Origin of the sequence: Gordonia heveisoli (assembly GCF_030315745.1) — a bacterium.
In the GTDB taxonomy this organism is placed as follows: domain Bacteria; phylum Actinomycetota; class Actinomycetes; order Mycobacteriales; family Mycobacteriaceae; genus Gordonia.
In genome coordinates this window covers 57,672-113,352 of record NZ_JASXSH010000012.1, presented here as the reverse complement: position 1 = coordinate 113,352, position 55,681 = coordinate 57,672, and the positions used below count along the sequence as shown (strand labels likewise).

Annotated in this window: 53 protein-coding genes, 1 tRNA gene and 1 pseudogene (2 of these 55 only partly in view); 33 read left to right on the top strand and 22 right to left on the bottom strand. The window is 66.9% G+C overall.

Features of this window, described 5'->3' with window-relative positions:
• Positions 1–635, bottom strand: partial view of an FUSC family protein gene (locus tag QSJ18_RS12485; RefSeq protein ID WP_286326792.1) — the 5' portion only. The gene continues 394 nt to the left of window position 1, outside the view; only the first 635 of its 1,029 coding nucleotides appear in the window; its start codon is at positions 633–635; its stop codon lies off the left edge, out of view.
• A gap of 217 nt (positions 636–852) precedes the next feature.
• Here QSJ18_RS12485 and QSJ18_RS12480 point away from each other — a divergent pair, with 217 nt between their 5' ends.
• From QSJ18_RS12480 to QSJ18_RS12465, 4 genes are read left to right on the top strand one after another with little or no spacing between them, the layout of a single operon-like run.
• A complete protein-coding gene (locus tag QSJ18_RS12480; protein WP_286326791.1) occupies positions 853–2,337 on the top strand; it encodes an APC family permease in 1,485 nt (494 codons plus the stop codon).
• Positions 2,334–2,738, top strand: coding sequence for a hypothetical protein (locus QSJ18_RS12475; protein ID WP_286326790.1), 405 nt, complete (start codon positions 2,334–2,336; stop codon positions 2,736–2,738). Before QSJ18_RS12480 ends, QSJ18_RS12475 begins: the two co-directional genes overlap by 4 nt.
• 11 nt (positions 2,739–2,749) lie before the next feature.
• Complete coding sequence (locus QSJ18_RS12470; RefSeq protein ID WP_286326789.1) at positions 2,750–4,309, top strand: MFS transporter; 1,560 nt, start codon at positions 2,750–2,752, stop codon at positions 4,307–4,309.
• A 37-nt stretch (positions 4,310–4,346) separates the two neighbouring features.
• The gene (locus QSJ18_RS12465) at positions 4,347–5,705 is read left to right on the top strand and encodes a dipeptidase (protein ID WP_286326788.1); all 1,359 of its coding nucleotides are present in this window, start codon (positions 4,347–4,349) and stop codon (positions 5,703–5,705) included.
• Between the two features lie 64 nt (positions 5,706–5,769).
• On the opposite strand, the gene QSJ18_RS12460 is transcribed toward QSJ18_RS12465, so the two are convergent.
• Positions 5,770–6,192: a DUF7144 family membrane protein gene (locus QSJ18_RS12460; RefSeq protein ID WP_286326787.1), complete on the bottom strand. Its 423-nt coding sequence runs from the start codon at positions 6,190–6,192 to the stop codon at positions 5,770–5,772.
• Positions 6,193–6,411: 219 nt separating this feature from the next.
• On the opposite strand from QSJ18_RS12460, the gene QSJ18_RS12455 reads away from it, so the two are divergent.
• Positions 6,412–6,485, top strand: a tRNA-Pro gene (locus QSJ18_RS12455).
• Between the two features lie 381 nt (positions 6,486–6,866).
• Here the strand turns inward: QSJ18_RS12455 and QSJ18_RS12450 are convergent.
• Positions 6,867–7,913: a CE1 family esterase gene (locus tag QSJ18_RS12450; RefSeq protein WP_286326786.1), complete on the bottom strand. Its 1,047-nt coding sequence runs from the start codon at positions 7,911–7,913 to the stop codon at positions 6,867–6,869.
• A gap of 62 nt (positions 7,914–7,975) precedes the next feature.
• Entirely contained in the window at positions 7,976–8,551 is a 576-nt protein-coding gene (locus QSJ18_RS12445) for a TetR/AcrR family transcriptional regulator (protein ID WP_286326785.1), read from the bottom strand.
• Positions 8,552–8,748: 197 nt separating this feature from the next.
• Between QSJ18_RS12445 and QSJ18_RS12440 the strand changes: the two genes are divergently transcribed.
• The gene (locus tag QSJ18_RS12440) at positions 8,749–9,522 is read left to right on the top strand and encodes a crotonase/enoyl-CoA hydratase family protein (RefSeq protein ID WP_286326784.1); all 774 of its coding nucleotides are present in this window, start codon (positions 8,749–8,751) and stop codon (positions 9,520–9,522) included.
• On the opposite strand, the gene QSJ18_RS12435 is transcribed toward QSJ18_RS12440, so the two are convergent.
• Complete coding sequence (locus QSJ18_RS12435) at positions 9,519–10,220, bottom strand: haloacid dehalogenase type II (RefSeq protein WP_286326783.1); 702 nt, start codon at positions 10,218–10,220, stop codon at positions 9,519–9,521. The genes QSJ18_RS12440 and QSJ18_RS12435 overlap by 4 nt on opposite strands.
• Before the next feature lie 33 nt (positions 10,221–10,253).
• A complete protein-coding gene (locus tag QSJ18_RS12430; RefSeq protein ID WP_286326782.1) occupies positions 10,254–10,859 on the bottom strand; it encodes a TetR/AcrR family transcriptional regulator in 606 nt (201 codons plus the stop codon).
• Between the two features lie 127 nt (positions 10,860–10,986).
• Here QSJ18_RS12430 and QSJ18_RS12425 point away from each other — a divergent pair, with 127 nt between their 5' ends.
• Positions 10,987–12,585: an MFS transporter gene (locus QSJ18_RS12425; RefSeq protein ID WP_286326781.1), complete on the top strand. Its 1,599-nt coding sequence runs from the start codon at positions 10,987–10,989 to the stop codon at positions 12,583–12,585.
• Here the strand turns inward: QSJ18_RS12425 and QSJ18_RS12420 are convergent.
• Positions 12,553–13,560: a metallophosphoesterase gene (locus tag QSJ18_RS12420; RefSeq protein ID WP_286326780.1), complete on the bottom strand. Its 1,008-nt coding sequence runs from the start codon at positions 13,558–13,560 to the stop codon at positions 12,553–12,555. The two genes, QSJ18_RS12425 and QSJ18_RS12420, sit on opposite strands and share 33 nt — an antisense overlap.
• Positions 13,561–13,622: 62 nt before the next feature.
• A complete protein-coding gene (locus QSJ18_RS12415; RefSeq protein WP_286326845.1) occupies positions 13,623–16,070 on the bottom strand; it encodes a penicillin-binding protein in 2,448 nt (815 codons plus the stop codon).
• A 314-nt stretch (positions 16,071–16,384) separates the two neighbouring features.
• Here QSJ18_RS12415 and QSJ18_RS12410 point away from each other — a divergent pair, with 314 nt between their 5' ends.
• Positions 16,385–16,696: a WhiB family transcriptional regulator gene (locus QSJ18_RS12410; RefSeq protein ID WP_286326779.1), complete on the top strand. Its 312-nt coding sequence runs from the start codon at positions 16,385–16,387 to the stop codon at positions 16,694–16,696.
• Between the two features lie 72 nt (positions 16,697–16,768).
• On the opposite strand, the gene QSJ18_RS12405 is transcribed toward QSJ18_RS12410, so the two are convergent.
• Positions 16,769–17,863, bottom strand: coding sequence for an ArsA family ATPase (locus tag QSJ18_RS12405; protein WP_286326778.1), 1,095 nt, complete (start codon positions 17,861–17,863; stop codon positions 16,769–16,771).
• Positions 17,863–18,906 (bottom strand): ArsA family ATPase, encoded by a 1,044-nt coding sequence (locus tag QSJ18_RS12400; protein WP_286326844.1) that lies wholly within the window; start codon positions 18,904–18,906, stop codon positions 17,863–17,865. The genes QSJ18_RS12405 and QSJ18_RS12400 overlap by 1 nt, the downstream gene beginning before the upstream one ends.
• A 97-nt stretch (positions 18,907–19,003) precedes the next feature.
• Here QSJ18_RS12400 and QSJ18_RS12395 point away from each other — a divergent pair, with 97 nt between their 5' ends.
• Genes QSJ18_RS12395 through QSJ18_RS12385 form a run of 3 tightly spaced genes read left to right on the top strand, consistent with a single transcriptional unit; the run spans position 19,004 to position 20,400 of the window.
• Positions 19,004–19,168, top strand: a complete 165-nt coding sequence (locus QSJ18_RS12395) for a DUF4177 domain-containing protein (protein ID WP_004022081.1) — start codon at positions 19,004–19,006, stop codon at positions 19,166–19,168.
• Positions 19,169–19,172: 4 nt separating this feature from the next.
• Positions 19,173–19,640 (top strand): RidA family protein, encoded by a 468-nt coding sequence (locus QSJ18_RS12390; protein WP_286326777.1) that lies wholly within the window; start codon positions 19,173–19,175, stop codon positions 19,638–19,640.
• 4 nt (positions 19,641–19,644) lie between these two features.
• Complete coding sequence (locus tag QSJ18_RS12385) at positions 19,645–20,400, top strand: TSUP family transporter (protein WP_286326776.1); 756 nt, start codon at positions 19,645–19,647, stop codon at positions 20,398–20,400.
• Between the two features lie 18 nt (positions 20,401–20,418).
• On the opposite strand, the gene QSJ18_RS12380 is transcribed toward QSJ18_RS12385, so the two are convergent.
• Positions 20,419–21,435, bottom strand: coding sequence for a GlxA family transcriptional regulator (locus tag QSJ18_RS12380; protein ID WP_286326775.1), 1,017 nt, complete (start codon positions 21,433–21,435; stop codon positions 20,419–20,421).
• A 95-nt stretch (positions 21,436–21,530) separates the two neighbouring features.
• Here QSJ18_RS12380 and QSJ18_RS12375 point away from each other — a divergent pair, with 95 nt between their 5' ends.
• The 5 genes from QSJ18_RS12375 to QSJ18_RS12355 all read left to right on the top strand — a co-directional run bounded on the left by QSJ18_RS12375 (position 21,531) and on the right by QSJ18_RS12355 (position 26,956).
• A complete protein-coding gene (locus QSJ18_RS12375; protein ID WP_286326842.1) occupies positions 21,531–22,796 on the top strand; it encodes an MFS transporter in 1,266 nt (421 codons plus the stop codon).
• A 151-nt stretch (positions 22,797–22,947) separates the two neighbouring features.
• Positions 22,948–24,492 carry an MFS transporter gene (locus tag QSJ18_RS12370; RefSeq protein ID WP_286326841.1) on the top strand — a complete coding sequence of 515 codons (1,545 nt, stop codon included), beginning with the start codon at positions 22,948–22,950 and terminating at the stop codon, positions 24,490–24,492.
• Between the two features lie 76 nt (positions 24,493–24,568).
• Positions 24,569–24,772, top strand: coding sequence for a hypothetical protein (locus tag QSJ18_RS12365; protein WP_286326840.1), 204 nt, complete (start codon positions 24,569–24,571; stop codon positions 24,770–24,772).
• A 143-nt stretch (positions 24,773–24,915) separates the two neighbouring features.
• Complete coding sequence (locus tag QSJ18_RS12360; protein ID WP_286326773.1) at positions 24,916–26,037, top strand: SPFH domain-containing protein; 1,122 nt, start codon at positions 24,916–24,918, stop codon at positions 26,035–26,037.
• Between the two features lie 73 nt (positions 26,038–26,110).
• A complete protein-coding gene (locus QSJ18_RS12355) occupies positions 26,111–26,956 on the top strand; it encodes an MBL fold metallo-hydrolase (RefSeq protein ID WP_286326772.1) in 846 nt (281 codons plus the stop codon).
• Between the two features lie 56 nt (positions 26,957–27,012).
• On the opposite strand, the gene QSJ18_RS12350 is transcribed toward QSJ18_RS12355, so the two are convergent.
• Together QSJ18_RS12350 and QSJ18_RS12345 are read right to left on the bottom strand one after the other, a co-directional pair.
• Complete coding sequence (locus QSJ18_RS12350; RefSeq protein ID WP_286326771.1) at positions 27,013–27,687, bottom strand: Crp/Fnr family transcriptional regulator; 675 nt, start codon at positions 27,685–27,687, stop codon at positions 27,013–27,015.
• A 179-nt stretch (positions 27,688–27,866) separates the two neighbouring features.
• Positions 27,867–28,148, bottom strand: coding sequence for a hypothetical protein (locus tag QSJ18_RS12345; RefSeq protein WP_286326770.1), 282 nt, complete (start codon positions 28,146–28,148; stop codon positions 27,867–27,869).
• 294 nt (positions 28,149–28,442) lie between these two features.
• On the opposite strand from QSJ18_RS12345, the gene nth reads away from it, so the two are divergent.
• The 4 genes from nth to QSJ18_RS12325 are packed head-to-tail and all read left to right on the top strand — an operon-like array spanning position 28,443 to position 31,916.
• Positions 28,443–29,132 carry an endonuclease III gene (gene nth, locus QSJ18_RS12340; RefSeq protein ID WP_286326839.1) on the top strand — a complete coding sequence of 230 codons (690 nt, stop codon included), beginning with the start codon at positions 28,443–28,445 and terminating at the stop codon, positions 29,130–29,132.
• Positions 29,129–29,887, top strand: a complete 759-nt coding sequence (locus QSJ18_RS12335; RefSeq protein WP_353507213.1) for a TlpA family protein disulfide reductase — start codon at positions 29,129–29,131, stop codon at positions 29,885–29,887. The genes nth and QSJ18_RS12335 overlap by 4 nt, the downstream gene beginning before the upstream one ends.
• 11 nt (positions 29,888–29,898) lie before the next feature.
• Positions 29,899–30,726, top strand: coding sequence for an NUDIX hydrolase (locus tag QSJ18_RS12330; protein WP_286326837.1), 828 nt, complete (start codon positions 29,899–29,901; stop codon positions 30,724–30,726).
• The gene (locus QSJ18_RS12325) at positions 30,723–31,916 is read left to right on the top strand and encodes a MarP family serine protease (RefSeq protein WP_286326769.1); all 1,194 of its coding nucleotides are present in this window, start codon (positions 30,723–30,725) and stop codon (positions 31,914–31,916) included. The genes QSJ18_RS12330 and QSJ18_RS12325 overlap by 4 nt, the downstream gene beginning before the upstream one ends.
• 23 nt (positions 31,917–31,939) lie before the next feature.
• On the opposite strand, the gene QSJ18_RS12320 is transcribed toward QSJ18_RS12325, so the two are convergent.
• The 3 genes from QSJ18_RS12320 to acs all read right to left on the bottom strand — a co-directional run bounded on the left by QSJ18_RS12320 (position 31,940) and on the right by acs (position 35,514).
• A complete protein-coding gene (locus QSJ18_RS12320) occupies positions 31,940–32,881 on the bottom strand; it encodes an alpha/beta fold hydrolase (protein WP_286326767.1) in 942 nt (313 codons plus the stop codon).
• Between the two features lie 13 nt (positions 32,882–32,894).
• Positions 32,895–33,410 (bottom strand): phage holin family protein, encoded by a 516-nt coding sequence (locus QSJ18_RS12315; protein ID WP_286326765.1) that lies wholly within the window; start codon positions 33,408–33,410, stop codon positions 32,895–32,897.
• Positions 33,411–33,564: 154 nt separating this feature from the next.
• A complete protein-coding gene (acs, locus tag QSJ18_RS12310; RefSeq protein ID WP_286326764.1) occupies positions 33,565–35,514 on the bottom strand; it encodes an acetate--CoA ligase in 1,950 nt (649 codons plus the stop codon).
• A 240-nt stretch (positions 35,515–35,754) separates the two neighbouring features.
• Between acs and QSJ18_RS12305 the strand changes: the two genes are divergently transcribed.
• Positions 35,755–36,510, top strand: coding sequence for an oxidoreductase (locus QSJ18_RS12305; protein ID WP_286326763.1), 756 nt, complete (start codon positions 35,755–35,757; stop codon positions 36,508–36,510).
• A 130-nt stretch (positions 36,511–36,640) separates the two neighbouring features.
• On the opposite strand, the pseudogene QSJ18_RS20200 reads toward QSJ18_RS12305, so the two are convergent.
• Both QSJ18_RS20200 and QSJ18_RS12295 read right to left on the bottom strand, forming a co-directional pair.
• Positions 36,641–36,820: pseudogene (locus QSJ18_RS20200) on the bottom strand (hypothetical protein); the annotation flags it as partial.
• 694 nt (positions 36,821–37,514) lie between these two features.
• Complete coding sequence (locus tag QSJ18_RS12295; RefSeq protein WP_286326761.1) at positions 37,515–38,408, bottom strand: HAD family hydrolase; 894 nt, start codon at positions 38,406–38,408, stop codon at positions 37,515–37,517.
• Positions 38,409–38,836: 428 nt separating this feature from the next.
• On the opposite strand from QSJ18_RS12295, the gene ssd reads away from it, so the two are divergent.
• The 8 genes from ssd (at position 38,837) to QSJ18_RS12255 (ending at position 44,411) form a co-directional block, all read left to right on the top strand.
• On the top strand, positions 38,837–39,898 hold the full coding sequence (gene ssd, locus QSJ18_RS12290; protein WP_286326760.1) for a septum site-determining protein Ssd: 1,062 nt from the start codon (positions 38,837–38,839) through the stop codon (positions 39,896–39,898).
• The gene (locus QSJ18_RS12285) at positions 39,895–41,061 is read left to right on the top strand and encodes a TadA family conjugal transfer-associated ATPase (RefSeq protein ID WP_286326758.1); all 1,167 of its coding nucleotides are present in this window, start codon (positions 39,895–39,897) and stop codon (positions 41,059–41,061) included. Before ssd ends, QSJ18_RS12285 begins: the two co-directional genes overlap by 4 nt.
• Positions 41,058–41,873: a type II secretion system F family protein gene (locus QSJ18_RS12280; protein WP_286326757.1), complete on the top strand. Its 816-nt coding sequence runs from the start codon at positions 41,058–41,060 to the stop codon at positions 41,871–41,873. The genes QSJ18_RS12285 and QSJ18_RS12280 overlap by 4 nt, the downstream gene beginning before the upstream one ends.
• Positions 41,870–42,502 carry a type II secretion system F family protein gene (locus tag QSJ18_RS12275; RefSeq protein ID WP_286326755.1) on the top strand — a complete coding sequence of 211 codons (633 nt, stop codon included), beginning with the start codon at positions 41,870–41,872 and terminating at the stop codon, positions 42,500–42,502. The genes QSJ18_RS12280 and QSJ18_RS12275 overlap by 4 nt, the downstream gene beginning before the upstream one ends.
• A gap of 281 nt (positions 42,503–42,783) precedes the next feature.
• Positions 42,784–43,164 carry a DUF4189 domain-containing protein gene (locus QSJ18_RS12270; protein WP_286326754.1) on the top strand — a complete coding sequence of 127 codons (381 nt, stop codon included), beginning with the start codon at positions 42,784–42,786 and terminating at the stop codon, positions 43,162–43,164.
• Positions 43,165–43,471: 307 nt separating this feature from the next.
• Positions 43,472–43,633: a DUF4244 domain-containing protein gene (locus QSJ18_RS12265; RefSeq protein ID WP_286326836.1), complete on the top strand. Its 162-nt coding sequence runs from the start codon at positions 43,472–43,474 to the stop codon at positions 43,631–43,633.
• 65 nt (positions 43,634–43,698) lie between these two features.
• A complete protein-coding gene (locus QSJ18_RS12260; RefSeq protein ID WP_286326753.1) occupies positions 43,699–44,043 on the top strand; it encodes a TadE family type IV pilus minor pilin in 345 nt (114 codons plus the stop codon).
• The gene (locus QSJ18_RS12255) at positions 44,040–44,411 is read left to right on the top strand and encodes an Rv3654c family TadE-like protein (protein ID WP_286326752.1); all 372 of its coding nucleotides are present in this window, start codon (positions 44,040–44,042) and stop codon (positions 44,409–44,411) included. The genes QSJ18_RS12260 and QSJ18_RS12255 overlap by 4 nt, the downstream gene beginning before the upstream one ends.
• Positions 44,412–44,425: 14 nt before the next feature.
• Here QSJ18_RS12255 and QSJ18_RS12250 read toward each other — a convergent pair whose 3' ends face one another.
• Positions 44,426–44,962 (bottom strand): hypothetical protein, encoded by a 537-nt coding sequence (locus QSJ18_RS12250; RefSeq protein ID WP_286326751.1) that lies wholly within the window; start codon positions 44,960–44,962, stop codon positions 44,426–44,428.
• Entirely contained in the window at positions 44,955–47,282 is a 2,328-nt protein-coding gene (locus QSJ18_RS12245) for a DEAD/DEAH box helicase (RefSeq protein WP_286326750.1), read from the bottom strand. The genes QSJ18_RS12250 and QSJ18_RS12245 overlap by 8 nt, the downstream gene beginning before the upstream one ends.
• A 336-nt stretch (positions 47,283–47,618) precedes the next feature.
• Between QSJ18_RS12245 and QSJ18_RS12240 the strand changes: the two genes are divergently transcribed.
• The 3 genes from QSJ18_RS12240 to topA all read left to right on the top strand — a co-directional run bounded on the left by QSJ18_RS12240 (position 47,619) and on the right by topA (position 51,846).
• A complete protein-coding gene (locus QSJ18_RS12240; protein WP_004022110.1) occupies positions 47,619–47,822 on the top strand; it encodes a cold-shock protein in 204 nt (67 codons plus the stop codon).
• Between the two features lie 183 nt (positions 47,823–48,005).
• A complete protein-coding gene (locus tag QSJ18_RS12235) occupies positions 48,006–48,584 on the top strand; it encodes a hypothetical protein (RefSeq protein ID WP_286326835.1) in 579 nt (192 codons plus the stop codon).
• A gap of 184 nt (positions 48,585–48,768) precedes the next feature.
• Positions 48,769–51,846: a type I DNA topoisomerase gene (topA, locus tag QSJ18_RS12230; protein WP_286326749.1), complete on the top strand. Its 3,078-nt coding sequence runs from the start codon at positions 48,769–48,771 to the stop codon at positions 51,844–51,846.
• 13 nt (positions 51,847–51,859) lie between these two features.
• Here topA and QSJ18_RS12225 read toward each other — a convergent pair whose 3' ends face one another.
• Positions 51,860–53,320 (bottom strand): adenylate/guanylate cyclase domain-containing protein, encoded by a 1,461-nt coding sequence (locus QSJ18_RS12225; RefSeq protein ID WP_286326834.1) that lies wholly within the window; start codon positions 53,318–53,320, stop codon positions 51,860–51,862.
• Positions 53,321–53,492: 172 nt separating this feature from the next.
• Here QSJ18_RS12225 and QSJ18_RS12220 point away from each other — a divergent pair, with 172 nt between their 5' ends.
• Positions 53,493–54,800 (top strand): DNA polymerase III subunit delta', encoded by a 1,308-nt coding sequence (locus QSJ18_RS12220; RefSeq protein ID WP_286326748.1) that lies wholly within the window; start codon positions 53,493–53,495, stop codon positions 54,798–54,800.
• A gap of 26 nt (positions 54,801–54,826) precedes the next feature.
• On the opposite strand, the gene QSJ18_RS12215 is transcribed toward QSJ18_RS12220, so the two are convergent.
• On the bottom strand, positions 54,827–55,681 hold the 3' portion of the coding sequence (locus QSJ18_RS12215; protein ID WP_286326747.1) for an aldo/keto reductase. The gene runs 159 nt beyond the window's last position; the window shows 855 of its 1,014 coding nt (coding positions 160–1,014); its start codon lies off the right edge, out of view; the stop codon is at positions 54,827–54,829.

Sequence of the window (55,681 nt, the reverse complement as noted above, 5' to 3'; positions counted from 1 at the left end):
CTCATCACGAGCAGGGCGGCGGCGCACGCCCATCCGACATGGTCGAAGTCGAGCGCGTATCCGATGCCCGCGGTGATCGCACCGACAAGTCCCACCAGACAGGCATAGGCCATCGTGGGTGTCGGTGGGTCGGCGCGGGGAGCGGGGGCGGCGAGCCACGCGGGCGGGAGGGCGATGGCGACGGCGAAGGTGACGATGGAACCGGCGATGAACAGAGCGGTGACACGTAGCCCGGAGGTGAAACCGTCCAGGCTGAGACCGACGCCGATCAACGCCGGTGCCAGTACCACCAGGAGGGTTGAGAGTCGTTGTGCGCGTGCGCGGCCGGTGATGAACACCGCCAGCGGGGGCAGCAGAAGAAGGGTGGCGAGCGCGGTCAGCGGCCAGGGTGACACCGAGGCGCCGACCAGGATCGGAACCCCGAGCACCAGCGCGGCGACCAATATCACGATCCGCTTCCGGCGCTGTGCCGGGATACCGACGACCAGCGCCGGAATCATGCCGATACCGAGGGCTGCGCCGGCGCCGACATCGACGACGCCGGCCGCCACGATCGCCGGCAGCGCGGCAACCAGGGCCGCCCCGGCGGGTAGCCACCGCCACATGAGCAGTGGCGGTGACGAATTGGTGGACACCACCGCACGATAGACCGGTTGCCGCGCCAACGCAGGTGCATCGGGCCTGTTCTCGCCGCGATGGCTGTCCGGAGCGTCGTCGGGCAAGATCACCCCGAGCGGGTGATGTGTCCGTACCCCGACGGATGCGATGCTACCCAACGTCGACCGGAGCCGACCGTCGGACACCCGCGCCACCGAGGGTGTTGGTGGCGGCCGTGACGATGAGGAGATGCGCATGGCCGAAACACCCAGTGCCGAACCGTCACCCGGCATCAAACAACCTGGCGCGGCCGCGCAGACGCTGGCCAAACACCCGGCGGCGAGTTACATCACCTGGACCGCGCTGTCGCTGATGACGGTTTCGTCGGTCGCCAGTCTGCGCCCGGCGCCGACGATGGCCGTCTACGGCCTGGCCTGCGTATTCCTCTATGTGCTGCCCGCGATCGTCTTCCTCGTTCCCACGGCTCTGGTGTCCGCCGAACTGGCCTCGGGGTGGTCCGGTGGTGTGTATCGGTGGGTCACAGAAGGAATTTCGCCGAATATGGGATTCGCGGCCGCATGGCATCAGTTCGCGATGACCATCTTCTACTACCCGACACTACTTTCATTCGTGGCCAGCACCCTGGCCTACGTCATCAATCCGTCGTTGGCGTCCAGTGGTGTGTTCACCGCGGTCGTCATCATCGTCGTCTACTGGTCAGGTGTACTCCTGGCGCTGCGCGGCGGTATCGGGGTGATTGCGAAACTCGCGTCGAGTGGTGTGCTGATCGGGACCCTCATCCCCGGCGCACTTCTGGTCATTCTCGGTATTGTTTATCTCCTGCAGGGCAATCCGTCGGCGGCTCCGATGGACGGTGGTCATATCCTGCCGGCCTGGACGGGAATCGCCAGCATTGTCCTCATCGTCAGCAACTTCGGCGCCTACTCGGGTATGGAGATGAACGCCGTCCATGTCAACGAGTTGAAGGATCCCGCCAAGCAGTTCCCGCGCGCGATGTTCGTCGCAGTGCTGCTGGTGCTGGTGATCCTGATCCTGCCGCCGTTGGCGATCTCGTGGGTGGTGCCGTCGGACCAGATCAGCCTGACGGCGGGCGTCATGCAGGCGATCGAGGTGGTCTTCGCCCACTTCGGGATGCAGTGGCTGGTGCCCATCATCGGCCTGGCCATCGTGATTGCCTCGCTGGCAGGCTTCATGACCTGGTTGTCGGGGCCGTCACGTAGCCTGCTGCTCGTCGCGAAGGACGGCGGATACCTTCCGCCGTACTTCCAGAAGACCAACAAGGTTGGTGTACAGCAGAACATCCTGGTAGTCCAGGGCTGGGTCACCACGCTACTGGCCCTGCTCTTCGCGCTCGTGCCTGCGGTCTCCAACGCATACTGGATCTTCATGACCATCACCACATCGGTGTATCTGCTGGTCTACCTGTGGCTGTTCATCGCGGCCTACCGCCTCCGCAAGATCGCACCGGATCATCCGCGCGGCTACCGTGCACCCGCGCTGCCGCTGCTGTGTGCGGTCGGGTTCATCGCATCGCTCGCCGCCATCGCGATCAGTTTCGTACCCCCATCACAGTTCGGAGACGGTAGTCCCTGGCTGTTCGTCGGGATCGTCGGCGGCGGTATCGCGATCCTCGGCCTGATCATCCCGTGGCTGCTGATCACGTTACGAAAAGCCAGCTGGAAGATCGCTGACGACCACGTCTCGGAGGAAACAGCATGAGCCACAAGGTGATCTACTGGACAGTCGGAGGTGTGCTGCTAGTACTGCTCGTCGTCATGCTGGTGACATACGACTACCACCGCGACAACGCCGAGGCGGTCGCCAAAGCGAACCAGTTGATCGGGGCGTTCCAGGCGAATGGACTCGCGACACCGGCGTCGGCCGAAGAGGTCGCCAAAGTGCTCGGTGACGACGGTGGCAATGTCTGTGAGGCGACGTCGAGCACCGAGCAACTCGGCTACCTCAAAGCAGAGCTGGCCGTCGGCGGAGCGTTCTACACACGCGCGGTCATATTGCCGGAGAACGTCTTCGAGGGAATGCGGCTGATCGTCGACATCTACTGCCCGGAGAACCGGCAGAACATTCGCGACTTCATCGACGAACAGCGCTACGCACGGTGACGCAACCGGCCATGGACACCTCCGCGCGACGTTGGGTCTCGCTGGCCGCAACGTGTACCGCTGCCGGTCTCGTGTGGCTGGCCTTTGCCGACTTTGGTGTCGCCACCCCGACCGTCGCCGACGAGATGCACGCCGATCAGAGCAGTTTGCAGTGGGCCAATAACGCTTTCAGCCTCACCGCCGGTGCCCTGGTGGTTGCGGCGGGTCGCTTCGGGGACATCTTCGGACAGCGTCGCGTTCTCCAGATCGGGATCGTCGTCTTCGCGTTGTCCTCGATCGTCGCGGCACTGGCATCGGGAGTGCCCGCGTTGATCGGGGGCCGTGGCCTGATGGGTATCGGTGCGGCACTGATCCTGCCTGCCACTCTCGCGCTGATACCTGTCCAGTTCGGTGGTGCTGCCCAACTGACCGCATTCGGAATCTGGCAGGCCGTCGCCTGGGGAGGTCAGGCGCTGGCCCCGGCGATCGGTGGGGTCATCACCGACGGACCCGGATGGAGTTGGCTGTTCTGGATCAATCTTCCGCTGGGCGCGCTCGCAGTCGTCGGGATCAGATTCAGCACACCGGAATCCAGCGATCCGTCGGCGAGCCGTCGGATCGACTGGCTGGGACTGACGACCATCGGACTCGCGGTCTTCGCATTGCTCTACGCGTTGACCGACGGTCCGGTCGCCGGCTGGACCAGCCCGGTCGTCGTCGGGCTGCTGGTGGCGACAGTGGTGCTGGGCATCGGCTGGGTGATGATCGAGCGCAAGGTTCGTGAACCGCTCGTCGACCTGTCACTGTTCCGGCTACGCCCCTATGACGGCGCGCTGACCGCCAACCTGACCATGAACCTCGCCTACGCCGGAATGAGCTATGTGCTGGTGTTGTGGTTGCAGAATGCTCGCGGATTCAGTGCGGTCACCGCGGGGTTGCTGATGCTGCCCGCTACCGCGGGAATCTTCGCCCTCATCCCGCTGGGTGGCCGCATGGACAGCCGGGTCGGTGGCAAGAAGCCGGTACTCGTCGGTCTGGTGGTGCTCGCGATCGGGATGGCAGCGTTGTTCCCGCTGCATGCCGACAGCTCCATGTGGCTCGTCGTCGTCGCGCTGATAGTCCTTGGCTGCGGGCAGGGGTTGCTGTCGACACCGGTCTCCAACACGGCGGTCGGCGATGTACCGGAGCGGCTGTCGGGTACAGCGGCCGGAGTGTTCAAGATGTCGAGTATGGTCGGCGGTGCGCTGGGTGTGGCAGTGCTGGCCGCTCTCGCTCGTGGTCTGACCGTCGCGGATTCGCATCGGGTGGTGGAGGATTCGGGGATGTCGCAGGCCGAGATCGACCAGGCCCATGCGGCGTTGGTCAACTCGTCCTCCTTCGCCGATGCGCTGAGCAGCCTGCCTGCCGACCTACAGGCCAAGGTCACCGCTGTGGTCGTCGACGCATTCTCTCGCGGACTGGGCCAGACGATGCTCATCACCGCAGTGCTGATCATCGTCGCAGCGCTGATCGTCTGGCGGTTGTGGCCGGCACCGTCCCCGGTCGGCGAGGACCCTGACGCAGACCGCGACCACGCACGACCGCAAACGTGACAAGCTGAAAGACGTCCGCTCTAGACGAGGTGAACAGATGACTGACGAAGCCCTGGCGCAACGCGTACGCACACTTATGCCGCAGGCGAAATCGGATCTGACCGAGATGGTTTCGTTCCGCTCGGTGCATGATCCGGAGCAGTCGCCACCCGAGCAATGCCAGGGCATGGTCGATTGGCTGCTGGAGGCGTTCACCGCGGTGGGCGTCGCCGATGCCGCCGAACATGAGACATCGGACGGCAGCAAGGCGGTCACCGGTCACATCGACGGCCCCGACGACGCGCCCACCGTGCTGCTCTACTTCCATCACGATGTGCAGCCGCCGCTCGGTGATGACGAATGGGATTCGCCTGTTTGGGAACTCACCGAACGGTCCGGGCGCTGGTATGGGCGCGGTGCGGCCGACTGCAAGGGCAACATCGCCATGCATCTGACGGCGCTGCGTGCATTGGCCGGCGATATCCCGCTGAACATCAAGATCATCGGGGAGGGGTCGGAGGAGCAGGGTACCGGCGGACTGGAGGACTTCGTCCCGAAGAATGCCGACCTGCTGCGGGCCGACACCATTCTGGTCTGCGATTCCGGCAATTTCGCCGTCGGAAAGCCCAGTCTGACCACCACCCTGCGTGGCATCGCGAATGTGGTCGTCACCGTCGAAACATTGGGATCGGCGATGCATTCCGGCATGTTCGGCGGTGCCGCGCCGGACGCGTTGGCGGCGCTGATCGCCATGCTCGCCACGCTGCGGGATGCCGACGGCAACACCACCGTTGCGGGGCTGGACAACACCCAGGTGTGGAGCGGCGTCGACTATCCGGCGCAGCAGTTCCGCACCGATGCCACCGTGCTGGACGGAGTAGATCTCGTCGGTTCCGGATCGGTGTCGGAAATGGTTTGGGCACGACCGGCTTTGACGGTGCTCGGGATCGACTGCCCGCCGGTCGTCGGCTCATCCGCGTCCATCGTTCCGCGCGCCCGGGCCCGTCTCAACCTTCGGGTGCCACCGGGTATGGACTCCCAGTATGCGCAGGACGCGTTGATCACCCACCTCCAGCAGGCCGCACCGTGGAATGTGCGGGTCGGTTTCGACCGCGAGGCCGTCGGCTCACCCTTCGTCGGTTCGACCGAGGGCATCGGCTACGACACCCTCGTCGATTCGATGCAGACCGCATACGGCACCGACGTACTGCTACAAGGGCAGGGCGGGTCGATCCCGCTGTGCAACGTCTTCCAGAGCACCTTCGCCGACGCGGAGATCATGTTGATGGGCGTCGAGGAACCGCAGTGCTTGATACATGCCCCCAACGAGAGCGTCGATCCGACGGAGATCGAACATATGGCCCTCGTCGAAGCGCTCTTCCTGCGCGACTACGCCCGGCGATTCCGGCAGGGCTGAGCGTCGGCAGACATACACCCGCCCCCCGTCCGCCTTGTTGGCGGTCGGGGGGCGGACTGGTCGATCAGGAGGTGAGGTCGTTGGGCTGCCAGGTGGCCACCGCCCAGATGACGATCAGATCGATCGCGATGATCAGGATCGCCCACCACGGGTAGTAGGGCAGCCACAGGAACTGCGCGATGATCGAGATCGAGGCGATGATGATCGCCGAGACGCGTGCCCAGCCGGCTCCGAAGGCTAGGCCGCCCGCGACGAGCAGGCCGATGATGCCAAGGACCAGATGGATCCAGCCCCAGGTGGTGAGGTCGAACTGGAAGACATAGTCGGGCGTGGCGACAAACAGTTTGTCCTTGGCGATGGCCGAGATGCCCTGGAACAACGCGATGAGGCTCGCGACGAACAGTAAGGCCGCCGCGACGATCGAGATGCCGAACGCGAATCCCTGTTTGGCGGAGGACTCCGCCTGCGCACTGTATGGGTTGCTCATGGGGGGTCCTTTCGAAGGAAGCTTCCACTCCGGACGGGCGTAGCGTCCTCATCGTCGCCCATACGTCAGGGTGTGGAATCGTCCGAAAAGGATGATTTCGCTGGCCGCGGCCGCCGACACCGGTTCTGGCCGGCAGTGCAGATCCACCCGATTGCGTGCCTCTGAGCAGCCGATTTAGTAGTCGGCGGTCGTCGGGGGTAAGCTATCGCAGGCTACACACGGGGTGTGGCGCAGCTTGGTAGCGCGCTTCGTTCGGGACGAAGAGGTCGTGGGTTCGAATCCCGCCACCCCGACGCTTTGGTTGAGAAGCAGTAGAGGCCCTGGCCTGCGGAAACGCAGGCCAGGGCCTCCTCGTTTCTGCGGGCGGCCCTTCTGCGGGCCGGACCTACCGAAAGTAGGGGACGAAGATTCGTCCCCTACTTTTCCGTTCGTCCGTGGGTTGTAGCTAGGGGATGTGCGGGAAGTCGGGGAAGAGTGTTCATCGCCGACCTTCGGGGAACGTGGCTGCGTGGTGCCGGGTCGTCGTACACCCCGACCGCCCCGCCGCCATGAAGCGACGTTCGTCCCCGACTTTCGGGTTCGTCCGTGGGTTGCAACTCGGGGAGATGCAGAAAGTCGGGGACGAATCATTCGTCCCCGACTTTCGTGGGTCGCTACCGCGACGAGTGCCTACCTCAGCGAACCGGCCCGGTCAGCGGGTGCTTTCGGAAGAAGTCCCAGATGATCGCGGTGGCGCTGACCGACGAGGTGATGGGGCCGGTGATCGGCGTGACGGCCAGTGTCGGGTCGCCGCCGGGCCAGTTGTGGCCGCCCCCGAAAACGGTGTACAGCTCGACGGAACTGTCTGCGGCGCAACGGTAGACGGTCCGCGAGACGTCGCGGGTGACCTTGCGGGTGGTGGGCGTGGCGGCGCATCCGTTACGAGCGGCCCAGGCCGCGGTCTGGTTGGGGATGCTGCTGCGGCTCGGGAAGTACTTCGGGTACGTGCGGCTGTCGGCCTGTTCCTGGCCCGCTGTCCGGAGCGATCCGTCGAGGGCGGGTAGGTACTTGCCGCGCGGGCCGATTCCGCCACTGTAAGGCAGGATTTCGTCGCCGGTGCCGTGGAAGGCAATGACCGGGACATGGCGCGACGGCTTGCACCAGGTGTAGTTCTGCAGGCCGGCGACGGGGGCTACGGCGGCGAACCGGTCGGCGAGCTGGCAGGCGACCGACGAGCTGGTGAAGCCGCCCATCGACAGGCCGGTCATGTAGACCCGACGCTTGTCGACACAGAGCGTCTTCTCGACATGATCGAGCAGCGCAGCAAAGAAGCCGATGTCCCGACCGTGCTCACCGATATCCCATTTTGGCGGCAGCACATGGGTTTCCGGCGTCACGACGGCGAAACCGTGGCGAGCGCCGTAGTCGGCCATCTGGCTCCACGAACTCTGGATCACGCCCGGCTGGAGATAGCCGTGCACGTCGAACACCACCGGCACCGGCGTCCGCGGCGCGACCCGCGGGACCTCCAGAAGATAGTCGCCGCTGCGGCCCACCGCCGAGAACGGGTGGATCGAGTGACCGGGAGCCGCAGTGCTCGTCTTGCACCCCGACGACGGGACCGGCGCCAACGAGTTGTCCGGGCTGGATGGTGTCGCGGCAGCGGTGGCGCCGATGGTCATCGCGGCCATCACCGCGACGGCCACCGGGCCGAAAATGCGCAGGGCGGAACGTCGGAACAAGGGTTTCCTCCTCGATAGGGGTGGTGTGCGCCGGTCTTTCGGCGCGGATCGGACGCCGACGATCAGTCGACGCCCAGGGCACCGAACATTGCGCCCGCCATCCCGAGTAGCCGATCTGCCATCGCCTCGGGATCGAGATGGTCGTGTGTGTCGTCGTCGAGCCACTGGGTGAACAGCGCGAAGCATCCGCCGACCACGAAGGTTGCGACATCACCGGACAGGCCATCCATCAACTGACCGCCCCGGCGGGCCTGCATCTGGTCCAGTGCCGCCAGGACCGCCTGCTTGGCCGGGTATGCGCAGGCGCCGGTGCCCAGCGCGCGGTAGTACTGCCGATGCTGCGCGAGGTGTCGGGTTGCCAGCACGACCATCTCGCGCCAGGCGTGTTCGGCGCATTCGCTCAACAGTGGAAACAGGTCGCGTTCGAGCAGGTCGATACCGGCCTCGACGATCAACGCATCCCGATCGTCGAAGTGTGTGTACACCGCCTGACGGCTCACGTCGGCGGCCGCGGCGATCTCGGTCAAGGAGATCGCGGTGGTCCGGCGTTCGGACACCAGGTCGATCGCCGCGGCGAACAGCGCTGCGCGCGACCGGCGTACGCGTCGGTCGGGGCTGGTCCGCACGGCTTCTACCACGCCAGAAAGATTATGAGCTGGTTCACTTATAGCGCAACTGTCAATTAACTGACACTTGTCATCTAGTTGAGGTGATCGCCGTCTGGGGGGCGTTCCTCCTCGGGTTTCGTGTTCGTCCGTGGGTTGCAACTGGGGAACGTGCGGAACGTCGGGGAAGAACGTTTGTCCCCTAGTTTCGGCGGCGTATCGTCGCGCCCATGACAGTCACGGTGAGAGTCGACGGTCCGGTGACCATCGTCGGGATCGACCGGCCGACGGTGCGCAATGCCGTCGACCGCGACACCGCGGACGCCCTGGCCACGGCCTTCCGAGACTTCGACGCCGACCCCGCGCAGTCTGTCGCGGTGCTCTACGGCGAAGGTGGCACCTTCTGTTCGGGCGCCGATCTGACGGCGATCGCCGCGGGGCGGGGCAATCGTGTCGCGCCGGACGGGGATGCGCCGATGGGGGTGTCGCGAATGAAGCTGGGCAAGCCGGTGATCGCGGCGATCTCGGGTCACGCGGTCGCGGGCGGATTGGAACTGGCCCTGTGGGCCGACCTCCGGGTCGCCGACGCCGATGCCGTGCTCGGTGTGTTCTGCCGGCGATGGGGGGTGCCGTTGATCGACGGCGGGACGGTGCGCCTGCCCCGCCTCATCGGACGCAGCCGGGCGCTCGATCTGATCCTCACCGGCCGCGCCGTCGAGGCCACCGAGGCGCTGGCCATGGGTCTGGTCAATCGTGTTGTGCCCAAAGGTGAGTCGCTGACAGCTGCGGTTGCGCTCGCCCATGAACTGGCCGCGCTGCCGCAGACCTGTCTGCGGCATGATCGCCTGTCTGCACTCGAGCAGGACGACTTCGACGAGGCTGATGCGCTGCGCAACGAGTTCGCTCATGGGATGGAATCCCTTGCCGCCGATGCAATCTCCGGGGCTGCTCGCTTCGCGTCGGGTGCTGGGAGGCACGGCGCCGCGGAGCGCGGCGACCGTTAGGGCGCGTCGAGTCGCTCGGCGAGATCGATGAGGTCCCGGGCGTGGACGTCGTTGTGCGGCGACCCGGAATCATCCTTCGGTGCCCCGCCCCACTCGTCGGGGCGTTCGATGAAGGCGGTGCGCAACCCGAAGCCGCGGGCGGCGTCGAGGTCACTCTGGTGGGTCGCGACCATCATCACCTCCGACGGTTCGCATTCCATGAGTGTGGCCAGGCCGCAATAGGTTTCGCGAGCCGGCTTGTAGTGGTGCCACAGGTCTGAGCCGCCGATGAAATCCCAGCCGAAGTGGTTGTGCCTGGCCATCTCGGTCAGTAGGGCGACACTGCCGTTGCTCAATGCGCAGATGGTGTAACGCTCGCGAAGGCGGGCCAGTCCGGGGACGGCGTCGGGCCAGCCCGGAATGGTGCGCCACGCGCGGACGAGACGGGTGGCAGTGGCGTCGTCGATGACGATCCCGAATTCGGTGGCGACGTCGTGCAGGGTCTCGGTCTGCAGATCGTCGAGGCCCCGCCAGGGCAGCGCACCTGCTTCGACCCGTCCCATGATCGGGGCGTAGCGGGTGCGCCAGGCGCGGGTGAAGGCGGCGGCGTCGACGGTCGGCGCCGCATTGCTGACCGCGGTGGTGATTCCGGTGAACCAGTCAGTGACGGTACCGAAGGTGTCGAAGGCGAGGACTCGAACGTCGTCGAAAGCGGCCACGCGGCAAGGATAGTCGCGACCGCCGGCAGATGGTCAGCCGACGCGTTGCCGGGCGAGCATCGTGACCAGTTCGTCCACGAGCTCGTCCGTGGTCACCGACACCTCGCCGTTGAGCCAGGCGGCGATGGACTGCGCGACGCCGCCGACGACGAAATGCGCGGCCAACGGCGGTTTGCCGTCGCCGCCGACGGTCGGGCTGGTCACCGCGCTGAACAAGTTCACGAAGGTCGACGTCGACTCGAAACGTTTGGCCACCACGACGGAGTTGACCTGATGGGGACTGAACAGCAGCTGGCCGACGCGCGGGTCGGCGGCCACCCGTCCCACCAGCGCGCCGATACCGATCCGCGGGCCGTCGGATGCGCTCGCGCCGCTGAGCGCCCGCTGGATGTGGTCGATCAGGTCGGTCAGCGCCCAGTCGTAGACGGCGGCCGCGAAGACGTCCTTGTCGGCGAAACTCTCGTAGAAGTAGCGCTGGGCGAGCTGGGCGCGACCGCAGATGGTCCGCAGGGTCAGTTCGTCGTCGCCGAGCGGGTTGCCGAGGATGTCGAGGCCGGTATCCAGCAACCGTTGCCGACGCTGTGCGATACGCGCGTCGGTGTCGAGTCCGTTGTATGGGCGGTTGCTGGTCGTCGTCATGCCGTTGCCATTCTGTCAGACGACACGTTGAGGACTTGTGAGCGGGATCACCGAGATTGCGCGTGAATCGGGGCCGACACTCTTTACTATCTGAATGCATCTGTAATCAGATTGGTTAGGGGGATACATGAGCGCAGAGGTGGGACGCCGCTCGCTTCGGTGGCCGGCACTGATCGCATTGTGCTTCGCGGAGCTTCTCATCTTCGTCGACAACACGATCGTCAACGTCGCCCTACCGACGATCGCCGACGACCTCGGCGCCGACAACAGCGGGCTGCAGTGGGTCGTCGACGCGTACACGCTGGTTTTCGCGGGGCTCCTGCTCGCGGGCGGCTACCTGGGTGACCGCTTCGGCCGACGAATGATCCTGCTCGCCGGCGTCGCCGGGTTCATGGCCTTCTCCGCGCTGGCCGCCATGTCCGGCACGCTCGGCCAGCTGATCGGCGCACGTGCCGGTCTGGGGCTGTTCGCCGCCTTGGTCTTCCCGGCGACGCTGGCCATCGTGGTGGTGATCTTCGACGATGTGCGTGAACGGGCATTGGCGGTCGCACTGTGGGCAGCGGTGGCCGGCGTGGCGATCGCCATCGGTCCACTGCTCGGCGGCTGGCTCCTGGAGCATTACTCCTGGGGTGCGATCTTCTGGGTCAACGTGCCTGCCGGGGCGCTGACCATCATCCTGGTGGCCACCCTGGTCCCGGCCAACCGCAATCCCGACATCGGCCCTTTCGACTGGTGTGGCGTGCTGTTGTCCACCGCGGGGATCTCGCTCTTCGTCTACAGCGTGATCGAGGCGCCGAGCCACGGCTGGTTGTCGGCGCGCACGATCCTCGGGATCGGCGGTGGCATCCTCCTGATCGCGCTGTTCGCTCTGTGGGAGCGGCGAAATCCGCACGCTCTCTTCGAGGTTCGCCTCTTCGCAGATCGTGGCTTCGCGGCTGCCGCGCTGTTGATGGCCTTTGGCTTCTTCGCGCTGATGGGCTTCGTGTTCCTGGTGACGCAGTACTTCCAGGGCGTGCGTGGCTACAGTCCGCTGGAGACCGGCATCGCGACCCTTCCGTTCGCGGTGGTGATGGCGGTGCTGGCCGGACCCAGCATGTGGCTCGCGGCGCGTGTCGGCGCTGGGCGGAGCGCGGCCTTCGGTTCGCTGGTGATGGCGATCAGCTTCTGCTTGACGGTGCAGTACGACGCCGACTCCTCATACTGGACGGTCATCTTCATTGCGATGACCACGATGGCCGCCGGTGTTGCCCTGATATCCGGTCCGGCGACCCTGCTGGTGCTCAACGAACTGTCGACCGGTCAGGCCGGCGCGGGGGCCGCGGTGAACGACACCAGTCGCGAACTCGGCGGGACGCTAGGCGTCGCAGTCCTCGGGTCGATCCTGGCCTCGGTCTATTCTTCGCGCGTCGCCGACGACCTCGCCGGTCTGCCGCTGCCCGAGCAGGCCCGTGAGGTCGCCCAGAGTTCGGTGATGGCCGGCGTGCAGGTGGCGCAGTCGATCCCCGGCGAGGTCGGTCAGCGGCTCGAATCGATCACCACGAGTGCCTTCTTGGACGGTTTCCACACCGCGTCGTGGGTGGCTGCGGCGGTGGCTGCGGTGGCCGCCGAGATCGGGTGGCTGCTGTTCGAGCGTCGGGAGGCCGACGAGGTCTTCGAGGAGTTCGGAACGGTCCCCGATGCGGGGGCAGGCGAATCAGTTGATCTCGGTGGCCAACTGCGGCAGTGACTGATCGGCGTCGAAGTCGGCGTCGCCGTGTGACACCGGGGTGAGGGTGAGCAGGCTCGCCTCCGGGCGGCAGCAGAACCGGGCCGGCGCATACGGTGAGGTACCCAGTCCGGCGCTGACGTGCAGCTTCATCGTCGAACCCCAGTTGGACGCGCCCTTCACCCGGGAACGATCCAGGTGGCAGTTGGTGACGATGGCGCCGAAGAACGGTAGACACAGCTGGCCGCCATGGGTGTGTCCGGCCATCACCAGGTCGTAGCCGTCGGCGGCGAAGCGGTCGAGCACGCGCGGCTCGGGCGAGTGGGTCAGGCCGAGCCGCAGGTGGGCGAGCGGGTTGGGGCGGCCCTCGATGGTCTCGTACCGGTCCCGCTCGATATGCGGGTCGTCGACTCCGGCCGCGACGACGCGGACGCCGCCGACCTCCAGTTCACGCACGGTGTGGGTGGCGTCTAGCCAGCCGCGTTCGGTGAAGGCGGCACGCAAATCCTGCCACGGCAGCGGTTCACCGTGGCTGCGCTGATGGTCGGTCCGGAAGTACTTGAACGGGTTCTTCGGCTTCGGTCCGAAGTAGTCGTTGGACCCGAAGACGAACAGGCCCGGACGTGACAACAGCCCGCCGAGCGACTGGATGACCGACGGCACTGCCTGCGGATGGGCGAGATTGTCACCGGTGTTGACGACGAGGTCGGGTTCGAGCGATTCCAGCTCCGATACCCACGCCTGCTTGAGGTGCTGACCGGGCAGCATGTGCAGGTCGCTGAGGTGCAGCACGCGCAGCGGTGCGGCGCCGGGCTCGAGGACCGGCAGCGTCGTATGCCGCAGCGTGAAGGCGTTGCGCTCGATCAGCGTCGAGTACGCCACTCCGGCGGCCGCCAGCCCCGCGGCACCGACCAGCGCGCGTTTACCCGCACCCCATGATGCGGGGCGGGCAGAGATCGATCGGGCGGTCGTGGGGCGGATGTCGAGACTGGCCATCACATCAGGATACGCACCGCTGTGGGGGGCGCCGTGGCAATCGTCGCTCGGCGCCCGCGCGGTCAGCCCGGCAGCTGGATGACGACCGGACCGACTCCGGGCACGATGACCGTGGTCTCGGTGGGGCCACCTCGTTCGGTGGTCGAACGACGGCCGTTGCTCACATAAATGGTGATCATGCTGCCCGGCATCGCCGAATCCGAGGGTGCGGTGAACACCACCGTGCCCTGCGGCCGACTGCTGTCGACCTCCAGCTCGCTCACCTTGAACCCGGCGGCCTGCAACCGCGCTGTCGCCTGGCTGGCCGGTAGACCCGACACCTGCGGGATGCGACCACGGCTGCTGCCGTTCTGATATTCGGGATCGATCGGGGGCAGCCGCACATCGCCGTACTTGGTGGCCACCGGCTTCATCGCCTGGTACCACGTCCGGGCCGGTTCCATGCCGCCGTACAGGTCGCCGTCGTAGCAGGATCGCAGCGGGCTGCTGCAGATGCCCTGCGGGTTCGGTCCGTCGCTGTAGACGTAGGCCGCTCCGGCGATCTGGTTGGTGAAACCGATGAAGGCCGACGAGCGGTGCGCCTCGGTGGTGCCCGTCTTACCGGCACTCGGCAGGGTCCATCCGGTCGACCCGGCCGCACCCGCCGAGGTGCCGCCGCCCTTGTCGTCCTGGCTCATCGCGTTCGCCAGGGTGTCGGCCAGTCCCTGTTCGACGACCTGCTCGCAGGCGGGCGCGTTGAACGACACCGCGGACAAGGCGGGCTTTCCGTCCTGGCCGATGATCGGGTTGCCGTAGGCGTCGCGCTTGATCCGGCTGATCGAGGCGATCGGGTTCGGTGGGCACCAGACGCCGCCGGAGGCCAGCGTCGCGGCCACATTCGACAGTTCCAGGGCGTTCAACGGCAGCGGCCCGAGGGTGAACGAGCCGAGATTGCCGTCCTTGACGTACTGGGCCATGCTCTTCTCGCCGAAGCCCGACGACCCGGGGCGGGTGTAGGAGCGCAGACCCAGCCGAACGGCCATATCCACCGCGGGTTTCACACCGACCTGCTGCAGCAGCTTCACGAAGGCGGTGTTCGGCGACTGCGCCAGCGCCTGGGTGACCGACATGGTGGCCGGATACTTGCCGTCGTTCTTGACGCAGTACGACGCGGCCGGACAACCGTTGGCGCCGTTGCTGTTACCCATGCCCTCGACGGCGAGGAAGCCGGGAACCGGGATGCTGGATCCGGCGCCGAGGCCCTTCTCCATAGCGGCCGCCACGGTGAAGATCTTGAACACCGAGCCCGCGCCGTCGCCGACCATCGAGAACGGCTGCGGTTGCACGGTCTGCCCGGCACGCAGGTTGAGTCCGTAGTTGCGGCTCGAGGCCATCGACAGCACGTCGTGGCTGCGTTTTCCTGGGCGGATCGAGCTCATCACGTCGGCGACGCCGTCGGCCGACGGACTCGACTGCGTCTGCACGGCCCGCACGGTGGAGGACTGGATATCGGGGTCGAGGGTGGTGCGGATGATGTAGCCGCCGCGCAGCACCGAGTCCCGGGACATTCCGTTTTCGGCGAGGAACTGCATGGCGTAGTCGCAGAAGAATCCGTTGTTCCCGGCGGCGATGCAGCCCTGTTGCGGCAGTCGCGGCTTGCGCAACACTCCGAGCGGCTTCTCCTTGGCGTCGCGGATCTCCTGGGCGCGGCCGGGGAAGTTCTGAATCATGGTGTCGAGCACCGTGTTGCGCCGTGCGAGGGCACCTTCGGGATTCACGTAGGGGTCGAGTGCGGAGGTCGACTGCACCAGGCCGGCGAGCAGTGCGGCCTGCTCGAGTTGGAGATCCTTCGCGCGTACGCCGAAGTAGGTCTGCGCGGCGGCCTCGATGCCGTACGCGTTGTTGCCGAACGGCACCACGTTCAGATAGCGGGTGACGATCTGCTTCTTCGCCTCCTGCTTCGCCTCGGCGTCGTTGAGGCCCTTGTCGCGTTTGGCCTGATCGATGAGCGACTGCTCCATGGTCAGCGCCATGCGCACCTCGCGCAGTTTGCGTGCCGGGGTCGTCTCGATGGCCGCCTGCCGCTCGGCTTCGGTGCGGGCTAGGACGAGGAACTGGAAGTTCTTGATGTACTGCTGATCGAGGGTCGACGCACCCTGCTGGACCTCACCCGACGACGAGTTCTTCAGCGCCGCGCGGATGGTTCCCTTCCAGTCGACACCGTCGTGTTCGAGGAAACGTCGGTCTTCGATGGAGATGATGGCGCCGACCATATTCGGCGAGATGTCGTTGTAGCCGACTTGATAGCGGTACTGGTCGAAGAGCACCGCAATGGGCTTGCCGCGGACGTCGGTCATCGTGGTGACCTCGGGCAGCGTTCCGTTAAGGAGTTCCGAGGAGACGTTCTCGACGGCGGCGGCCGCACGGTTGGAGAGGACCCCGATACTGCTCGCCAGCGGGTACAGGAGGCCGGCGACGAGTACGCCGGACAACAGGCACGCCCATGCGAGCGACCACAGCTTCTTCGAGATCACACCCGACAGGATACGTGTGATCGTCGCAACTGGACGTCAGCCCGCACCGTGGTTGTGGGGGAATCCCCGGGCAGATGATTTTTTGGCCGATGACCTGCGGAAACGGTAACGGTTAGGACGAATGTGCCATTTTCTTCGGTTCAGGACTTGCGCGCCCATGCACAGATCCTTAGATTGAGTGCAGAATGTGACTCACGTAACAAGTACCGGGAAATGTGGTCTGAGCAGCCCTCGCGGGATATCGGACAACTGACCAGGTTTCGGCAGCGGGCACATCGGCGTTTCGGATACCGACAGACAGGGGTCGACGGATGGCGACAGCGGCAGTTTCGACCGGAGAAGAACGTTTGGCGTGGGTTTCACGAGCACGTTGTCGTGGTGGAGATCCGGACGAGCTCTTCGTTCGCGGCGCCGCGCAGCGCAAGGCGGCGACCGTCTGCCGACACTGCCCGGTCCAGTTGGAATGCGGCGCTGACGCCCTGGACAATCGCGTCGAATTCGGCGTCTGGGGCGGCATGACCGAACGCCAGCGTCGGGCGCTGCTCCGCCAGCATCCCGAGGTCACTTCGTGGTCGTCCTTCTTCGAGGCGCAGCGTCGCAGGCATACCGCCGACGCAGTCTGACCAGAACAATGGGGTGCGGTCGACGACCGCACCCCATTGCTTTACCGGTTCGACTTCTTTGCCGGTTCGATTTCAGCCGCGGCTGGTGATCTGCTCGGCGACGGCCCGCAGGGCGACTGCGTCGGCCACCTCGAAGGGCAGCGACGGCACCCCGACCATCGGCACGTGCGGATGCGATGCGGTGAACCGCTGCAACAGATGCAGTTCCCGTTTTCCGGTGGCGGCGCGATCGGCGTGAATCTGCAGCACCCCGCGCGTCAGTGAATCGGTGGCCGAGTCCAGCGCGACCCGTGCCGATTCCTCGGAGACCGACGTCAGGTTCGGATGGGTGCGGTTGAGGATCAGACCGGCCAGTGGCATGTTCTCCTCGGAGAGCCGATCGACGAAGAACGCGGCCTCGCGCAGCGCGTCGGCCTCGGCGGCCGCGACCACCGCGAACTGGGTGCCCGGCTGCTTGAGCAACTCATAGGTGCGGCCGGCGCGTTCCTGGAATCCGCCGAACATCGAATCCAGCGACTGCACGAACGTCGCAACGTCCCGCAGCATGTCGCCGCCGATGATGGTCGAGACCCCGCGCATGGCCAGGCTCATCGCACCGGTCACGACGCGTCCGACACCGCGGCCGCCGCCGACCAGCACCTTCATCAGCCTGCCGGACAGGAAAGACGTCATCCGCTGCGGGGCATCGAGGAAGTCGAGTGCGTTTCGCGACGGCGGGGTGTCCACGACGATGAGATCCCAGTGGTCCTGCTCGATCAGCTTGCCGAGCTTCTCCATCGCCATGTACTCCTGCGTGCCGGAGAAGGACGACGCCATCGTCTGATAGAAGGAGTTCTCCATGATCGCCGCGGCGCGGTCGGGGGTCGAATACTCCACGACCATGTCGTCGAAGGTGCGTCGCATGTCGAGCATCATCGCGTCCAGCGAGCCGGTGCCGTCGATCTCGACCGGCTGCGGTTCGTTGGTCAGCTCGGACATCCCCAGCGACTGGGCCAGACGCCGGGCCGGGTCGATCGTCAGTACCGCAACCGTGCGGCCCTGTTCGGCGGCGTACATCGCCATCGCGGCGGCGGTGGTGGTCTTGCCGACGCCGCCTGCGCCGCAGCAGATCACCACGCGGGTGGCCGGATCGGTGAGCACCGACCCCATCTTGAGGTCGAGCGTCATCACGCCCCCGCTTTCTGCAGAAGATTGGCCAGCTCGTAGACGGAACCGAGGTCGATTCCGCCGTCGCCGAGTTCGGGCAGTTCGATGGGCGGCAGGTCGACCTCGTCGAGCTGGGCCTTGGCGACCTGCTGCGCCTGCAGGCGGGTGGCATGCTCGATGGTCTCGGTCAACAGGCCGGCGAAGTCGTCGTCGCCGAGTTTGAGTCCGGCCGCGGCCAGTCCGTCCCGGATACGGCCCGCGTCGATCTGGCCTTCGGCGATGTCGTCGATCTCGGATTCGGGCAGGTGTGACGGACGTACCCGATTGATGATCAGACTGCCGATGTTGAGGTCCTTGCCGCGGAGTTCGGCGACCGCCTCGATGGTCTCCTGGATCGGCATGGCCTCCAGCAGGGTGACCAGGTGGACGACGGTGTCCGGCGAGTGCAGCAGGGCGACCACACCTTCGCTCTGTTTCCGGATGGGGCCGGTCTTGGCCAGATCCGACATCGCCTTGGTGACGTCGAGGAAGTTGCCGATCCGGCCGGTCGGCGGGGCGTCGACGACGACGGCGTCGTAGACCCGCTTACCGGACTTGTCGGTGTGGATGATGCGTTCCTTGATCTTTCCGGTCAGTAGGACATCGCGTAGTCCGGGTGCGACCGTGGTGACGAAGTCGATGGCACCGATCCGCTTCATCGCACGGCCGGCGAAGCCGAGGTTGTAGAACATGTCCAGGTATTCCAGCAGTGCGTGCTCGATGTCGATGGCGAGCGCGGAGACCTCACCGCCACCTTCGGCGGTCGCGATACGGGTGTCGGTCGGGGGCAGCGGAGGCATGTCGAAGAGCTGCGCGATGCCCTGTCGGCCCTCGCATTCGATGAGCAGGACGCGTTTGCCGCCGGCCGCCAGCGCCAGTGCCAGTGCGGCCGCCATGGTCGTCTTGCCGGTGCCGCCCTTCCCGGAGACGAAATGCAGTCGGGCCTGCGATGCCGCGTCCGGCCAGGTGTTCGCCGCGACGATGGTCTCGACCGCGTCGGCCGACGGTGCGGGGATAGCTGTCACGGCGGGATCGGCGACATCGGCGGATGCGGAGCGCGCGCCTGGTTCTTTGGCCACTGCAACACCATAGCCACAACGTCTCACCCGATAGGCTGGGTCCATGAGTGAAGTGACCGCGTGGGAGTACGTGACCGTTCCGCTGCTGACGCACGCGACCAAGCAGATTCTCGACCAGTGGGGTGCCGACGGCTGGGAACTGGTGTCGGTACTGCCCGGCCCGACCGGCGAGCAGCATGTCGCATATCTGAAGCGTCCGAAGGGCTGAGGCGATGACGTGGACCGAGAAGCTCGCCGAACTCGGCATCGCTCTTCCACCGGTCGTGCCGCCGGTGGCCAGCTACACCCCGGCCGTGCGGACCGGGAATCTGGTCTACACCTCCGGCCAGCTGCCGATGGTCGACGGTGAGCTCACCGCCCGCGGCAAGGTGTCCGACGGTGCGGAGGGCATCGTCGATCCGCAGGTGGCCACCGCGGCCGCGCGCGTCTGTGCGCTGAACGCGCTGGCCGCGGTCGACGCGCTGGTCGGTATCGACTCGGTGGTGCGGGTGGTCAAAGTTGTCGGCTTCGTCGCGTCCGCGCCCGGTTTCACCGGTCAGCCGGGTGTCATCAACGGGGCGTCGTTCGTGCTCGGTGAGATCTTCGGAGACGCCGGTGTGCACGCGCGGTCGGCGGTCGGTGTGTCCGAGCTGCCGTTGGGTGCGCCGGTCGAGGTCGAGCTGATCGTCGAGGTCGCCTGACGGCGTGGATGTCGCGCTCCTGATCGCGGCGGCGGCCGGGGCGGGCTGGGTCGACGCGGTCGTCGGCGGCGGCGGACTGGTCCTGATTCCGGCCCTCCTCATCGCCGATCCCGGACTCGCCCCGGCGACCGCGATGGGTACCAACAAGCTGGCCGCGGTCTTCGGGACGGCGTCGGCGGCCTGGCGGTTCTCCCGTCATGTGCCGATGAACTGGCGTCGGCTGCTGCCGGTCTTCGGCACCGCGATCTTCTTCGCGGGTGTGGGTGCCACCGTCGCATCGGTGTTGCCGAAGGCGATCTTCACCCCGATCGTGCTCGCTCTGCTGGTCGCGGTCGGGCTGTTCGTCGCCCTCAACCCGAGCTTCGGCGGGCATGGCACGCAGGAGAAGTCGCGGTTGTCGGTGTTGGCCGGACTGGTTGTCGCCGGTGTCGTCATCGCCTTCTACGACGGTGTCATGGGGCCGGGGACCGGCACCTTCCTGATCATCAGTCTCACCGCCCTGGTCGGTACCAGCTTCCTGGAGAGTTCGGCGATGGCGAAGGTCATCAACACCGGGACGAATCTGGGTGCACTGGTGGTCTTCGCGATCGGCGGTCATATTCTGTGGCTACTCGGACTGAGTCTGGCCGTGGCCAATATCGTTGGAGCGCAGATCGGTTCGCATATGGCGATCGGCCGGGGCAGTGCTTTCGTGCGGTGGGTGCTCCTCGGGGTCGTCGTGGTGATGGTCGGCAAACTCTCCTACGACATGCTGACCTAGACCGGCTCGGGTGGGTCACTAGGCGGAGCTGACGCGAAAGTTGTTCCGATAGGCGCTGGGGGACAATGCCATCCGATTGCGGAACTGGACGCGCAGGCTCTCGGCGCTCAGGCCGACCGCGGCCGCGACCTGATCGACGGGGAGGTCGGTCCGTTCGAGTAATTGTGCGGCACGGCGCAATCGCTGTCCGGTCAGCCACTGGCCGGGTCCGGTCCCGTGGGTTTCGTGAAATCGCCGGTTGAAGGTGCGTAACGACATGCCCGCGTGTGCCGCCAGGTCGGCGACGCCCAGCGGTCGGGTGAGGTCGGTCAGCGCCCAGCGGGTTGTCGCGCCGAGTGGGTTGTCGCCGGAAGTCATTGCCTGGTGTGAGATCTCGCCGATCTCCGCGTCATCTTCTGCTGCGGTGGGCGGCATGAACTGGGCTTGGCCACCCGGCCGGTGAAAGGCGACGACGGTGCGTCGGGCGAAGTCGCGGGCGACGTCGGCGCCCTGATCGAGCTCCACCAGATGCAGGCACAGATCGATACCCGCGGCCAGGCCCGCGCTGGTCAGGATGTCGCCGTCGTCGACGTAGAGCACCGCCGGATCGACCCGGATCGACGGATAGCGACTCGCGAGGGTGGCCGCGTCGATCCAATGGGTGGTGGCGGGCCGGCCGTCGAGGAGTCCGGCTTCGGCCAGGGTGAAGGCTCCGACGCAGATCGACGCGATGCGGGTGCCGCGCCGGTGGGCCGCGCGCAGCGCATCGGTGACCACGCGCGACGGGGTGCGTCGGGCGGCGTCGTGATAGCCGGGGACGATGATGGTGTCCGCGGACTCCAGTGCGTCGAGTCCACGGTCGGCGTGGACGGTGATACCCGCGCAGGTGCTGACCAGGCCCGGTTGTTCGGTGCAGATGACCACCTCGTAGCGTGGCCGGCCGGTGTGGCCGAAGAGCTGGACGGGCGCGGCCATATCCATCAGTACGAGCCCGTCGGTGATCAGCACGGCGACGCGGTGCGGCTGCTGGTCGGGGCCGGATGTCGGGGTTGGCATGAATCAAGGGTATATGGGCAGAGATGCCACTGGCTGTCGTTCGGCCCGACGTCGATGCTGAAGGCATGGTTGACAAGAAACTGGTGGCCGAGAAGATGATCGGCGACTCCGGCAGTATCGATCTGGCGCGCGTCCGGCTGCGGACTCTCATACTGCTGTGTGCCGCACAGATCCTCGGTGGGTTGTCCATGGGCGCATCGCTCGCTCTCGGATCCATCCTCGGGGAGGAATTGTCGGGGAGCGGATCGCTGGCCGGGGTCCCGACGACGGTGCTGACCCTGGGGGCGGCGGCGGCCGGGTTGCCGCTGGCGGCCCTCGCCCAGCGTCGTGGTCGCCGCCCGGCGTTGGCCACTGGTCTGCTCATCGCGGCCTGCGGTGCTGTGGTCGTCGCCGTGGCGGTCGATACCCGATGGTTCCTTCTGCTGCTGATCGGCATGGCCGGCGTCGGAGCGGGCACCGCGGTGGGGTTGCAGGCTCGTTTCGCCGCAACCGACCTGTCCGCGCCGACCACGCGTGGACGGGACTTGTCCCTGGTCGTCTGGATGACGATGGTGGGTGCGGTTGCCGGACCGGCACTGATCCCCGCGGGTGCGCGGGTCGCCGCCGCCCTCGGCCTCGACGACCTCGCCGGGCCGTTCCTGATCGGCGCGGCTGGATCGCTCCTCGCGGCCGGTGTGCTGATCGTGGGCCTGCGTCCGGATCCGCTACATCTGGCCGGTTCGACGAGGGAGAGTGCCGACGACACCACCTGGGCCGACGTGGTTTCCGGTATCCGTCGGACGCCGCGGGCGCGGGCCGCGGTGGCGACGGTCGTCTCGGCTCATGCGGTGATGATCGCGGTGATGGCACTGACTCCGGTGCACCTGCACCACGGTGGTGCGAGCCTGACGATCGTCGGGTTGTCGATCAGCGCCCACCTGGCAGGCATGTACTTCCTGGCCCCGGTGATGGGCGTGAGCGCCGACCGATTCGGGCGGGTGCAGACCATTCTCGCCGGACAGGCGATCCTCGTCATCGCCTGCCTCGTCGGCTTCTTGGGCGCCGATTCGCGGCCCGGCCTGGTGGCGGCGCTCATCCTGCTCGGCGTCGGATGGTCGGCGTCCACGGTGGCCGCCGCCGCGTTGCTGACCGAGTCGGTCGACGTCGCGATACGGACACGCGCACAGGGCTTCTCCGACACTGTGATGAGCCTGGCGGGCGCGGTCGCCGGAGCTGTTGCCGGGGTGGTCGTCGGCGCTTTCGGTTACCCGGTGTTGGTGCTGGGGTCGGCTGCGGTGGCCGTCGTCACGGCGGTGCAGGTGGGCATCGACGGTCGCCCCGCGAGGTGGAATCCGTTGTCGAGTAAGGACATGTGCGCTTAAGCTTGCGCTGGGAACTGTCGTCGACACCAACAGATCGGCGTGGCCCGTTCGCCGAGAGGCGGTGGCGATGACCGAATTGTCTGGTGCCGGAGATGGCGCGCGGGGGGACGATGGCGACGGCGGCGCGGCCGACGAATTGGTAGGCAAGCGAATGATTCTCGCGGTCCTGCTCTCCATGGCGATGTTCGTCCTCGTGGTCGACACCTCGCTGATGAATGTCTCGATCTCGGCGGTGGTTCGCGATCTGGACACCACAGTCAGCGGGGTTCAGTCGGCGATCGCCCTGGAAGCACTCGTCTCAGCGGCCTTCATCCTCATCGGCTCCAAGGTCGGGGACCTCATCGGCCGCAAACGCGCCTACGTTATCGGCCTCCTCGGCTACGCCGTCGGTGCGTCCGCGATGGCCGTCGCGCAGAGCTTGCTCGTGGTGGTGATCTTCTGGGCGGTGATCGGTGGCATCGGTGCGTCGCTGCTACTCCCGGCCATGCAGTCACTGATCCACGGCAACTTCGCGGGACCCGCCCAGAAGCGGGTCTACGCCCTGGTCGGGGCGGCCGCGGCCATCGCCGCGGCAGTCGGCCCGCTCCTCGGCGGATTCATCACGACCTACCTGTCGTGGCGCATCGCATTCGTCCTCGAGGTCGTCATCATCGTGATCGTGCTCGTCGGCATCAAACTGGTGCACGACTCCCCCTACGAGGGTCCCCGCGGCGTGGATGTCGTCGGTGCGCTGCTGTCGGTCGTCGGTATGGGCGGCATCGTGCTCGGTGTCCTGGTGTGGCAGGAGGGCGGCGAGTCGGTCGGCGCATTCCTGGCCGTCGGTGCCGTCGCGATGGGATCGTTGGTGTACTGGCTGATTCGCCGCCATCGCGCGGGCAAACCGTCGCTGATGAACCCGGAGATGTTCCGGTCCAAGCCGTTCCGCATCGGGGTGACCCAGCAGATGCTGCAGCAGATCGCGCTCGGTGGCATCATGATCGCGCTGCCGATCTACCTGCAGATGGTGCTGGAGTACAACGCGATGCAAGCCGGTCTCTCGCTGGCGCCCCTGTCGCTGAGTATGTTCGTCGTGGCGCTACTCGCCGGTCAGCGTGCCGGCCACATCCGCGCAGGCATCCTGGTCGCCGGCGGCTTCGGTTTGTTGACTCTCGGTGTGGCGGTGTTGATTCCGCTGGTACCGCGAGCCGACTTCGGCTGGAGTCTGATCCTCCCGCTGGTCGTCGCCGGAAGCGGCCTGGGGCTGCTCGTCTCCCAGCTCAACGACTACACACTCGGGCCGATGAGTGAGGAACAGGTCAGCGAGGCAGCCGGGACCAATTCGGCGGCAGGTTCTTTCGGGCTATCCTTCGGTCTCGCGATGGCCGGTGCGGTCCTGCTCGCCACACTCGCGATCGGCTTCACCGATCAGGCCCAGGACAGCGACGTCCTACCCCCGGCGGACAAGGATCACGTCGCCCAGGTCCTGGAGGACGACGCCGAGGTGATGAGCAATACCGCCCTGCGCGAGACCCTGGTCGGCCAGCCGCCGGCCGTCGCCGACGAGATCATTCGCATCAACACCGACGTCCGGCCGGTCGCGCTGCAGTTCGCACTGCTGGTGCCGTTGGTGGCCGGTGCTCTGGGCCTGCTCAACTCCATCAGGATGATTCGCACCGACTCGGCGCCCGCTGCCACCGGATCCAGTCCGCCCGTGTGACGTTTTGTTCGGCGGTGTCTACGGTTGAGTCGTGCCCCGGCGGTGGGCCGACGATCGGCGGTGAGAGACGGTGGACGTGATCGGATCGACGGGTGTGGTGGTCTTGGCGATCGGCGGCGGTGAATCGCTGGGGGAGGTCGAACTGTCCGTCGGCGGCGGCACCGAGCGCTACCTGGCCCGATCCGCCGAACCGGTCGCTCTCGACGCGACGGTGCTGGTCGTCGGGGTCCTGCCCGGCCGGATCGTCGACGTCGAGCGCTGGGTACCGCTGGCGTTCTGATCGGCGGACGGAGGGGATCGTCCCACGTCGCCCGACCGACCGACACCTCCGGTTCGTCACCGTAGGATGACCTCGCGAAGGAAGTTCCGTCGCCGCGGACCAGTGGGGCTCGATCTTCCGCGGCCGAAATGCAGGAGGGGCATATGCTCGGCTACTACGTTCCCGAACCCGATGAGGCAATGCTGATCTCGGGCAAGAAGTCGGCGCAGGGCAATGCCCCGTTCGACGTCGTTGTCGGACACGGCAAATGGGTTATGCCGATCTTCCGTAAGGTGCGGTTCCTCTCGATGGCCATGCACGAGGCGCAGATTCGTGAGGTCTGTGTGACGACCCAGGGCATCCAACTGAACGTGCGGGCGGTCATCGCTCACAAGGTGGGCGGCGACGTCGTCTCCATCGTCAATGCCGGCCAGCGGTTCATCTCCGAACAGGAGGACGAGATGAATCAGCTGACCGGACAGATCTTCTCGGGTCATCTGCGCTCGATCGTCGGTTCGATGACCGTCGAACAGATCATCCGCGAACGCGACACGCTGGCCCGCCAGGTCCTGGAGGCGTCGAAGCGGGAGATGGGCTCGATCGGGCTGATGGTCGATTCCTTCCAGATCCAGTCGATCGACGACATGGAATCGGGATATATCAACGCGCTCGCCGCGCCGAACATCGCCAAAGTGCAGCGCGAGGCCGCCGTCGAACGCGCGCGTGCTGAGCAAGAGGCATCCAAGGCGCAGCAGGAGTCGTTGCGTAATCAGGCCGACTACGAACGGGAAACCTCGATCAAGCGGGCCGAGATCAAGTCCGAGACCGACAAGGCGAATGCCGAAGCGGCACAGTCGGGTCCGCTCGCCGAGGCGCGGGTCAACCAAGAGGTCATCCGCGAGCAGTCCGAGCTCGCCAAGGCGCAGGCGGATCTGCGTGAGCAGCAGCTGATCTCGGAGGTCGTCAAGCCGGCGGAGGCGGAAGCGCGGCGTACTCAGATCATCGCCGAAGCAGATGCCCGTGCGGTCGAGATCTCGTCGGCGGCGGCCGCCAAGAACAACCGGATCGCCCTCGACCAGCAGCTCATCGAGCAACTCCCCGCCCTGGTCGGCGAGGTGGCCAAGGGACTCGGCGGCGCCAACCTGACGGTGTTCAACGGCGCCGAAGGCGTCAACGAGATCATGACCGGCGTGATCACGCAGGGAGCCGCGCTGCTCAAGGCGTTGCAGAGCGAGGTCACCCCGACCGTCGTCGATGGCACTGCGGAGCAGTCCGAGTCCATCTGACCGGATCCGGCTCATCGGATCGGGGTGGGCCGGGGCATCGACTCGCCGATGCCCCGGCAGATAGGGTGCGACTATGACAGGTGCCGACCCGAACGACTCGCCCGCCACCCCGGATGCCGGTGTCGCGCACCCGGCGTACGGAGCGCTGCGCGAGGTGACGCCGTTCGCGTCGGTGCTGCTGTGCGACAACCCCGGGATGATGGAACTCGACGGGACCAACACCTGGGTGCTGCGGGCCCCCGGACACGACGAATGCGTGGTCGTCGATCCCGGTCCGCCCAAGCACGGCAAGCACAATCGGCGCATCGTCGACCAGCCGGGCGTCGCGCTGACTCTGATCACCCACCGGCACCACGATCACGTCGGCGGTATCAACCGGCTGCACAAGCGCACCGGAGCGCCCACCCGGGCCCGGCTCGACGAACATTGTCGGGACGCCCCGGCGCTCCGCGACCGCGAGATCATCGAGGTCGCCGGGCTGACCATCCAGACGTTGTACACCCCCGGTCATACCGGTGACTCGGTGAGTTTCCTCGTTGAATGCGACGGCCGGCTCGCCATGATCACGGGCGACACCATCCTCGGTAGTGGTACGACCGTGCTCGATCCTCGTGACGGCACCCTGCGTGACTACCTGAACTCACTGAATCGACTGATCGTCGAAGGTGAGGGTGCCACGCTGCTCCCCGCGCACGGACCCGACCATCCCGACCTCGGACCGGTTGCGCGCTACTACAAGGCGCACCGTGAGGAACGCATCGACCAGATCCAGGCGGCGCTGGAGGAGATGGGTGTAGCGGCCCGCAAGGCGAAGCCGATGAAGGTGGTCCGCAAGGTTTACTCGGACGTCGACAAGAAGCTGTGGCCTGCCGCCCGCATGTCGGTCAAGGCGCAGCTGGAGTATCTGCGCGACCGATAGACGAAGAACTCCCGTCCGGGTGTGGACGGGAGTTCTTGGTCTATCGAGGTTGCGGCTCAGCGAGCGCGGCGGGCCAGGCGCTCGGAATCGGCGATCAGCACGCTCTTACCCTCCAGCCGCAGCCAGCCACGCTGGGCGAAGTCGGCGAGGGCTTTGTTGACGGTTTCGCGGGAGGCGCCGACGAGCTGGGCGATCTCTTCCTGCGTCAGGTCGTGGGTGACGCGCAGTGCGCCACCTTCCTGGGTGCCGAAGCGTTGGGCGAGCTGCAGCAGCTGCTTGGCGACGCGGCCGGGCACGTCGGTGAAGATGAGGTCGGCGAGGTTGTTGTTGGTGCGTCGCAGACGGCGGGCCAGCACGCGCAGCAGCTGCTCGGCGATCTCGGGGCGATCCTTGATCCAGGCTTTGAGGGCGTCGCGATCCATCGAGACCGCGCGAACCTCGGTGACGGTCGTCGCCGACGACGTCCGCGGGCCCGGGTCGAAGATGGACAGCTCGCCGAACATATCCGACGGACCCATGATTGTCAGCAGGTTTTCCCGACCGTCCGCGGAGCGGCGGCCGACCTTCACCTTGCCGGACAAAATGATGTACAGACGGTCGCCGGGCTCACCTTCGTGGAAGATGACATGTCCGCGAGGGAAGTCGACGGGCTGAAGCTGCTTCGTCAGCGCCGCGACGGCGGAGGGCTCGACGCCCTGGAAAATGCCTGCCCGCGCCAATACTTCTTCCACCGAGGGAGCCTTTCTCATCAAATCCGGATCACACGAGATCGCGCGACCGGTGTCACGCTACTCTGCCGCCTAGCGTAGGTGTTGAATGGGTCACTTGCCGGGACAGCGGTGGCGTGTCCTGACGACAGTTTGAAAGTTTGTGGTCGGTAATACACCGGTGGTCGTCCCGAACAGGAACCTTAGCTGGCCCGCTGCGGTGATCGATGGGGTTCGTCGAATTCGTCGCGGCCCCCGGTCGCGGTCTCATGCTTGGTGACGCGGCGCGTCCGCAGTTCGTCCAGGGCGGCGGGCATACCCTCCCGGGCAAGCGTGTCGACATCGTCGCTACCTGCGGTGGCCAGGAAATCCTCGACGTGTTCACGGGAGACCGCGAGTCGGTCGAGACGGGATTGCACCTTGTCCATGGCCATGGCGAAAAGCATCAGGACGGCCGGGAACAGCAGTGCCAGTAGTCCTTGCATGGAGAACAGTTAACACAATCGGGGGACGAAGAGCGCTATCGCGACCGGCGACGTCACTGAGTTGTTACCCAACGAGTGGAACGGTCACGTCGTAATCGGCCCTGGTCGGGGTGCGCAACGCGAGGTCGGCGCGGCGATCGGGCTAACCTGAATCGGGTGAGCGCACGAAAATCGGCCGGGACGGATGCATCGTCGGCATCTGCGGGTGGCGGGGCGCCGACCTCGGGCATCCGGCGGCCGAGGAGCCGTGCGCGCTCCGAGACCCACCTCGGACTCGTGCGTCGTGCGCGCCGGATGAACCGCGAGCTGAAGGTCGCCTTTCCGCATGTGTACTGCGAACTCGACTTCACCGACCCGCTGGAACTGTCGGTGGCAACGATCCTGTCGGCGCAATGCACCGACGTCCGCGTCAACCAGGTGACACCGGCGCTGTTCGCGAAGTACCGCACCGCGCAGGACTACGCGGGCGCCGACCGCACCGAACTCGAGGAACTGATCCGTTCGACCGGCTTCTACCGGAACAAGGCCAACTCGATCATCGGGTTGGGACAGGCGCTCGTCGAACGCTACTACGGTGAGGTGCCGGGCAAGCTCAAAGATCTGGTCACCCTGCCCGGTTTCGGGCGGAAGACCGCCAACGTGGTGCTCGGAAACGCCTTCGGCGTTCCGGGTATCACCGTCGACACCCACTTCGGCCGGCTGGTCCGGCGCTGGCGGTGGACCGAGGAAACTGACCCGGTGAAGGTCGAACACGCGGTGGGTGAGCTGATCGAACGTAAGGAATGGACCGATCTGTCCCATCGCATCATCTTTCACGGAAGACGCGTCTGTCACGCGCGCAAACCCGCCTGCGGGGTATGCATCCTGGCCAAGGATTGCCCGTCCTTCGGCGAAGGCCCGCTCGACAAAGCCGAGGCGGCCGCGCTCGTGAAAGGCCCCGAGACCGAACATCTGCTGGACCTGGCGGGGATGTCGGCGTCATGAGTGAGCAGTTCGACGCCGACGATGCGCGCGACAGCGGCGCTCCCGGCGAGACCCCATCCGCCCACGCCGCATCGCGCCGACCGTCGCGCTTTCCGCCCGCCGCCCGGTGGACGATCGTGTTCGTCATCGTGATGATCGCGATGATCGTCGCGATCTGGCCACGGGGTGAGGACAGCTCCGATTCCGACGGCTACACCGAACCGGTGGCCGGCGCGCCGCGCGCCACCGATGCCCCGGTCAGCGACGAAGAACTCGCGCAGGCCCACCGCGAGGCGAAGATCGCGCCGTGCCCGAACACCGGCGGGACGCCGGCCGCGCAGTCGGTACTGGCCGGGGTCACCGCGCCCTGCCTGGCGACCGGCACGGGTATCGATGTCGGGGTCGCGACCGCGGGTAAACCACTGGTCATCAACATCTGGGCGGTCTGGTGCTACCAGTGCCGTAAGGAACTGCCGTACTTCGAGGAGTTCGCGCGGACGGCGGGCGACCGGGTGTCGGTGTTGGGCGTACATGCCGAACAGGGCGCGAGCAACCCGGTTCTCGTGCTGAAATACCTCACCGAGATCGGTGTGCACCTGCCCAGCGTGCTCGACACCAAGGGTCAGGTGGAAGCCGCGATCGGTTCTCCGCCACTGTTCCCGTGCACGGTTTTGATCCGCGCCGACGGCACGGTGGCCAAGATCCTGCCCCGCCTTTTCCACAGTCCAGAGGAGATCGCCGACGTGGTGGACGAACATCTCGGGGTGCGGGTGTGAACGACGGTGAGATGCCGATCGGACCGCTGGTAGCCGAGTCCGAGATCCCGCCGTGGCTGCGCGCGATGACCGCCAACGTCGACGCGGTCAGCCAGAGCGTCCTCAACCGTGGCGGCGACCGTGCGCGCTGGACCTCGCTGGCCGGACGCAATCGCCGCGCGGCCGCCGTGCTGGTGCTCTTCTCCGGGTCGTGGGACGCCGACCCCGATCATCCCGGTGGCGTACCCGCCGACGCCGAGGTACTCCTCACCGAACGGGCGTCCACGCTGCGTCAGCATTCGGGACAGGTGGCCTTTCCCGGGGGTGCCGCCGATCCGGGCGACGACTACCCGGTCGGTACCGCCCTGCGCGAGGCGTGGGAGGAGACCGCACTCGACGCCGCCGAGGTGAAGGTGGTCGCCACCCTGCCGACCTTCCCGGTACCGCCGTCGGGTTTCGACGTGATGCCGGTCGTCGCGCACTGGCCCACACCCGGCACGGTGCGTGCCGTCGACGCGGGCGAGACCGCGCGCGTGGCACGGGTCAATCTGCGTCGGCTGCTCGATCCGGCGAACCGCTTCCAGGTGAGCCGCTCGATCCTGGGTGGCCGGGTCTACAAGGGGCCCGCCTTCCTTGTCGACGACCTGCTCGTCTGGGGCTTCACCGGCGGACTCATCGCGGCGATCAGCGACGCGTCGGGCTGGGACCGGCCATGGGATACCGACGATGTGCGGCCGCTGGACGAGATGGTCGAACGTGTCGGCAGCCGCCAGGACACCGGCTTCTCGGCGGTGACCGCTCACCTGCTGGGGCACCGACACGGGCGTGAGTCCACCGACCCGGCCGGCGGTACCCGATGACCGGGTCGACGTGGGTCGACCTTCTCCTCGTCGTGCTCGCGGTCCTCGCGGCCGCCAGTGGTTACCGGCAGGGCGCGGTGTCCTCCGCGCTGGCTTTCATGGGCGTCGCGCTCGGCGCGGTGGCCGGGCTGCTGCTCGCCCCGCACCTGATGTCGCGTTTCGACGATGTGCAGACGCGGCTGCTCGTCGGGGTGATCCTGCTCATCTCGCTGGTCGTGGTCGGCGAGGTCGCCGGCATGGTGCTCGGCCGGGCCGCGCGCAGCGGTATCCGGTCCCCGTCGTTGCGAACCGTCGACAGTGGGGTGGGATCGGTACTGCAGGTGGTTGCGGTATTGCTGGCGGCCGGTCTGCTGGCGATCCCGCTGCGCGAATCGGCCCAGCCGAAGATCGCCGAGGCGGTCGACGACTCGCGGGTGCTGGGCGGTGTCGAGGTGCTCTCGCCGCAATGGCTGAAGGATCTGCCCTCCGACTTCAAAGCCCTCGTGGAGAGCTCGGGTCTGCCGAAGATCCCGTATTTCAACACTCCGTCGACCAAGGTCGATCCGCCGGACGACGCGCTCGCACAGTTGCCGGTGGTCACCCAGGCGCGGGCCAGCGTGGTGAAGATCGAAGGGGTGGCGCCGAGCTGCCGACAGGCGTTGGAGGGCAGCGGATTCGTGGTGTCCGCCGAACGCGTCATGACAAATGCGCATGTGGTGGCCGGCACCGAACGGCTGGAGGTCGAGACGTCGACCGGGGAGAACCTACCCGCGAAAGTCGTGCTGTTCGACTACAACACCGACATCGCGGTCCTCGACGTGCCGGGTCTGGATGCTCCAGCGCTGAAGTTCGCCGAACACGGCGCCAAGACCGCCGACGACGCCATCGCACTCGGCTTCCCCGAGGGCGGGCCGTTCCACGTCAGTGCAGCGCGCGTGCGTTCGGAGTTCATGCACACCGGCGAGAACATCTATCGCAGCGCCAACGTCACCCGCGAGGTGTATGCGATCCGCGCCGACATCCGCCAGGGCAACTCCGGTGGCCCGCTGCTCAGCACCTCCGGCGAGGTCCTCGGTGTCGTCTTCGGTGCGGCCGAGAATCCTTCCGACGAAACCGGTTTCGCGCTCACCGCGGCCCAGGTGCAGGCGGCCTTCGCCAAATCCGAACGCAGCAACCAGCGAGTCAGCACCAGCACCTGCGTGCACCAATAGCCGACGGTTCATCGGCGGGGGCGTCAGTTGTCGTGCTCGAGCAGTCCGACGATCCTCTCGGTGACGTCGTCGGGACGCTCCTGGTGGGCGAAGTGCCCGCTGCCCGCGATGTGGTGCAGGTCGAAGTGTGTCGCCCAGCGGCTGCTCGCCGACATCACGTCGTCGAGGATGAACGGGTCGTCGGTGCCGCGCAACGCCAGCACCGGGATGTGCAGCTGCTGGTTCATCAGTTCCATGAAACGCATACCGTCGGTGCGGAACTGCGAGCGAAACGCCCAGCGCCGATACTCCAGGCTGCAGTGCGCGACGTTGGGGATCTGGATCGCGGAGCGGTTGCGGGTCAGGGTTTCGGCGTAGTCGTCGGTGGCCTGCCATGCCGCCGACGATCGGCTGCCGAAGTACTCGTCGACGAAACTGCCGTCGCGCCGGGTCAGGGCACGTTCACCCAGACGTGGCAGCTGGTTGTGCAGGAATCCGCCCAGGAACGTCGACCGCTGGTGGCGTCCGCGCAGCACTTGCGCGCGCAGCGCCCGCGGATGCGGGGAGGCGACGACGGCGATCCGGTCGACGACACGCGGATGCAGTGTTGCGGTCGCCCAGCAGACGAGACCGCCGTCGGCGTTGCCGACCAGGGTCGCCGAGTTGTGGCCGAGAGCGCGGACCAGGCCGTAGGTGTCGCCGGCCAGCGTCCAGCCGTCGTAGCCGCGGGGCGGCTTGTCGGTGTCACCGTAGCCGCGTAGGTCGACGGCGACCGCGCGGTATCCGGCGTCGGTCAGTGCCGTGAGCTGATGCCGCCAGCCCCACCAGAACTCGCCGAAGCCGTGTAGCAGCAACACCAATGGCCGATCGGTCAGACCTCGATGGTCCTTCTCGACCGCGTGGAAACGCAGTCCGTTGGCACGGACGTCGAGATGCTGCCAGTCTCCGGCGATCCGCACACTCGACGGATCGGGCGGGGTAGTCAATGCGGTACTCGGTTCAGCCTTCGCGGGCGGGCGGGGTCCGCGGATGGGTGATCACGCCGGCCGCCTGCCGCTCGCCGCGGTGCGGGAGTACGGTCTGGACCTCCTTGAACGACTCGATCGTCTTCTTCGGTCCCCGAACACGTTTGAAGAGGAGATAGCCGACTGCCGCGGCCGCGATGGTGACCAGCAGCAACAACACGAAGACGATCAGGAAGGCGGCCCACGCGGGCAGCCAGACGTCGAGCAGGACGCCGAGGAAGATGAAGAAGAACAGGCTGGAGTACAACGCCATCACGCCGGCGACGACCAGCAGTCCGGTACCCGCACCGGCCTTCTTGGCCTCACCCACCAGCTCCGTCTTGGCCAGCGCCACTTCCGAACGGAAGAGGGTGGACATACTCGCGGTGGCATCCTTGACCAGGTTGCCGATGGTCGGTTCACCGTCGCGGCCCAGACCGGCGTCGGTCAGTGGAATCGACGGGACCGAACCCTTGGCGGGCTCCGGCAGGCCGTGCTCGTTGCGGCTCACAGCATCCTCCGTAAATCGGTGATGGCCCATATGTTGCCATGGGCGAGGTCTTCCGGTTGCGTGCCACCCGGACTTGAACCGACGACGGTGCCGCCGGACACCAAGGTATCCGGCGGCACCGATGGTCCCGACGATCGGTCGGGTGCGCCGTGTGTCAGCCTCGTCGGGCTCGGATCGCCTCGAAGACCGACGGGTCGACGAGCGTCGAGGTGTCACCCAGGTCTCGGCCTTCGGCGACGTCCTTGAGCAGGCGGCGCATGATCTTGCCGGACCGGGTCTTGGGCAGTTCGGGGACGACGTTGATCTCGCGCGGTTTGGCGATCGGCGAGATCTCCACCGAGACCTGCTCGCGCAGTTCGGCGATGAGTTGATCGCCGGTGTTCTCCACACCTTCACGGAGGATGACGAAGGCGACGATGCCCTGGCCGGTGGTCTCGTCGGCGGCGCCGATGACCGCCGCCTCGGCGATACCGGAGTGCCCGACGAGCGCGGATTCGACTTCGGCGGTGGAGATCCGGTGGCCGGAGACGTTCATGACGTCGTCGACGCGGCCGAGAACCCAGAGGGCATGGTCCTCGTCGTAGCGGGCGCCGTCACCGGCGAAGTACCAGCCCTGCTCGGCGAACCGCGACCAGTAGGTGTCGCGGAAGCGTTCGTCGTCACCCCAGATGCCGCGCAACATGGCCGGCCACGGCTCATCGAGGACGAGATAGCCCTGTTCGCCTGCACCGACCGGGTTGCCCGCGTCGTCGACGATGTTGACGCTGATGCCGGGGAGGGGACGCATGGCCGAACCGGGTTTGGTGGCGGTCACCCCGGGTAGCGGGGAGATCATGATGCCGCCGGTTTCGGTCTGCCACCAGGTGTCGACGATCGGGGCCTGCCCGCCGCCGATGACCTCGCGGTACCACCGCCAGGCTTCTGGGTTGATGGGTTCGCCGACGCTGCCGAGCAGTCGCACGCTGGACAGGTCGTGGGCGTCGGGGATCTCGCGACCCCACTTCATGAAGGTGCGGATCAGCGTCGGGGCGATGTAGTAGATCGTGACGCCGTACTTCTCGATGATCTCGAAGTGGCGGTGCTCGTTGGGCGAGTTCGGGGTGCCCTCGTAGATGACCTCGGTCGCACCGTTGGAGAGTGGCCCGTAGACGAGGTACGAGTGGCCGGTGACCCAGCCGATGTCGGCGCCGCACCAGAAGACGTCGCGGCCCTCTTTGTGGTCGAAGACGTAGTGGAAGGTGTACGCGGCCTGGGTGAGATATCCACCCGAGGAGTGCACGATGCCCTTGGGCTTGCCGGTGGTGCCGGAGGTGTAGAGCAGGAACAGCGGATGCTCGGCGTCGAAGGCCTCGGGTTCATGGGTGGTCGACTGTTCGCCGACGGTGTCCTCCCACCAGACGTCGCGGCCCTCGACCCAGTTGAGGTCGGGGTCGTGGTTGGTGCGACGCACGACGAGCACCTTCTCCACCGACGGTGCGGCGTCGGAGCCGGTGCCGAGTGCCTCGTCGACGTTGGTCTTCAATGGTGCAGGGTTGCCGCGGCGGTACTGGCCGTCGGTGGTGATGACCAACTTGGCCTGCGCGTCGTCGACGCGGGACCGGAGGGCGCCGGCGGAGAATCCGGCGAAGACGACCGAATGGGTGAGGCCGAGTCGGGCGCAGGCCAGCATCGAGACGATGGCTTCGGGGACCATCGGCATATAGATGGCGACGCGGTCACCGGCGCGCAGACCGATCGCGGTGAAGTAGTTGGCCGCGCGGGAGACATCGTCCTTGAGCTGGCTGTAGGTGATGTCGCGGTGGTCGCCGGGTTCGCCGACCCAGTGGATGGCGACGCGGTCACCCTTCCCGGCCGCGACGTGGCGGTCGACGCAGTTCACCGAGACGTTGAGTTTGCCGCCGACGAACCATTTCGCGAAGGGTGCGTCCGACCAGTCGAGTACCTGGTCGAAGTCGGTGTCCCACTCGAGGCGGCGGGCTTGTTCGGCCCAGAACTCGAGACGGTCGGCGTCGGCGCGTGCGTAGAGCTCCTCGGTGCCGTTGGCCTGCGCGGCGAACTCGGGGGAGGGCGGATAAGCCTGAACGGGCTGTGCGGTCGTGGACATCGTCTGCGGTGAGCCTTTCACTACTCGGCGCGGACCGCGTACCCGGCATGGTGACGCGGTGTCGTGATGGCGTTGATTGTGAGCGTAGTCACGTTGGGTGAGGGTTGCAGGTGCTGGTCGGGCGAACGCGTTCTATTGCACGACGAGCGGCGCAACGGCCGCGGCGAACGGCATCGCGGAGTCGGGACGTGCGGCTCCTGAGCCTCGGGCCGCGCATCGCAGCCACTATCGTCGTCATCTGTGAGTACCGATCCGCTGGCCCCGCTGCTCGATCTTCCCGGGGTTGCCGCTGCCGCCGAATCCGCACGTGACGCACTGTCGGCGGTACATCGGCATCCGGCCAACCTGCGCGGCTGGGATAAAACCGCCACCGAGGCGTCGTGGCGTGCGGGCCGTTCGTCCGCGGCGATCGACGGCGGCAGCGTGGAACTGCGGCGCGACGGCGACTACGACGACCCGATCCTGGCCGGGGCGATGCGCGTCGCGCAGGCACTCGACGGGGACTCGCTGGACAGCCTGACCACCGTCTTTCGCCGAGCGCCCGCGCAGGCCTTCGCCCGGCTGCACATGCTCGCCGCGACCGGTCTCGTCGACGACCCCGACGACCTGGGGCGGCCGCGGACCGGGGCCGATGTCGCGTCCCGGCTGGATCTGCTGGGTCAGCTCATCACCGGCGCGACCTCGGCGCCTGCGCCGGTCCTGGCGGCGATCGTGCACGGTGAACTCCTGGCCATGGAGGCATTCCCGACGGCGAACGGCATCGTCGCGCGGGCCGCATCCCGGTTGGTGAGTACCGCCACCGGCCTCGACCCGCACAATCTGGGAGTACCCGAGGTGACCTGGCTCAAACGGGTCGCCGACTATCGGGTGCTGGCGCAGGGTTTCGCCACCGGCTCCGAACGTGCACTCGCGGAGTGGATCGTCTTCTGCTGCGAGGCGCTCGAAGCCGGTGCGACCGAGGCCCGGTCGATCGCCGACGCCGCGCGGGCGGGCTGACCGAGGTCTCGTCGACGTCGTTCACTGCATGAGCGGGCCTGCCCTCACAGCACCAGGCCGCCGTCGACGGCAGGGTGACGCCGGTGATGAACCGGGACTCGTCGGAGGCCAGGAACAACGCGGCGTAGCCGATGTCCCATCCGGTGCCCTCGACGCCCAGCGGTGCGGCGTTGCGTCGCGCATCGCGCATCCAGTCGGCCATCGGACCATCGGTCTGGTCGGGACGCGCGCCCTTGGCCCAGGCGTGCGGCGTGTACACCGCACCGGGCTGGATGCAGTTGACGCGGATGGCATCGCGGCCGTTGTCCAGGGCGAGTGCCCGGGTCAGCGCTTCGACCGCACCTTTCGTCGCCGACCAGAATCTGGGCGGGCTCTCCGGGCGCCACGAAGAAATGGCGGCAGCCGGACTCGCGCACGTCGCCGAGGCGGCCGACGAACTCGCGGTTCTCGACCATGACCGGGAGTTCGACTTCGGTTTGCGGGTGTTGATCGCCGGTCTGCAAGCTCAGCTTCCGCCCGTGGAGGTGTGAGGGCGGCGAAAAACGTCCCCGGACAGCACTGCGGGCGGCCGCCTCGCCGTCTCCGGCGCGGTTGCCGCCCGCGTAGCACGGACCCAAGTTACCAAGCGTGCTTGGTGGGTTGTGTGATCACCTCGGCGAGGGATTACGAGTTTGGTTCGCGGTGGGCCGCGCTGCAGTGCTGCCGCTCTCCATCGTGGCTGCTCGTCCCGGGCCGTGCTCGGGTCTGGGCGCTCGGAGGGGCGCTACCGTCTCGCAGGTCGCTTACCAACCGTAATGTCGCAGGTGCACAACGCTTTTGCCTTATTGCGGCGCGCTCCGCGTGGGTGCTTGCCGCCCGTGCTGGGAAGTGCTCGGCGTGGGGGTTCGATCCTTCTCTTCCGGGTCGGACTTTGCCTTCCGAGATTTCCGTAAGACCCTTTCTACACCGTGACCGCCGTCACAGCAAGCGATTGGGGGGATGTGTGCGTGTGGGCGTGTTGCCGACTATCGGGCGGTGGGCTGATAGTGGTGGATGGCTCTGTGGCGCAGGATGATTGCACCGATTGTGAGCCCTGCCGCTGCCGCGCCGGCGACTGCGACGCCGACGGCCGGTGCGCGTTTTCTGAGCCTGCGATGTAGCGCGATCGGATGACTGAACCGGAGAACACGCCAGCCGTGTTCGACGGCATGTTTGCGGAGCTGTCGATCCGGGTTCACCACGGCCGGATGGCCCACCGCGGCGAGCATCGGGATGTCGGTGATCGAGTCCGAATAGGCGTAGCAATCCGCGAGTCGATAGCCGTGCGTCCGCGCCATCGACTCCATCGCGCGGGCCTTCTTCGGTCCGTGGCAATAGAATTCGAGGTTGCCCGTGTAGTGCCCGTCCACCATCTCCATTCGGCTCGCGCGCACATGGTCGACACCCAGCCACTCGCCGATCGGCCCGACCAGTTCCACGCCGGACGCCGAGATCAGCACGACGTCGTGCCCGCGCCGGTGGTGGTCGGCGATCAGTTCGGCCGCCTCGGCGAAGACCAGCGGCGACACCACCTGGTCGAGGGTCTCGCGCACGATCGAGTTGACCTGCTCGACGTTCCAGCCGCGGCACATTCGCGTGATGTGCCGCCGAATCTGTTCGATCTGGTCGTGGTCGGCGGCGGTGAGGAGGAAGACCAGCTGGGTGTAGCTGGATTTGAGCACGGTGCGGCGATTGATCAGGCCGCTGTCGAAGAAGTGCCGGGAGAAGGCCAGTGCGCTCGACTTGGCGATCACCGTCTTGTCGAGATCGAAGAACGCGGCCACCGTCGGCGGCGAGTCCGTCGCCCGGGTGGTGGTCGAGGTCGGTGCCTCCGGCGGCGGATCCGACGACGACGCGCCGACCGGCGTGCTGTCGGTCATTCACATGAGCGTACGACGATGGCGGCGGTCGGTGTGCGTGAATTGTCGGATGGCGTCGTAGCGGGGCGACTCCAGAAAGTGCTGGTGGCGATATGAAACCGTTACCTGGTAAACATCCTTTGTTGTAGTTGCAATCAATCGGCGGGCGTGTGTATAGTCGGTTCTACCCGGTTGGTTTCCAACCGGTGCCTTTCAGCCCGACCCCCCGGGGCTGAAACGCGACGACCCCGGCCTCCTCCCCCCCTGGCCGGGGTTGTCCTCTGTCTGGGGTCGTTTTCTTCCCATCCTCTCTGATGTACAAGTCGCACTCTAAGTGGGATGAGAGACGGTCGGCGAAATCTGTCCACAGCCGGACCGCGCTCCACAGATCTCGCTTCCGGCGCCGTCATCGGGCCTGTTCGATCGGTACGTCGGCGCAACATCGGTGCATGACAGACGACCTGTTGGCTCTGGTGGGCGCCGAATTCCGCGAGGATGTCGCACGCTGTGCAGCTGCTGCCGGATACCGGCCAGACTTCGGCGATCCGCGTGATTGTCGCCGGCTGTGGCGGACAGCGGGCGCGGTGGTCCTCGACCCGACCGCGGTCGACCTGGTCGCCGGCACCTCATTGTCCCGGCGTGCCGGGGTCGTCCTGGTGTCTGCGGACGAACCACCACCGGTGACGTGGCGCCGTGCGCTGGATCTCGGTGCCGGAGATGCGATCACGCTGCCCGACGAGGAGGACCGGCTGGTGCGTGCGCTCGGAGAACTCCGGTCGCCGCGTCGCCGTTCGGTCGGCACGGTCGCCGTGCTCGGTGCGCACGGCGGGGCCGGCGCGTCGGTGCTCGCCATCGCTGTCGCGCTGATCGCTGCGCGGGGACAGACGCAAACGCTGCTGGTGGACCTCGACGAACTCGGTCCGGGCGCCGATCTGCTACTCGGCGCCGAACAGGTTCCCGGCCTGCGCTGGCAGGATCTGGCGTTGGACGGTGGCGCGGTGTCCGGGGCGGCGCTTCACCATGCCCTACCCACGGTCGGCGAGAAGTTGTCGGTGGTGTCGTCGCGCCGCGAACAGCAGCTCGACCTGCGTGCGGATACGGTCTCGGCGGTCATCGACGCAGGTCGGGCCAACGGCGACCTCGTAGTTGTCGACCTCCCCCGCGCCAGCTCCGGGGTGGTTCACGCGGCGCTCGCCGCGGCCGACCTGGTCGTCCTGGTCAGCACCGCCACTGTGCCCGGCTGCGCGGCGGCGCGGCGCACCGTCGACCGCCTGCTCGATCACGACGTGCGAGTCGAACTCTGCGTCCGTGGTCCCTCTCCCGGCGGGTTGCGCGCCGGACAGCTCGCCGAGGCGGTCGGGGTTCCGCTGCTGACCGCGTACCGGCCCGATCCTCGCCTGCCCGCGCGTCTGGAGGCGGGCCGACCCCGGATAGGCGCACGAACTCCACTCGGACGCGCCGCCCACGCCATTCTTCGCCGGGTTCATGCGCAAGAACGGATGGCGGCGTGAATCCACCCGCCGACGAACTCCTCGACCGGGTGCGGGCACGGCTGGCCGCGGAGGCCGCCGAACCCACCGCCGAGATGATCGCCGCGGCGATTCGTGCGGAATCCGCCGGCATGCTCGGGGACACGGAACTGCTTGCCGCCCTGCGGTATCTGCAAACCGAACTCACCGGGGCGGGCAAACTCGAACCGCTCCTGGCCGAACCCGACATCGCCGACATCCTGGTCACCGGCCCCGACCAGGTGTGGGTCGATCGCGGTGAAGGGCTGCACCGCACGACGATCACCTTCGCCGACGAAGCGTCGGTGCGCAGGCTGGCCACCCGGCTGGCTCTGAGTGCCGGACGTCGGCTGGACGACGCGCAGCCCTGGGTCGACGGCCAGCTCTCCGGGGTGGGTCGCCGGGGCTACACGGTCCGGTTGCACGCGCTCATTCCGCCGCTGTCCGCCGACGGCACCTGCATCTCCCTGCGGGTGCTGAGGTCCGCGGGTAAGGACCTCGACGATCTGATCGCCTCGGGAACGATTCCGTCGTCGGTCGTGCCGGTGATCGCCGATATTCTGCGCGCCCGGCTCGCCTTCCTGATCATCGGCGGCACGGGCTCGGGGAAGACGACTCTCCTCAACGCGCTGATCGGCGCGATGGATCCGGCCGAGCGAGTGCTGTGCGTCGAGGATGCGTTGGAATTGTCGCCACGCCACCCGCAGGTGGTGCGGCTGGTCGCGCGTGCCGCGAATGTCGAGGGAGTGGGGGAGGTCACGGTACGCACATTGGTCCGCCAGTCGCTGCGGATGCGACCCGACCGCATCATCGTCGGTGAGGTACGCGGCGGTGAGGTGATCGACCTGCTCACCGCCCTCAACACCGGGCACGACGGTAGCGCGGGTACGGTCCACGCGAATTCCACCGCTGAGGTGCCCGCCCGGATGGAAGCCCTGGCCGCACTCGGCGGGATGAACCGGGAGGCACTGCACAGCCAGCTCGCCGCGGCGCTCCAGGTGGTCCTGGGAGTGGCGCGGGGTACCGACGGGTGTCGGGCGTTGAGCGAGATCGGCATGGTGTGCCGAGGTGCTGACGGGCTGGTGCACATCGTCCCGATCTGGTTGCGCGCGAGCGGTTTCACCGACGAGGCCGCGAGTTTCGCCGAACTGGTGGCGTCGAGATGACGGTGCCGGTGATGCTCGCCGCTTGTGCGGTGGTGACAGTGCTCTGGCCGGCCTCTCGTGTCGATTGGCGGTTGCGGGAGCTCTGCTCCCGTGGCGTCCGCCGGTGGTCCTGGTCGCCGACGCTGGTGATCGCCGGTGGCGTCGCAGCGTCGGCCGCGATGGTGTGCACCGGGTCGGCAACCGCCGCGACGGCGCTGTTTATCGCGGTGACGACGCTCATCTTCCTTCGACGAAAACGCATGGTGGAAAGAAGTTCTGGGCGTACGGCCGACGACCTGGTGCGTGTGCTGTCGGCGATGGTCGCCGAACTGTCGGTGGGCGCGCCACCGGTGCGCGCATGTCGGGCCGCGGTGACCGAACTCCGCGAGCACGGTCATGGTGGTGCGGTGGTCGAGGGGGTGGAACGGATGGCCTGTCGCGCCGAACTCGGCGGCACGGTCATCGATCTCGCCGACACCGCCGTTGCCGCTGAAGCCATATCGTGGCAGCGGATCGGGGTGGCCTGGCAGATCGCCGAGCGGCACGGTCTCCCGCTGGCCGATCTGCTCTGCGCGTTGCGTTCGGACTTGTTGGCGCGTAGAGGATTCGTCGACCGCACGCGTGCGGGACTGGCGGGTCCGCGGGCGACCGCCGCAGTGCTCGCGGGCCTCCCGGTCCTCGGTCTGGCGCTCGGCCAGGCAACCGGTGCCGACCCGGTGGGGATACTGCTCGGTGGTGGTCTGGGCGGTGTTCTCCTGGTGATCGGCACGGCCTTGGCGGCCGCGGGTCTGCTGTGGGCCGAACGCATCACGAGTAAGGTGCTCACCGCGTGAACGGGTCAGCGGCGGTGTCGATCGCAGTGATTCTGGCAGCGATCGCGGTACTGGTGTGGACGCCTGGACCACCGCCCGCCGGACGGGTTCTGGCTGGGTCCACGCGTCGCCGACGATCCGAACCGCGCTGGCTTCGTCGTAGTCGCCCGGACGATCCGTTCGCGGTGGCGGCGGCCTTCGAGTTGTTCGCGGTGTGTTTGCGGTCGGGGATGCCGGTGGGGACGGCGGCGGCAACGGTCGCCGGGGCCGCACCAGCGTCGCTGGCAGCGCCGTTGAATCGAGTCGCCGAATTGCTCGGCCTCGGCGCCGATGCCGAACGGGCGTGGTCGGCAGTGGATGACGCGGCTGATCGGGGTGGCCGCCGAGGGTCGCGGCCGACGCACTCACACCTGCAAGCGCTGTCGGCGATGGCCCGGCGTTCCGCGCGGTCCGGGTCGGCTCTGGCTGCCGGGCTGGACGAACTCGCCGCCGACATCCGGCGTAAGGCTGCCGACCGCGGTGTCGCCGCCGCCGAGCGGGCCGGGGTGGCGATCAGTGGGCCACTCGGCCTATGTTTCCTGCCGGCGTTCGTCTGTCTGGGGATTGTGCCGGTCGTGGTCGGATTGGCGTCGGGAGTACTGTCTGGCTGACGACTGAACAACCCATGCTTGAGCGGGGATGCGAGGCTACCTGCCGGCCGGCCGGCCGGCGTCTGTCGATCGACTGACGTTCGAACGCGGACGGCTCGCCCCGGCTGTGGATATCCGCTCCGCGCTGATAGATTCTGCCCTGAACTGGACGTCGTTCGAGGCTCCGGTGCCAACGAGGAGGGGTCTCAATCATGTTGCAGCGAAGCAGTAAAGGCGTAGCGCCCAGCGCATCCGGATCGCGGGGACCGATTGCGCCGCGCAAGTTGTTCATCGTCATTGCAATGCTGTTCGTCGCGAGCATCGGAGCGGTGATCGTTCCGGGAGCCGTCGCACCGGCACCTGCACACGCCCAGACCTACTACGGCGCGATTGCCATCTCCGGTGACGGCAGCTGGGGCCGTGCCCTCAATTACCCCTCGGCGGGCGCAGCCAATCGTGCGGCCTGGAACGAGTGCCCGCGCACCGACTGCAAGGTGGTCGCCACCTTCGCCAACGGTTGCGGCGCGGTCATCAAGCACACTGACTACTGGGGCTTCGGCAGCGAGGGCGGATCGAAATTCCAGGGCGGCATCGGCCGGACGCAGCGTGCCGCTATCGCAGACGCGCAGCGACGCGCCCGTGGCGGATCGTTTGTCGTCGGAGGATGCACGATTCGGGGCTGATCGAACATCATCCTCAGTGGCGCCGTCAGCACTTCGCTGGCGGCGCCACTTTTTGTGTCTGCCGCGAGACGTTCCCGGAGCTGCGGCGATGGCTCGATCGCCTCGGATTGCGATCCGATGCGATCGGAATGCGAGCGGTGCGAACGCATATCGACAGGTACACCTCCACCATGACCCTTGCCGATGGATCCGAAATCGGTTCTGGTGCGTCCTAGTAGATGAACACCGACGACCAGGAGGAAAGACCATGTCGCCCATCGAGAACTGCCGTGCACTGATCGGCCGAACCAACACCTGGCTGCTGGGGATGGCCACCGACGAGGAGGGGATGAGTACCGCCGAGTATGCCATCGGCACCGTCGCCGCTGCGGCCTTCGGTGCCATTCTTTACACCGTGGTGACCGGCGACAGCATCGTCGGCGCCCTGACCGGGATCATCGACAAGGCACTCAAGACGTCGGTCGGCTGATCATGGCCGGACGATTCCGGTTGCAACGGAAGCGGCTGTGTCGCAGCCTTTCCGATGAGCGCGGCATGGTGACGGTCGAGGCGGCTTATGCGATCGCCGCGCTGGTGGCCGCGGTCATCCTCGCGGTAGGCGTGGTCGGTGCGATGGTCGCGCAGATTCGGTGCACGGATGCGGCACGGGAGGTGGCGCGGCTGTCGGCGGCCGGCGATCGCGGGGCACGGGAGATCGGGACCCAGATTGCGGGGGAGGGGGTCGATGTGGCGATTACCGAAGGCGGTGAACGGATTACGGTGACCGTCCGGTCGAGGATTCTGCTTCTCCCCGGGTTGAAGGTGTCCGCGCGCGCGGTCGCGGCACGGGAGCCCGATGGCGCCGATCTCGTCGACTTCGCGCCGGGAGTCGGTCCATGAGACCGGTCGCGGGGCTGGTCGGGAACGATGATGGTTCGGCGACGATCGTGGCGGCCTTCGCCATCGCGGCGCTGGCGGCGGTGGTGGTCTCGGTGCTCTATGTCGGGTCTGCGGTCCTGGCTCGTCATCACGCGCAGTCCGCGGCAGACCTCGCGGCGTTGGCGGCGGCGAGTTCGCTCGCGCAGGCTCACACCGAACCCTGTCAGGTCGCGCGGTTACTGGCGGACGCTCAGGTGCCGCCGGCGCGGGTCACCGCATGCCGGGTCGACGGTGACGACGTGCAGGTGGAGGTGGCGGTGCGAGTGGAGATGGGTAGGTTCGGGATTCACGACGCCACGGCGCATGCGCGGGCGGGCCCGGCCTCTTGAATCGTGGACGGCGATCAGTCCTCGACGACGATCTTCTTCGGGTACACCCGTACCGACTTCATCGGTGCGAACCACAACTGGTGAAAGTGCACGTCGGCATCACCGCGGTAGGCCAGTTGCAGGGTCTCGCCCAAGGTGAGCGGTATTCGGGAACGGACGGCGTGCACGAACGCCGACCAGTGGATGAGCTCACCTTCGGTGAGGAAGCCTCCGGCCGCCGCCCACGGTTCACCCGACTGGGCGTCGGCGCAGGCGAGATACACCTCGCCGAGGGACGGCGTGATGCGTGGGCCGACCATCGCGGTCTGCAGATACCACTGGGCGCTGGTGACGAGCTGGTTGTATCCACCGGCATCGGCGGCGCACCAGGCGAAATGGAGGTCGAGGGCATCCAGGGCCTGTTCCTCGGAGAAGAACACATCGCTCTCCCCGATGGACGACGGCAGCTTGTCGGCGTTCTGGGTGGGCCGTGCGAGCAGGAAATACGCCTGGGTGGGCCGCACGATCAGTCGCGAGGTGTCGACCTCGCGACGGAAGGCATCCTCATGCATCGTTCGAGTATTGCCGACTCAGCAGCGTCAGGACGGAATGTGCGCCATCTTTATCCAGCGGTTCGTTGCCGTTGCCGCATTTGGGGCTCTGCACGCACGACGGACAGCCGCGCTCACACCGACAGTCGGCGACCGCGTCGCGGGTGGCGTCGATCCAGGTGCCGAACGCCTCGTATCCGCGGTCGGCGAAGCCGGCCCCGCCCATATAGCCGTCGTAGACGAAGACGGTCGGTAGACCGGTGTCGGGGTGCAGGTCGGTGGACAGGCCGCCGATATCCCACCGGTCGCAGGTGGCGATCAGCGGGAGCAATCCGATCGCAGCATGTTCGGCGGCGTGGAGGGCGCCGGGGAGTCGGCTGGCGTCGATACCGATCGCCGCCAGGTCGTCCTCGGGCAGCGTGTACATCACCGCGCGGGTGTGGAGCGTCTGGCGTGGCATGTCGAGCGGAATCGCGTCGAGGACCTCCCCGGACAACAGGGTGCGCAGATAGCCGACGACCTGATGGGTCACGTCGACCTCGACCAGCGCGACGGTCAGCGGGCCGAACCGTTGCTGGGCGACGGTGTCGGTGATGGCCACCTCGGTGGTGTCACGCGCCGACGTCGTCCAATCCGGCTCCTCCGGATGTGTCAGCGCCAGACCATCTTCGAGGTCCAGCTCGTCGACGACGAAGGTTCGGCCCTGATGGATGTGTACCGCGCCGGGGTGGACGGTGGCCGGGGCCCGCCCGGAGTCGACGGTGCCGAGTAGCTGCGAGGTCGTCGAATCGACGATGAGTATCTGACCGCCGATGCCGCCGCGGATGTCGACCTCGGCGTGTGGCTCGACCCCGGCCGCGACGTACCAGCCGGCCTTGCGGCGGCGGAGTAGTCCCTGGGCGGAGAGGTCGTTGGCGACGTCGACGGCTCCCCAACGCTCGATCTCGGTGTCGGACAACGGAAGTTCGGTGGCCGCGCACAGCAGGTGGGGGCCCATCACGTAGGGGTTGGCCGGGTCGAAGACGGACGCCTCGACGGGGGTGCGCAGCAACACCTCCGGGTGGTGCACCAGGTAGGTGTCGAGCGGGTCGTCGCGGGCCACGAGCACGACCAGCGAGTCACCCGACTCGCGTTGGCGTCCGGCGCGTCCGGCCTGCTGCCAGAATGACGCGACCGTGCCGGGATAGCCGCTGACGATCACCGCGTCCAATCCGCTGATATCCACCCCCAGCTCGAGCGCGTTGGTGGTCGCGACGCCGATCAGTGTGCCGTCGTTGATGGCCTGTTCGAGGCGACGGCGATCGTCGGCCAGATAACCGGCACGGTAGGCGCCCACCCGGTCGACGAGTTCGGGTGCCGACTCCCGTAGGAGCTGCTGTGCGGTCAGTGCGGTGATCTCGACACCGCGACGGCTTCGGGCGAAGCACAGGGTGCGCGCACCTTCGATGACGAAATCGGCCAGGAGGCGCGCGGATTCGGCTCCGGCGGATCGTCGGACGGGGGCGCCGTGCTCCCCGGTCACGGCGGGCAGGAAATCCGGCTCCCACAGTCCGACGGTGCGCTCTCCGCGAGGAGAGCCGTCGTCGACCACCGCGACGGCCGGTTCGCCGATCAAGCGGCTCAAGGATTCTGCGGGATCGGCGACGGTGGCCGACGCGGCGATCACAGTCGGGTCGGCGCCGGCGGCCCGTGCGACCCTCAGGAGCCGCCGGAGGACCAGCGCCGTGTGGGCGCCGAAGACGCCGCGGTAGTGGTGGCATTCGTCGACGACGATATAGCGCAGGTGCCGAAAGAACTGTCGCCAGCGCGGGTGGCCGGACAGGATCCCGATGTGCACCATGTCGGGGTTGGTGAAGATCCACCGCGAGTGTGCCCTCGCCCATTGCCGGATTTCCGGATCGGTATCACCGTCGTAGGAACATGGTTGCAAATGAGAATATTCGGCGCGACCCGCGATGAGTCCTGCGACGGAGCGGATTTGGTCGGCACCCAATGCCTTTGTCGGCGAAAGATAGAGTGCGGTCGAAGTTTTATCCATTGCCAGGTGTGTGAGTATCGGCAATTGGTACGCCATTGATTTTCCGGACGCGGTGCCGGTGCAAATCACGACATGCTGTCCGCCGTAAGCGAGATCGGCGGCGCGGGCCTGGTGGGTCCATAGTCGTTCGACACCGTCGTCGCGGAAGGCTTGGATCAACGATGGTGGAACCCAGGTTGGCCATTCTTCGAAATCCGCTGAGCGGGAACTGATTACCTCGACGTGGGTGAGGGGCGAGCTCTCTGCATCGGCGGCCCGCAGTGAGGTCTGCAGCAACTCGGTTCCGTACGTGTGTGAATGCATTGGTGGTGTGGATCTTCTCCGACAGCTGCACGTTCAGACGTGCGAAATGGGCCGTAGGTGTTACCGCGTGATGACTATTGGCTGAAATCTGCCAGGTTTTCGCTCTCTTTGGTTGGTGTGACTATCGCTGCGCGTCCGAACATGGTTGACTACGTACGGCCGCAGCTTTCGCGCACCGCCATCGGCAGTGACGACGGAAACGTGTTGCAGCCGTGGTACTGAGGTTAGTTTGGCGGATCACGATGATCTTCGCGGGGCTCTAGAGGTATGGCGGTCAGACCGGCCACGACACGGTGACCACCGTTGTCGCGACAGAGGATGTAAAGGATTTCAGCAATGGCACAGGGAACTGTGAAGTGGTTCAACGCGGAGAAGGGCTTCGGCTTCATCGCTCCTGATGAGGGGTCCGACGACGTGTTCGTCCACTACTCCGAGATCCAGGGATCCGGTTTCCGCACTCTCGAAGAGAACCAGCGGGTGGAGTTCGAGGTGGGCCAGGGCACCAAGGGCCCGCAGGCCACCGGCGTTCGCGCCGTCTGAGCAACTCACGTGACTGCGCAGCGCGCAGCTCGCACCAGGACCGCCCCGTGCTCCCCGTGAGCGACGGGGCGGTTCTCTCTTCACGGTCCTAATCTGCGGACCGGCCCTGTCTATCGAGGTGAACCATGCTGCGCGTGGTGTCGTGATCGCCGTACCGCCCGCCGCATGAGTAATCTCGACGGTGTGGGTCAGTTGGCGTTCTTCTCCGCGGAGACCGAACAACCCGCGTCCGACGATCTGGCCGGCTTGCTGGCCGCACAAGGGCAAGCCCTCGGATCCGATTCCGGTACGCGGGTCTCGATCGTGGTCGCCGACACCTGGCGCGCCGAGGAGATCGCGCGCGAGATGCGGGCCGCCGGGCTCGACGCCACGACGACGACCTCCGACGAAGGCAGTCCACTCGTACGTACGGACTACAGTCATGACCTGGACTCGCTGCGTCGGGCGTGGTCGGCGGGTGCGGTGAAGGCGATGCCTGCCGGGTGGGTGCCGACGCCGCGAGCGTTGCGGCTGTGGGTGCTCGCGGCCGGTCATGGCGACGCCGACCGCTATCTGCTGGGGCTGGATCCGCACGCCCCGGAATCGCACGGTCCGCTGTCGACCGCGCTGATGCGGGTGGGCATCGCCCCCACCCTCGTCGGGACTCGCGGCCCTGCGCCGGCCCTGCGTGTGGCCGGACATCGCAGGCTGGTTCGGCTGGTCGAGTACGTCGGCGCACCACCGCCCGGCGCCGGTATCGGCGACTGGCCGGATGCAGTGTGAGATACCTACTCTTCGTCTCCCTAAACACGTCTCTGACCTGGGATGTCTGGTGAAAACTTGGCTGTCGTCGGTGGTTTTGGGTAATAGTGGCGACAAATCAGATGTGCAAACAGCGCTATACATAAGGTACAAACCAGTCGAACAGGCTTGCTCGACGTAGCGGCCGGATTCGAAAGGACTCTCGGTGGCCGAGACCAGCACCGCAGCACCCGGTGGGCGGACAATCCGACGACTCGTGATCGTCGAGTCCCCGACCAAGGCCCGCAAGATCGCGGGTTATCTCGGGTCCAACTATGTCGTCGAGTCGTCACGCGGCCACATCCGCGACCTCCCACGCGGCGCCGCCGACGTCCCTGCCAAGTACAAGGGCCAGCCCTGGGCCCGGCTCGGCGTCAACGTCGACGAGAACTTCGAACCGCTGTACGTGGTGTCCGCGGACAAGAAGTCGACGGTCACCGAACTCAAGTCGTTGATGAAGGATGTCGACGAGCTCTACCTCGCCACCGACGGTGACCGCGAGGGGGAGGCGATCGCCTGGCACCTCCTCGAGACGCTCAAGCCGAAGATCCCGGTCAAGCGGATGGTCTTCCACGAGATCACCGAGCCGGCCATCCGTGCGGCCGCCGAGAACCCACGCGACCTCGACATCGATCTCGTCGACGCGCAGGAGACCCGCCGTATCCTCGATCGCCTCTACGGCTACGAGGTGTCCCCGGTGCTGTGGAAGAAGGTCATGCCGAAGCTGTCGGCGGGCCGCGTGCAGTCGGTGGCCACCCGCATCATCGTCGAGCGTGAACGTGAGCGGATGGCGTTCCGCTCCGCCGAGTACTGGGATATCGCCGCCACCCTGAACGCCGGCGCCGACGCATCGCCGTCGACCTTCGGCGCGCGACTGGTGGGTGTCGACGACGCCCGGGTGGCGGCCGGGCGTGACTTCGATGCGAACGGTGCCGTGAAGAAGGCGGACGTCGTCGTGCTCGACGAAGCGCGTGCGACGGCGCTGTCGGCCGCCCTGCGCGGCTCGCAGCTGCGGGTCACCTCGGTGGAGGAGAAGCCGTACACCCGTAAGCCCTACGCACCGTTCATGACCTCGACCCTGCAACAGGAGGCCGGCCGCAAGCTGCGTTTCACCTCCGATCGCACCATGCGGATCGCGCAGCGGCTGTACGAGAACGGCTACATCACCTACATGCGTACCGATTCGACGACACTGTCGGAGTCGGCGATCAACGCGGCGCGCACTCAGGCCCGTGAGCTGTACGGCGACAGCTTCGTCCATCCCACCCCGCGTCAGTACACCCGCAAAGTGAAGAACGCGCAGGAGGCGCATGAGGCGATCCGCCCCGCAGGCGAGACCTTCCGAACCCCCGGTCAGGTCGCCGGTGCGCTCGAGGCCGACGAATTCCGTCTCTACGAGCTGATCTGGCAGCGCACCGTCGCCTCGCAGATGGCCGATGCCAAGGGCACGACGCTCAGTCTCCGGATCGCCGGCGATGTGTCCACGCCCGACCTGCCGTGGAAGTCGGCGACCTTCGCGTCCTCCGGTCGCACCATCACCTTCCCCGGCTTCCTGTCTGCCTATGTCGAGACGGTCGACGATCTGACCGGCGGCCAGGCCGACGATGCGGAGAACCGCCTCCCCAATCTCGTCGAGGGTCAGGCGCTCACCGCCGACGAGTTGCAGGCCGACGGCCATTCCACCAACCCGCCGGCCCGCTTCACCGAGGCATCGCTGGTCAAGGTGCTCGAAGAGCTCGGCATCGGTCGTCCGTCGACCTATGCCTCGATCATCGGCACCATCCAGGACCGCGGCTACGTGGTCAAGAAGGGCAGCGCGCTGGTCCCGTCGTGGGTCGCCTTCGCCGTCGTGGGGCTGCTGGAGGCCTACTTCGAGAGCCTCGTCGACTACGATTTCACCGCTTCGCTGGAGGATGATCTCGACGAGATCGCCTCGGGGAACGAGAACCGCACCTCGTGGCTGACGGAGTTCTATTTCGGCAACGACACCGCGAAGTCGAATATCGGCAAATCCGGTGGCCTCAAGAAGCTGGTGGGTGTCAACCTCGAGGAGATCGACGCCCGCGAGGTCAACTCGATCCGTCTCTTCGATGACTCCGAGGGACGCCCGGTGTATGTCCGGGTCGGCCGTTTCGGGCCGTATCTGGAGCGCAACGTCGCGGCCCAGGATGCCGAACCGGATCTGCAGCGCGCGAACCTCCCCGCTGATATCACCCCGGATGAGCTGACCCTGGCTGTCGCGGAGAAGCTCTTCGCGACTCCGCAGGAGGGTCGCTCACTGGGTGTCGACCCGGTGACCGGACACGAGATCGTCGCCAAGGAAGGACGTTTCGGTCCGTACGTCACCGAGATCTTGCCGTCCGACGACGATGAGGACGGCGGCGACGACGAGCAGGGTGGTGCCGCGCCGGCGATGATCCCGGCCGGCCCGACCCCGCGTGACGGTGGTGACGGCGTCCCGTCGACCGGTGACATCGTGCCGCTGGACGACCTGCCCGCGGGCGGCGGCACCGCGACGAAGACCGCGAAGAAGGCGCCCGCCAAGACCGCGAAGAAGGCGGCCAAGAAGGCAGGCCCGAAACCGCGCACCGGCTCGCTGTTCAAGACCATGGACATCTCCACGGTCACCCTCGACGACGCGCTCAAGCTCTTGTCGCTGCCGCGTGTGGTCGGCGTCGATCCCGAATCGAATGAGGAGATCACCGCGCAGAACGGCCGCTACGGTCCGTATCTGAAGAAGGGCACCGACTCGCGGTCGCTGGCCGGCGAGGAACAGCTCTTCGAGGTCACCCTCGACGAGGCCCTGAAGATCTACGCCGAACCCAAACGCCGGGGTCGGCAGGCCGCCGCCCCACCGCTGCGTGAACTGGGCAAGGACGACGAGGTCAGCGGCAAGCCGATGGTCATCAAGGACGGCCGTTTCGGTCCGTATGTGACCGACGGCGAGACCAACGCCAGCCTCCGCAAGGGTGACGAGGTCGCCACCATCACCCCGGAACGGGCGATGGAGTTGCTCGCCGATCGTCGTGCGCGCGGCCCGGCCAAGAAGGCGGCCAAGAAGGCCCCCGCCAAGAAATCCGCTGCGAAGAAGACCGCCGCGAAGAAGACCGTGGCGAAGAAGGCTGCTGCGAAGAAGACCGTGGCGAAGAAGACGACCGCGAAGAAGACGACCGCGAAGAAGACGACCGCGAAAAAGACGGCGGCCAAGAAGACAGCGCCGGAGTCCGCTCCGCCCGCCGAGTAGCCGGGCGCGGGGCTCAGTCCTGCGCGACCGGCGTCGTCAGCGGTCGGGCCAACAATGTCTCGATGCCGCGTCCCCGCAGCTCGACGCCTTCGCCGATCTCCCAGTGCGCGGCTTCGGCGTTCGACGCGAGGAACACCGCACGCGCCGACCCGAGGACCCGGGTCGGTTCGTCCTTGGCGAGTTCGGTGAGGCGGGCGGCCTCGTTGACCGGGTCGCCGATGACGGTGTATTCGAGGCGCTGTTCGGCGCCGATGTGTCCGGCGATGGCCTTACCGGCCGACACCCCGATACCGATGTCAGTGTCGCCGAGGGTCTGGTCGAGTTCGGTGCGCAATTCGCGGGCCGAGGCTAATGCCCGTCCGGCGAAGTCGTCGAGGTCGAGGGGAGCGCCGAAGATCGCGAGGGCCGCGTCACCCTGGAACTTGTTGACGAAGCCGCCATGTTTGCCGACGACGGCGACGACGACCCGGAAGAACTCGTTGAGCAGGTCGACGATCTCGCGCGGCGGGCGGTTCACCGCGAGGCGCGTCGAGCCGACGATGTCGACGAACAGCACGCCGACGTAGCGTTCCTCGCCGCCGAGTTCGGTGCCCGTCTCAATGGCCTTGCGGGCGACGTCTTCACCGACGTAGCGGCCGAACAGGTTGCGTAGGGTCTGGCGTTCACGCAGATCGGCGACCATGTCGTTGAAGCCGGCCTGCAACAGCCCGAGGTCGCTGCCGTCGTAGATCTTCACCGAGACGTCGAGGTCACCGGCGGAGACCTTGCTCTGCGCGCGGCGCAACTGTTTGATCGGGTCGTTGATCGCCGACACCACGCGGATGATGGCGAGCAGACTGAATGCGAGCGCCGACAGCGCCATCCACAGGATGGGCCGTTCCAGGCCGGTCGCGTCGGTATCGATGAAGTCCAGACGGTGCAGCACGATCAGTCCGACGATGACGAGCATCGGTGCGACCGCCGAGATCACCCAGAACGCGGTGATGCGGGTGGTCACGCTCGGTGCGATCGCGCTGTCGGGGTCGTTGGCCATCGCGGTGACGGTGATCGGGCGCAGTACCTTCTCGGCTTGCATATAGCTGAGCGCGCAGGTGACCATCGCGCCGATGAAACTCGCGATCGCGACGATCAGTGCGTTCTTGTTCGAGACCGTCAGGTTGACCAGCGTGAACAGTGCGCCACCGACCAGCCAGAGACCGGCGTTGACCACCGACAGGAGCATGGGTAGCGCAAGGGCCCGTCGTCGGGCACCCTCGTTGTCGAGGCGGCTGCGCCGGCGATGCCAGATCAGCACCGGCAAGGACAGTTGGATACTGAGGAAGCCGCCGACCAGCATCGCGATGATCAGGTACACCGCGAAGATGACCTGATTGATCGTGGTGATCTCGCCGAGCCGGAAGGAGTCCTGTGGGGGCATCCCGAAGCGCAGGAACGCGAAGGTGAACAACGCGCCGATGAGATTCGCACGCAACATGTCGAGCGCGAGAATCGGCCACGGCGTATGAACCAGCCATCGGGCCAGATGCAGGCCCTTTGACCACCTCGACCGTTGTTGAACCACGAGAACAAAGGTAGCGGGCTGCTTGCAATTGTTAAACACGGATTGGCCGACGCGGCGTGTCCGAACTGCGGATTAGGGTGTTCGTGTGACAAATGTCTTTGAACGGCTGCTCGGTCAGTCCGCGGTTTCCGCGGAACTGCAGGCCGCGGCGCGTTCCGCCCGGGGGCTGGCCAACCGGCTCGACGAGGGGGACAGCGGCGCGGTGTCGATGTTCGGGTCCGACCCGAACGAACCCGATGCAGACGCTGCCGACGAGTTCGCCGCCGCGAACCGTGCGTCGATGACGCATGCCTGGCTGTTCACCGGTCCGCCCGGCAGCGGTCGGTCGGTCGCCGCGACCTGTTTCGCCGCCGCGCTGCAGTGCCAGTCCGAGGACGCATCGGATATCGGCTGCGGCGACTGCCGGGCCTGCGTCACCGTGATGGCGAAGACACATGCCGATGTGCGCCACATCGTCCCGGACGGGTTGAGCCTGTCGGTGAAGGCGATGCGCGAGATCGTGCAGGCCGCTGCGCGCCGCCCGGGTACCGGTCGCTGGCAGATCGTCATCGTCGAAGACGCCGACCGGCTGACCGAGCAGGCTGCGAACGCGCTGCTGAAGGTCGTCGAAGAGCCGCCGTCGCGCACGGTTTTCCTGTTGTGCGCGCCGTCGGTGGACCCCGAGGACATCGCGGTCACGCTGCGCTCGCGGTGTCGGCACGTCCCGTTGACGTCACCCGGTCCCGCCGACATCGAGCGGGTGCTCGTCGAACATGACGGTCTCGATGCGGAGCAGGCGCGATGGGCGGCTGCGGTCTGCGGTGGACATATCGGCCGCGCGCGGCGATTGGCGACCGATCCGGATGCCCGCACCCAGCGGGAGAAGGCGCTCGCACTGGCTCGGGCGGCGACCCGGGACGCGACGGCCTATGCGGCGGCAGAAGATCTGGTGAAGTCGGCCGACGAGGCGGCCAAGGCGATCGCCGCCGAGCTGAACGCACCCGAGGTCGAGCAACTGAAGACCGCGCTGGGCGCCGGTGGCACGGGTAAGGGCACTGCGCGTGCGCCGCGTGGCACGGCAGGGGCGATCAAGGAGTTGGAGGCGCGCCAGAAGTCACGGGAGACCCGTGTCGGGCGCGACATGCTCGACCGTGCCCTCGTCGACCTCGCCGCGCTGTTCCGTGATGCTCTGGTGGTCCGGATGGGGGCGACGGTGACCGCCATGCACCCGGACAAGTCCGACGATCTCACCCGGCCGATGGCCGGGTATGCGACGCCGGAACAGTTGCTGACCTGCGTCGAGGCCGTTCTCGACTGCCGGGAGGCGCTGGACATGAATGTGAAGCCGAAGTTTGCCTTCGACGCGATGGTGGCGTCGATCGGGCAGTCCCTGGCCGGCCGCCGCGACAACTGACACGACGACCGGCCGGTGAGTGTCGGTCAGGCCGGGGTGGCGGCCAGCGGGGGTGCTTCGATGCCGAGGTGTTCGGGGCGGATGGACCGTTCGCCGGTGACCTGCGCGGCGATCCGGCCGAGTCGTTCCAGATGGTCGGATTCCAGCACCACCGAGGTGGCTTCGACGTTCTCGCGCAAGTATTTCAGGGTGCGGGTGCCCGGGATGGGGACGACGTCGGAACCTTGCGACAGCAGCCAGGCCAGTGCGACCTGCCCGGGGCGCACGCCGAGATCGCCTGCGAGCGAGGTGACTTCGGCGGCCAATGCCTGATTGGTATCGAAAACGTCGTCGGCGAACCGTGGATGGTGCCCCCGGCGCTCGCCGACGTCGCCGCGGGAGGTGATGGCGCCGGTCAGCCAGCCGCGGCCGAGTGGCGAGAACGGGACGATGCCGATACCCAATTCCCTTGCCACCGAGAGTGTTTCGCTCTCTATGTCGCGGGTGAAGATCGACCATTCGTTTTGGATGGCGCTGATCGGGTGGATGGCGTGGGCTCGGCGCAGCGTATCGGGGCCGGGCTCGGATAGGCCGATATGGCCGATCTTGCCGGCCTCGACCAGTTCCTTGAGCGCGCCGACCGTCTCCTCGATGGGCACCCGTGGGTCGACGCGATGCTGGTAGTAGAGGTCGACGTGGTCGACTCCGAGCCTGCGCAACGACACGTCGATGGCGGTGCGCACGTACTCCGGTCGTCCGTCGAGGTCGCGTGCGTTCGGGTTGGTGTCGCGGTCGAGTGCGTTGGCGAATTTGGTGGCGATCACGACCTCATCCCGACGGCCCGCAATCGCCTTGCCCAGCAGGATCTCGCTGTGTTCGGGGCCGTAGACGTCGGCGGTGTC

Excerpts from the sequence above, each read along its gene's own strand:
- QSJ18_RS12425 (WP_286326781.1), top strand. The coding sequence starts at position 10,987 with ATGAGCGCAGAGGTGGGACGCCGCTCGCTTCGGTGGCCGGCACTGATC.
- nth (WP_286326839.1), top strand. The coding sequence starts at position 28,443 with ATGAACCGCGAGCTGAAGGTCGCCTTTCCGCATGTGTACTGCGAACTC.
- QSJ18_RS12430 (WP_286326782.1), bottom strand. The coding sequence starts at position 10,859 with ATGACGACGACCAGCAACCGCCCATACAACGGACTCGACACCGACGCG.
- QSJ18_RS12260 (WP_286326753.1), top strand. The coding sequence starts at position 43,699 with ATGGTGACGGTCGAGGCGGCTTATGCGATCGCCGCGCTGGTGGCCGCG.
- QSJ18_RS12440 (WP_286326784.1), top strand. The coding sequence starts at position 8,749 with ATGACAGTCACGGTGAGAGTCGACGGTCCGGTGACCATCGTCGGGATC.
- QSJ18_RS12460 (WP_286326787.1), bottom strand. The coding sequence starts at position 6,192 with ATGAGCAACCCATACAGTGCGCAGGCGGAGTCCTCCGCCAAACAGGGA.
- QSJ18_RS12280 (WP_286326757.1), top strand. The coding sequence starts at position 41,058 with ATGACGGTGCCGGTGATGCTCGCCGCTTGTGCGGTGGTGACAGTGCTC.
- QSJ18_RS12265 (WP_286326836.1), top strand. The coding sequence starts at position 43,472 with ATGGCCACCGACGAGGAGGGGATGAGTACCGCCGAGTATGCCATCGGC.
- QSJ18_RS12330 (WP_286326837.1), top strand. The coding sequence starts at position 29,899 with ATGCCGATCGGACCGCTGGTAGCCGAGTCCGAGATCCCGCCGTGGCTG.
- QSJ18_RS12380 (WP_286326775.1), bottom strand. The coding sequence starts at position 21,435 with ATGCCAACCCCGACATCCGGCCCCGACCAGCAGCCGCACCGCGTCGCC.
- QSJ18_RS12410 (WP_286326779.1), top strand. The coding sequence starts at position 16,385 with ATGGCGACAGCGGCAGTTTCGACCGGAGAAGAACGTTTGGCGTGGGTT.
- QSJ18_RS12480 (WP_286326791.1), top strand. The coding sequence starts at position 853 with ATGGCCGAAACACCCAGTGCCGAACCGTCACCCGGCATCAAACAACCT.
- QSJ18_RS12355 (WP_286326772.1), top strand. The coding sequence starts at position 26,111 with ATGACAGGTGCCGACCCGAACGACTCGCCCGCCACCCCGGATGCCGGT.
- QSJ18_RS12395 (WP_004022081.1), top strand. The coding sequence starts at position 19,004 with ATGAGTGAAGTGACCGCGTGGGAGTACGTGACCGTTCCGCTGCTGACG.
- QSJ18_RS12360 (WP_286326773.1), top strand. The coding sequence starts at position 24,916 with ATGCTCGGCTACTACGTTCCCGAACCCGATGAGGCAATGCTGATCTCG.
- QSJ18_RS12240 (WP_004022110.1), top strand. The coding sequence starts at position 47,619 with ATGGCACAGGGAACTGTGAAGTGGTTCAACGCGGAGAAGGGCTTCGGC.
- QSJ18_RS12250 (WP_286326751.1), bottom strand. The coding sequence starts at position 44,962 with ATGCATGAGGATGCCTTCCGTCGCGAGGTCGACACCTCGCGACTGATC.
- QSJ18_RS12345 (WP_286326770.1), bottom strand. The coding sequence starts at position 28,148 with ATGCAAGGACTACTGGCACTGCTGTTCCCGGCCGTCCTGATGCTTTTC.
- QSJ18_RS12465 (WP_286326788.1), top strand. The coding sequence starts at position 4,347 with ATGACTGACGAAGCCCTGGCGCAACGCGTACGCACACTTATGCCGCAG.
- ssd (WP_286326760.1), top strand. The coding sequence starts at position 38,837 with ATGACAGACGACCTGTTGGCTCTGGTGGGCGCCGAATTCCGCGAGGAT.
- QSJ18_RS12375 (WP_286326842.1), top strand. The coding sequence starts at position 21,531 with ATGATCGGCGACTCCGGCAGTATCGATCTGGCGCGCGTCCGGCTGCGG.
- QSJ18_RS12475 (WP_286326790.1), top strand. The coding sequence starts at position 2,334 with ATGAGCCACAAGGTGATCTACTGGACAGTCGGAGGTGTGCTGCTAGTA.
- QSJ18_RS12295 (WP_286326761.1), bottom strand. The coding sequence starts at position 38,408 with ATGACCGACAGCACGCCGGTCGGCGCGTCGTCGTCGGATCCGCCGCCG.
- QSJ18_RS12325 (WP_286326769.1), top strand. The coding sequence starts at position 30,723 with ATGACCGGGTCGACGTGGGTCGACCTTCTCCTCGTCGTGCTCGCGGTC.
- QSJ18_RS12390 (WP_286326777.1), top strand. The coding sequence starts at position 19,173 with ATGACGTGGACCGAGAAGCTCGCCGAACTCGGCATCGCTCTTCCACCG.
- QSJ18_RS12255 (WP_286326752.1), top strand. The coding sequence starts at position 44,040 with ATGAGACCGGTCGCGGGGCTGGTCGGGAACGATGATGGTTCGGCGACG.
- QSJ18_RS12405 (WP_286326778.1), bottom strand. The coding sequence starts at position 17,863 with ATGACGCTCGACCTCAAGATGGGGTCGGTGCTCACCGATCCGGCCACC.
- QSJ18_RS12470 (WP_286326789.1), top strand. The coding sequence starts at position 2,750 with ATGGACACCTCCGCGCGACGTTGGGTCTCGCTGGCCGCAACGTGTACC.
- acs (WP_286326764.1), bottom strand. The coding sequence starts at position 35,514 with ATGTCCACGACCGCACAGCCCGTTCAGGCTTATCCGCCCTCCCCCGAG.
- QSJ18_RS12225 (WP_286326834.1), bottom strand. The coding sequence starts at position 53,320 with ATGTTGCGTGCGAATCTCATCGGCGCGTTGTTCACCTTCGCGTTCCTG.
- QSJ18_RS12370 (WP_286326841.1), top strand. The coding sequence starts at position 22,948 with ATGATTCTCGCGGTCCTGCTCTCCATGGCGATGTTCGTCCTCGTGGTC.
- QSJ18_RS12270 (WP_286326754.1), top strand. The coding sequence starts at position 42,784 with ATGCTGTTCGTCGCGAGCATCGGAGCGGTGATCGTTCCGGGAGCCGTC.
- QSJ18_RS12420 (WP_286326780.1), bottom strand. The coding sequence starts at position 13,560 with ATGGCCAGTCTCGACATCCGCCCCACGACCGCCCGATCGATCTCTGCC.
- QSJ18_RS12335 (WP_353507213.1), top strand. The coding sequence starts at position 29,129 with ATGAGTGAGCAGTTCGACGCCGACGATGCGCGCGACAGCGGCGCTCCC.
- QSJ18_RS12245 (WP_286326750.1), bottom strand. The coding sequence starts at position 47,282 with ATGCATTCACACACGTACGGAACCGAGTTGCTGCAGACCTCACTGCGG.